Source organism: Aeromonas sp. R2-3, assembly GCF_040908375.1.
Lineage (GTDB): Bacteria > Pseudomonadota > Gammaproteobacteria > Enterobacterales > Aeromonadaceae > Aeromonas > Aeromonas veronii.
Genome location: NZ_JBFODP010000003.1, coordinates 1 through 55,908 on the forward strand (window position 1 = coordinate 1; position 55,908 = coordinate 55,908).

General features: G+C 56.6%; 52 protein-coding genes and 2 tRNA genes (1 of these 54 only partly in view). 23 read left to right on the forward strand and 31 right to left on the reverse strand.

The window, feature by feature from the left end; translation table 11 throughout:
- Positions 1-62 precede the first annotated feature (62 nt).
- On the forward strand, positions 63-3,875 hold the full coding sequence (locus AB5Z02_RS00030; protein ID WP_368214831.1) for a type I secretion C-terminal target domain-containing protein: 3,813 nt from the start codon (positions 63-65) through the stop codon (positions 3,873-3,875).
- A gap of 73 nt (positions 3,876-3,948) precedes the next feature.
- On the opposite strand, the gene AB5Z02_RS00035 is transcribed toward AB5Z02_RS00030, so the two are convergent.
- Positions 3,949-4,443, reverse strand: a complete 495-nt coding sequence (locus AB5Z02_RS00035) for a hypothetical protein (RefSeq protein WP_368214834.1) — start codon at positions 4,441-4,443, stop codon at positions 3,949-3,951.
- A 185-nt stretch (positions 4,444-4,628) separates the two neighbouring features.
- On the opposite strand from AB5Z02_RS00035, the gene AB5Z02_RS00040 reads away from it, so the two are divergent.
- A complete protein-coding gene (locus AB5Z02_RS00040) occupies positions 4,629-6,584 on the forward strand; it encodes an EAL domain-containing protein (RefSeq protein WP_162517607.1) in 1,956 nt (651 codons plus the stop codon).
- Positions 6,585-6,647: 63 nt separating this feature from the next.
- On the opposite strand, the gene rraB is transcribed toward AB5Z02_RS00040, so the two are convergent.
- On the reverse strand, positions 6,648-6,983 hold the full coding sequence (rraB, locus tag AB5Z02_RS00045; protein ID WP_026034893.1) for a ribonuclease E inhibitor RraB: 336 nt from the start codon (positions 6,981-6,983) through the stop codon (positions 6,648-6,650).
- A gap of 265 nt (positions 6,984-7,248) precedes the next feature.
- Between rraB and AB5Z02_RS00050 the strand changes: the two genes are divergently transcribed.
- From AB5Z02_RS00050 to AB5Z02_RS00060, 3 genes are all read left to right on the forward strand, one after another.
- Positions 7,249-7,324 (forward strand) — tRNA-Phe (locus AB5Z02_RS00050).
- A gap of 4 nt (positions 7,325-7,328) precedes the next feature.
- Positions 7,329-7,404: transfer RNA gene (locus AB5Z02_RS00055), tRNA-Asn, on the forward strand.
- A 426-nt stretch (positions 7,405-7,830) separates the two neighbouring features.
- Positions 7,831-9,105, forward strand: a complete 1,275-nt coding sequence (locus tag AB5Z02_RS00060) for an alpha/beta hydrolase (RefSeq protein ID WP_368214837.1) — start codon at positions 7,831-7,833, stop codon at positions 9,103-9,105.
- A gap of 52 nt (positions 9,106-9,157) precedes the next feature.
- Here the strand turns inward: AB5Z02_RS00060 and AB5Z02_RS00065 are convergent, their stop codons facing one another.
- Positions 9,158-10,135: a cytochrome-c peroxidase gene (locus AB5Z02_RS00065; RefSeq protein ID WP_064339529.1), complete on the reverse strand. Its 978-nt coding sequence runs from the start codon at positions 10,133-10,135 to the stop codon at positions 9,158-9,160.
- 418 nt (positions 10,136-10,553) lie between these two features.
- Here AB5Z02_RS00065 and AB5Z02_RS00070 point away from each other — a divergent pair, with 418 nt between their 5' ends.
- The gene (locus AB5Z02_RS00070) at positions 10,554-11,279 is read left to right on the forward strand and encodes a carbonic anhydrase family protein (protein WP_362787070.1); all 726 of its coding nucleotides are present in this window, start codon (positions 10,554-10,556) and stop codon (positions 11,277-11,279) included.
- Positions 11,280-11,365: 86 nt separating this feature from the next.
- Here AB5Z02_RS00070 and AB5Z02_RS00075 read toward each other — a convergent pair whose 3' ends face one another.
- Both AB5Z02_RS00075 and AB5Z02_RS00080 read right to left on the reverse strand, forming a co-directional pair.
- Entirely contained in the window at positions 11,366-12,274 is a 909-nt protein-coding gene (locus AB5Z02_RS00075; RefSeq protein WP_231720084.1) for a pseudouridine-5'-phosphate glycosidase, read from the reverse strand.
- Positions 12,268-13,359, reverse strand: coding sequence for a PfkB family carbohydrate kinase (locus tag AB5Z02_RS00080; protein ID WP_368214839.1), 1,092 nt, complete (start codon positions 13,357-13,359; stop codon positions 12,268-12,270). Before AB5Z02_RS00080 ends, AB5Z02_RS00075 begins: the two co-directional genes overlap by 7 nt.
- A gap of 204 nt (positions 13,360-13,563) precedes the next feature.
- Between AB5Z02_RS00080 and AB5Z02_RS00085 the strand changes: the two genes are divergently transcribed.
- Positions 13,564-14,016 carry an RNA methyltransferase gene (locus tag AB5Z02_RS00085; RefSeq protein ID WP_005335311.1) on the forward strand — a complete coding sequence of 151 codons (453 nt, stop codon included), beginning with the start codon at positions 13,564-13,566 and terminating at the stop codon, positions 14,014-14,016.
- A gap of 119 nt (positions 14,017-14,135) precedes the next feature.
- Here AB5Z02_RS00085 and AB5Z02_RS00090 read toward each other — a convergent pair whose 3' ends face one another.
- Positions 14,136-14,879 (reverse strand): hypothetical protein, encoded by a 744-nt coding sequence (locus tag AB5Z02_RS00090; RefSeq protein WP_042053953.1) that lies wholly within the window; start codon positions 14,877-14,879, stop codon positions 14,136-14,138.
- Between the two features lie 189 nt (positions 14,880-15,068).
- On the opposite strand from AB5Z02_RS00090, the gene AB5Z02_RS00095 reads away from it, so the two are divergent.
- Entirely contained in the window at positions 15,069-15,500 is a 432-nt protein-coding gene (locus AB5Z02_RS00095; RefSeq protein ID WP_005335309.1) for a universal stress protein, read from the forward strand.
- A 77-nt stretch (positions 15,501-15,577) separates the two neighbouring features.
- Here AB5Z02_RS00095 and AB5Z02_RS00100 read toward each other — a convergent pair whose 3' ends face one another.
- From AB5Z02_RS00100 to crp, 4 genes are all read right to left on the reverse strand, one after another.
- Positions 15,578-16,213: a murein L,D-transpeptidase catalytic domain family protein gene (locus AB5Z02_RS00100; protein WP_005354246.1), complete on the reverse strand. Its 636-nt coding sequence runs from the start codon at positions 16,211-16,213 to the stop codon at positions 15,578-15,580.
- Positions 16,214-16,387: 174 nt separating this feature from the next.
- Positions 16,388-17,470: a porin gene (locus AB5Z02_RS00105; protein ID WP_231720086.1), complete on the reverse strand. Its 1,083-nt coding sequence runs from the start codon at positions 17,468-17,470 to the stop codon at positions 16,388-16,390.
- A gap of 342 nt (positions 17,471-17,812) precedes the next feature.
- A complete protein-coding gene (locus AB5Z02_RS00110; RefSeq protein ID WP_231720087.1) occupies positions 17,813-18,613 on the reverse strand; it encodes a putative RNA methyltransferase in 801 nt (266 codons plus the stop codon).
- Positions 18,614-18,738: 125 nt separating this feature from the next.
- A complete protein-coding gene (gene crp, locus AB5Z02_RS00115) occupies positions 18,739-19,377 on the reverse strand; it encodes a cAMP-activated global transcriptional regulator CRP (RefSeq protein ID WP_005335304.1) in 639 nt (212 codons plus the stop codon).
- A gap of 300 nt (positions 19,378-19,677) precedes the next feature.
- On the opposite strand from crp, the gene AB5Z02_RS00120 reads away from it, so the two are divergent.
- Both AB5Z02_RS00120 and AB5Z02_RS00125 read left to right on the forward strand, forming a co-directional pair.
- The gene (locus AB5Z02_RS00120; RefSeq protein WP_019446908.1) at positions 19,678-20,082 is read left to right on the forward strand and encodes an OsmC family protein; all 405 of its coding nucleotides are present in this window, start codon (positions 19,678-19,680) and stop codon (positions 20,080-20,082) included.
- 93 nt (positions 20,083-20,175) lie between these two features.
- Complete coding sequence (locus AB5Z02_RS00125; RefSeq protein ID WP_040067985.1) at positions 20,176-20,472, forward strand: MliC family protein; 297 nt, start codon at positions 20,176-20,178, stop codon at positions 20,470-20,472.
- Positions 20,473-20,613: 141 nt separating this feature from the next.
- Here the strand turns inward: AB5Z02_RS00125 and AB5Z02_RS00130 are convergent, their stop codons facing one another.
- Genes AB5Z02_RS00130 through AB5Z02_RS00140 form a run of 3 tightly spaced genes read right to left on the reverse strand, consistent with a single transcriptional unit; the run spans position 20,614 to position 22,310 of the window.
- Entirely contained in the window at positions 20,614-21,147 is a 534-nt protein-coding gene (locus tag AB5Z02_RS00130) for a DUF4136 domain-containing protein (protein ID WP_231720088.1), read from the reverse strand.
- Between the two features lie 16 nt (positions 21,148-21,163).
- A complete protein-coding gene (locus AB5Z02_RS00135; protein WP_005335299.1) occupies positions 21,164-22,033 on the reverse strand; it encodes a phosphoribulokinase in 870 nt (289 codons plus the stop codon).
- A 52-nt stretch (positions 22,034-22,085) separates the two neighbouring features.
- The gene (locus tag AB5Z02_RS00140) at positions 22,086-22,310 is read right to left on the reverse strand and encodes a YheU family protein (protein WP_005335298.1); all 225 of its coding nucleotides are present in this window, start codon (positions 22,308-22,310) and stop codon (positions 22,086-22,088) included.
- A gap of 97 nt (positions 22,311-22,407) precedes the next feature.
- On the opposite strand from AB5Z02_RS00140, the gene AB5Z02_RS00145 reads away from it, so the two are divergent.
- Positions 22,408-23,559 carry a membrane-associated sensor domain-containing protein gene (locus tag AB5Z02_RS00145; RefSeq protein WP_368214844.1) on the forward strand — a complete coding sequence of 384 codons (1,152 nt, stop codon included), beginning with the start codon at positions 22,408-22,410 and terminating at the stop codon, positions 23,557-23,559.
- On the opposite strand, the gene AB5Z02_RS00150 is transcribed toward AB5Z02_RS00145, so the two are convergent.
- The 3 genes from AB5Z02_RS00150 to AB5Z02_RS00160 all read right to left on the reverse strand — a co-directional run bounded on the left by AB5Z02_RS00150 (position 23,538) and on the right by AB5Z02_RS00160 (position 26,302).
- The gene (locus AB5Z02_RS00150) at positions 23,538-24,524 is read right to left on the reverse strand and encodes a hydrolase (RefSeq protein ID WP_368214847.1); all 987 of its coding nucleotides are present in this window, start codon (positions 24,522-24,524) and stop codon (positions 23,538-23,540) included. The genes AB5Z02_RS00145 and AB5Z02_RS00150 overlap by 22 nt on opposite strands.
- Before the next feature lie 66 nt (positions 24,525-24,590).
- Positions 24,591-25,490 carry a chemotaxis protein gene (locus AB5Z02_RS00155; RefSeq protein ID WP_005335289.1) on the reverse strand — a complete coding sequence of 300 codons (900 nt, stop codon included), beginning with the start codon at positions 25,488-25,490 and terminating at the stop codon, positions 24,591-24,593.
- A gap of 152 nt (positions 25,491-25,642) precedes the next feature.
- The gene (locus tag AB5Z02_RS00160) at positions 25,643-26,302 is read right to left on the reverse strand and encodes a hypothetical protein (RefSeq protein ID WP_368214850.1); all 660 of its coding nucleotides are present in this window, start codon (positions 26,300-26,302) and stop codon (positions 25,643-25,645) included.
- A gap of 476 nt (positions 26,303-26,778) precedes the next feature.
- On the opposite strand from AB5Z02_RS00160, the gene AB5Z02_RS00165 reads away from it, so the two are divergent.
- On the forward strand, positions 26,779-27,270 hold the full coding sequence (locus AB5Z02_RS00165) for a hypothetical protein (RefSeq protein WP_368214853.1): 492 nt from the start codon (positions 26,779-26,781) through the stop codon (positions 27,268-27,270).
- Positions 27,271-27,282: 12 nt separating this feature from the next.
- Here AB5Z02_RS00165 and AB5Z02_RS00170 read toward each other — a convergent pair whose 3' ends face one another.
- Together AB5Z02_RS00170 and AB5Z02_RS00175 are read right to left on the reverse strand one after the other, a co-directional pair.
- On the reverse strand, positions 27,283-27,711 hold the full coding sequence (locus tag AB5Z02_RS00170) for a hypothetical protein (protein WP_368214855.1): 429 nt from the start codon (positions 27,709-27,711) through the stop codon (positions 27,283-27,285).
- Between the two features lie 1,267 nt (positions 27,712-28,978).
- Positions 28,979-29,908, reverse strand: coding sequence for a hypothetical protein (locus tag AB5Z02_RS00175; RefSeq protein WP_368214858.1), 930 nt, complete (start codon positions 29,906-29,908; stop codon positions 28,979-28,981).
- 318 nt (positions 29,909-30,226) lie between these two features.
- On the opposite strand from AB5Z02_RS00175, the gene AB5Z02_RS00180 reads away from it, so the two are divergent.
- From AB5Z02_RS00180 to AB5Z02_RS00190, 3 genes are all read left to right on the forward strand, one after another.
- The gene (locus AB5Z02_RS00180; protein ID WP_368214861.1) at positions 30,227-32,506 is read left to right on the forward strand and encodes an ATP-binding protein; all 2,280 of its coding nucleotides are present in this window, start codon (positions 30,227-30,229) and stop codon (positions 32,504-32,506) included.
- 305 nt (positions 32,507-32,811) lie between these two features.
- Entirely contained in the window at positions 32,812-32,886 is a 75-nt protein-coding gene (locus AB5Z02_RS00185) for an SEC-C metal-binding domain-containing protein (RefSeq protein ID WP_368215012.1), read from the forward strand.
- Between the two features lie 60 nt (positions 32,887-32,946).
- Complete coding sequence (locus AB5Z02_RS00190; RefSeq protein WP_368214863.1) at positions 32,947-33,849, forward strand: bacteriophage abortive infection AbiH family protein; 903 nt, start codon at positions 32,947-32,949, stop codon at positions 33,847-33,849.
- Positions 33,850-34,141: 292 nt separating this feature from the next.
- Here the strand turns inward: AB5Z02_RS00190 and AB5Z02_RS00195 are convergent, their stop codons facing one another.
- The 4 genes from AB5Z02_RS00195 to AB5Z02_RS00210 are packed head-to-tail and all read right to left on the reverse strand — an operon-like array spanning position 34,142 to position 38,884.
- Entirely contained in the window at positions 34,142-34,540 is a 399-nt protein-coding gene (locus tag AB5Z02_RS00195) for a TetR family transcriptional regulator (RefSeq protein ID WP_368214866.1), read from the reverse strand.
- The gene (locus AB5Z02_RS00200) at positions 34,537-36,435 is read right to left on the reverse strand and encodes a tyrosine-type recombinase/integrase (protein WP_368214868.1); all 1,899 of its coding nucleotides are present in this window, start codon (positions 36,433-36,435) and stop codon (positions 34,537-34,539) included. The genes AB5Z02_RS00195 and AB5Z02_RS00200 overlap by 4 nt, the downstream gene beginning before the upstream one ends.
- The gene (locus AB5Z02_RS00205) at positions 36,432-38,108 is read right to left on the reverse strand and encodes a hypothetical protein (RefSeq protein WP_368214871.1); all 1,677 of its coding nucleotides are present in this window, start codon (positions 38,106-38,108) and stop codon (positions 36,432-36,434) included. Before AB5Z02_RS00205 ends, AB5Z02_RS00200 begins: the two co-directional genes overlap by 4 nt.
- Entirely contained in the window at positions 38,108-38,884 is a 777-nt protein-coding gene (locus AB5Z02_RS00210) for a tyrosine-type recombinase/integrase (protein WP_368214873.1), read from the reverse strand. The genes AB5Z02_RS00205 and AB5Z02_RS00210 overlap by 1 nt, the downstream gene beginning before the upstream one ends.
- A 553-nt stretch (positions 38,885-39,437) precedes the next feature.
- On the opposite strand from AB5Z02_RS00210, the gene AB5Z02_RS00215 reads away from it, so the two are divergent.
- Both AB5Z02_RS00215 and slyD read left to right on the forward strand, forming a co-directional pair.
- Positions 39,438-39,641: a YheV family putative zinc ribbon protein gene (locus tag AB5Z02_RS00215; protein WP_005335287.1), complete on the forward strand. Its 204-nt coding sequence runs from the start codon at positions 39,438-39,440 to the stop codon at positions 39,639-39,641.
- A 143-nt stretch (positions 39,642-39,784) separates the two neighbouring features.
- Complete coding sequence (gene slyD / locus AB5Z02_RS00220; RefSeq protein WP_005348264.1) at positions 39,785-40,456, forward strand: peptidylprolyl isomerase; 672 nt, start codon at positions 39,785-39,787, stop codon at positions 40,454-40,456.
- A 425-nt stretch (positions 40,457-40,881) separates the two neighbouring features.
- On the opposite strand, the gene AB5Z02_RS00225 is transcribed toward slyD, so the two are convergent.
- Positions 40,882-41,730, reverse strand: coding sequence for a Tim44 domain-containing protein (locus AB5Z02_RS00225; protein WP_368214876.1), 849 nt, complete (start codon positions 41,728-41,730; stop codon positions 40,882-40,884).
- 363 nt (positions 41,731-42,093) lie between these two features.
- Between AB5Z02_RS00225 and dnaB the strand changes: the two genes are divergently transcribed.
- The 3 genes from dnaB (at position 42,094) to AB5Z02_RS00240 (ending at position 45,172) form a co-directional block, all read left to right on the forward strand.
- Positions 42,094-43,488, forward strand: a complete 1,395-nt coding sequence (gene dnaB / locus AB5Z02_RS00230; protein WP_026035132.1) for a replicative DNA helicase — start codon at positions 42,094-42,096, stop codon at positions 43,486-43,488.
- Between the two features lie 191 nt (positions 43,489-43,679).
- Complete coding sequence (alr, locus tag AB5Z02_RS00235) at positions 43,680-44,753, forward strand: alanine racemase (protein ID WP_033114623.1); 1,074 nt, start codon at positions 43,680-43,682, stop codon at positions 44,751-44,753.
- On the forward strand, positions 44,753-45,172 hold the full coding sequence (locus AB5Z02_RS00240; RefSeq protein ID WP_033114624.1) for a secondary thiamine-phosphate synthase enzyme YjbQ: 420 nt from the start codon (positions 44,753-44,755) through the stop codon (positions 45,170-45,172). Before alr ends, AB5Z02_RS00240 begins: the two co-directional genes overlap by 1 nt.
- 120 nt (positions 45,173-45,292) lie before the next feature.
- On the opposite strand, the gene pepE is transcribed toward AB5Z02_RS00240, so the two are convergent.
- From pepE to AB5Z02_RS00265, 5 genes are all read right to left on the reverse strand, one after another.
- Entirely contained in the window at positions 45,293-46,018 is a 726-nt protein-coding gene (gene pepE, locus AB5Z02_RS00245) for a dipeptidase PepE (RefSeq protein ID WP_368214880.1), read from the reverse strand.
- Between the two features lie 244 nt (positions 46,019-46,262).
- The gene (locus AB5Z02_RS00250) at positions 46,263-47,624 is read right to left on the reverse strand and encodes an endonuclease/exonuclease/phosphatase family protein (protein ID WP_368214882.1); all 1,362 of its coding nucleotides are present in this window, start codon (positions 47,622-47,624) and stop codon (positions 46,263-46,265) included.
- Between the two features lie 218 nt (positions 47,625-47,842).
- Positions 47,843-48,667 (reverse strand): heme ABC transporter ATP-binding protein, encoded by an 825-nt coding sequence (locus tag AB5Z02_RS00255; protein ID WP_270795227.1) that lies wholly within the window; start codon positions 48,665-48,667, stop codon positions 47,843-47,845.
- Positions 48,668-48,678: 11 nt separating this feature from the next.
- Positions 48,679-49,710 (reverse strand): FecCD family ABC transporter permease, encoded by a 1,032-nt coding sequence (locus tag AB5Z02_RS00260; RefSeq protein WP_368214885.1) that lies wholly within the window; start codon positions 49,708-49,710, stop codon positions 48,679-48,681.
- On the reverse strand, positions 49,707-50,558 hold the full coding sequence (locus AB5Z02_RS00265) for an ABC transporter substrate-binding protein (protein ID WP_320545877.1): 852 nt from the start codon (positions 50,556-50,558) through the stop codon (positions 49,707-49,709). The genes AB5Z02_RS00260 and AB5Z02_RS00265 overlap by 4 nt, the downstream gene beginning before the upstream one ends.
- A gap of 170 nt (positions 50,559-50,728) precedes the next feature.
- On the opposite strand from AB5Z02_RS00265, the gene hutX reads away from it, so the two are divergent.
- Together hutX and hutZ are read left to right on the forward strand one after the other, a co-directional pair.
- A complete protein-coding gene (hutX, locus tag AB5Z02_RS00270) occupies positions 50,729-51,241 on the forward strand; it encodes a heme utilization cystosolic carrier protein HutX (RefSeq protein ID WP_005362516.1) in 513 nt (170 codons plus the stop codon).
- Positions 51,238-51,795 (forward strand): heme utilization protein HutZ, encoded by a 558-nt coding sequence (gene hutZ, locus AB5Z02_RS00275; RefSeq protein WP_368214888.1) that lies wholly within the window; start codon positions 51,238-51,240, stop codon positions 51,793-51,795. The genes hutX and hutZ overlap by 4 nt, the downstream gene beginning before the upstream one ends.
- An 86-nt stretch (positions 51,796-51,881) precedes the next feature.
- On the opposite strand, the gene AB5Z02_RS00280 is transcribed toward hutZ, so the two are convergent.
- The 3 genes from AB5Z02_RS00280 to AB5Z02_RS00290 are packed head-to-tail and all read right to left on the reverse strand — an operon-like array spanning position 51,882 to position 53,854.
- On the reverse strand, positions 51,882-52,265 hold the full coding sequence (locus AB5Z02_RS00280; RefSeq protein ID WP_005335256.1) for a hypothetical protein: 384 nt from the start codon (positions 52,263-52,265) through the stop codon (positions 51,882-51,884).
- Positions 52,266-52,302: 37 nt separating this feature from the next.
- Positions 52,303-52,857: a cysteine hydrolase family protein gene (locus tag AB5Z02_RS00285; protein WP_005348211.1), complete on the reverse strand. Its 555-nt coding sequence runs from the start codon at positions 52,855-52,857 to the stop codon at positions 52,303-52,305.
- A 25-nt stretch (positions 52,858-52,882) separates the two neighbouring features.
- Positions 52,883-53,854: a ChaN family lipoprotein gene (locus tag AB5Z02_RS00290; protein WP_213386647.1), complete on the reverse strand. Its 972-nt coding sequence runs from the start codon at positions 53,852-53,854 to the stop codon at positions 52,883-52,885.
- A gap of 193 nt (positions 53,855-54,047) precedes the next feature.
- Between AB5Z02_RS00290 and AB5Z02_RS00295 the strand changes: the two genes are divergently transcribed.
- Positions 54,048-55,908: the 5' portion of a TonB-dependent hemoglobin/transferrin/lactoferrin family receptor gene (locus tag AB5Z02_RS00295; RefSeq protein WP_139442008.1), read on the forward strand. 245 nt of this gene lie beyond the right edge of the window; only the first 1,861 of its 2,106 coding nucleotides appear in the window; it begins with the start codon at positions 54,048-54,050; its stop codon lies beyond the right edge, outside the window.

The following is a 55,908-nucleotide window of genomic DNA, read 5'->3' on the forward strand; positions in this document are numbered from 1 at the left end:
CGGTCGACTTCACGGCGGGTACCAATGACAAGGGCTATTACGCCATCGTCAATGGTGAAGTGGTGCTGACCCAGGCTGGCGCGGACTTCGTCAATAACGGCGGCACCTTGCCGAAGGTTGATTTGACCGTCTCCGATGGCAAGCTCACCGGTCAGGACGCAGACACCCCGGTCATCACACCGACCAACGACGCGCCCACCATCGACGTGGTCGCCAAGAGCTTCGTCGAGAACAGCGCCAAGGCCGGCGATGTGGCGGCAACCTACACCACCCGGGATGAAGACAACACGGCCAGCGATTTGACCGTGGGCTTCAAGCTGGGCAGCAACGCGGAGGGTTACTACGCGCTGGTGGGCGGCCAGGTGGTGCTGACCGAGAAGGGGGCGGCGCATGTAAACGCGGGCGGCACCTTGCCGGCGGTCGAGCTGACCGTGACCGATCCGGATGGCCTGACGGGTAACGGTAGCGATACGCCGGATGTGACGTTGGTGGACGACGCCCCCACCACCTCCGGCGGTTACTCGCAGGGTGATGAGGACACACTGCTCACCCTGACGTGGGGCCAGTTCAACGCCAGTGATGAAGATACCGCTGCGGACAAGTTGTCGATCAAGATCACCTCGCTGCCGGCGGATGGGCAGTTGCTGTTCAATGGCAATGTCGTTACACAGGCACTGCTGGATGCCGGGTTGGCCATCAGCCAGGCCGATATCGTCGCCGGCAAGCTGCAGTACAAGCCTGATCCGCATGAGGCGAGCGGGTCGGCGGGCAGCGGTGTGAACACGGGTGCGGACGGCAACAAGCTGCGGGATTATGCGTCGTTCGGCTATCAGGTGAGCGACGGGGTAAACAGTAGTGGTAATGCGACCTTTGTGGTCGATATCAAGCCGGTGGTTGACGGCGTGGCGCTAAAGGTTGAGTTGGTGAGTGGCGGGTTTGTGCCGGGGGCGGCGAAGGTAGAACAGATGCTGTCCGACCTGAATGGCAAGACGCCGTCTCCGTCGCCGACTAACAAAGATGATTATCTGGTTTCCAGTAATGGCAGCTGGGTTCAAGGCGGTGTTGGCCATGACACCATCAAATACGGCAGTGGCGATAGCTTCCTGGCCGATGGCGGGGTGGGGAATGATATTCTGATCGGTGGTGCGAGTGATGTTGATTATCTGATCGGTGGCGATGGGGATGACATCTTGATTGGCGGTAAAAATGCTGTTGCGTCGGTCACTCTACATGGCGATGCCGGCAACGATACGCTGATTGCCCAGAGCTTGAAGGCCTCTACCTCATATTATGGTGGCGATGGTCTGGATGTGGCCTATATGCCGGGTTCGATGAAGGATCTCAAGCTGATTAAGCCTAGTGGCTCACAGAGCTTTGATTACAGTCTCGTGTATAAAGACCCGATTAGCGGTGCTTTGACTTACCATGATTTTTACAGCGTTGAGACCCTTTATCTGCAAGATGGCAAGTATGAGTTCAAGGATGGCAACCTGACTAAGGTGGCAGATCTGGCGACCTTGAAGGTTGATGTCGATTTGATCGATACCGATGGCAGCGAACATTTTACCGATCTGACCATCAAGGGATTACCTCAAGGTGCGCTACTTTCAGGCTGCACACTGCAGGCAGATGGTAGTTGGAAGGTGCCGGCCAGCATGCTGGATAGAGACGGGAAATTGTCGCTGCAGGTGGAGTTGCCTGTCGGTAGCCAGAATATCAAGGTCACAGTGGTGGCTGGCTCGCAAGAGTATGATATGGACAGTCAGCCGATAGTCGGTGAAGTGAAATATACCGAAGCGGACACCGGCTTTATGGTCAAGCCCACCACAAACCCGAATGGGGACAATGGTACGTCAGACAAGCCTGTTGAAGGGGGTCGTGGTGATGATGTATTGCTGGGGGATATTGGTGGTATCAAGACCTCGGTTGAGCCGGGTAAAAACTACAATATTGCACTTATTGTAGATACATCAGGCAGTATGATTAATGACCTTGCTGGTCATCAAAATACTACACGGAATTGGGATGGAAGCTGGTATCAGACTCCTGAGCAATATGCTGCGTCTCGTATGAAATTGACGATTGATGCACTCAAAGTGTTAGCGACGCAATTAGCTGGTCATGATGGTATCGTTAATATTGCTCTGATTAGTTTTAATGAGGCTGCTGATGATGCTCTATTTTTCAATGGCTTGAATGCAGCTAATCTAGCTGATTTGATTCAAAACATTAATTCATTGAGAGCTGGTGGTGGAACTAACTACGAGGATGCCTTTATCGAGGCAACCAACTGGTTCAATACCAAGCCCGGTAGCAGTTCCGGATCGACGTTTGAGAACGTTACCTATTTCCTGACCGATGGTGATCCAACAGTTTATAACGGGAACCGCAATCCATCTGAATCAGATGCGATGCAAAAGGCTATCGATGCGTTTGCTCCTTTATCTGGGCATAGCGAGGTCAAGGCGATCGGCATCGGTAATGGCGTGAAGAAGGAAAATCTGGAGTATTTTGACAATACGCAGGTGACTGGCTCAGGCACTAAATATGAGAATGCTCTGTTACTGAATGATTTTTCCAGCAATACGGGGCCATGGAGCGCGAGTAGTTGGAGCCTAGCCGGCGATATCTTTGGGAGTGTCACAAGGGTCGGTAGTCGGTTGGAATTGACGGACAATGCGAAAAACGATGCGTCGGTATTTGCTAGCGAAAAAATGACGTTGGCGGCTGGTAGCGGTCTGCGCTTCGACCTGAGCAAAGGTAGTGATGTCAGCTCCGCAGACAGTTTCTCGGTGCAGCTGGAACGCTGGAACGGTACTGCCTGGGTAAACATCGGTGCTGCGGTGACCTCAGTGGGGACAATCAACAGCGGTGCGCTGGCTGCGGGCGATTACCGTTATGTCTTTACCATAAACGAGTGGGGAAGCTCAGGAACGGCTACCCTGAAGATCGATAACTTGAATAAGGTGATAGGTGGGCGTCCGCCAGTTGGTCAGCCCGACATCATCAATACGGCAGATCAGCTTAAGGCCGTGCTGGTCGGTAGTTCGACCACCAACACTCCTGCCGAAGTGGGGGCCGATGTCCTGCACGGTGGCGCGGGTAACGATATCCTGTTCGGGGATGCCATCAACACTGACAACCTGCCCTGGGGCACGGCCGGTAATCCGGTCAAGCCAGCAGATTGGGTTGATGGCAAGGGGCTGGATGGGCTGACCCAGTTCCTGACCTTGAAAAACGGTTATGCACCCAGCTCCCTTGAGCTTTACGAATACATCAAGGGGAATGCCAAGTCATTTGATGTGGCGGGCGATACCAGAGGGGGGAACGACAAGCTGCATGGTGGTCTTGGGGACGACATCCTGTTCGGGCAGGGCGGTGACGATGAGCTCTATGGTGAAGATGGCAACGATATCCTTTATGGCGGCACTGGCAGTGACAAACTGTATGGTGGTTTGGGTAACGACATTCTGACTGGTGGAGAAGGTAAAGATTTCTTCGTATGGAACCAGGGAGATGCGAGTGCCAGCAGTCCAGCTACTGATGTCATTACTGATTTCAACAAGACGGCCAATAATACCGTCGACTTGAATCAGAAGGATGTTATTGATCTGAGTGACCTGCTTGATTCTGATGGTGGTAAGAGTGAAGCATCTCTGAAAGGGCTGCTCTCAATCTTTGAAGAGAGTGGCAAGGTTCGTTTGGAAGTGAGAGATGACACGCCTCAGCATAATTTGATGCAAACAATTGTGTTGGAAGGACACTCTTTTGCCTCGCTGACAGGCAATGCATATACGGATCAGAGCCAAGCCAGCCAGGTCATCGACTATATGTTGTTGAACAATATGCTGGAGATCTACAAGCCTCATGGCTAACACGAACAGACAGTAGAAAAACAAAAGCGGCAGAGCAATCTGCCGCTTTTTTTATCTTTGCAGGAAAGCGAAATCAGTTGCCGAGGGTGGCGAACAGGCTCTGCTCCAGGGTACCGCGGGAGACACAGACCGGCTTGATGGACGGGGCCGGTACGCGCTCGCCTGAGGATTCAACGAAGAACAGCTCGGTGTTGCCCTTGACGTTGACGGTGGCCACGCTGCTGTTGCCGCTCTGGGTGATGATCAGGTTAATCTGCAGGTTCGGGTTGCCCAGTGCAACTTTGGAACCCATAGTACCGCAGTCCAGCCACTCCAGCCCGTCGGCTGACTGGTTGACGTTGGCGGTCATCAGGCCGGAACCACGCTGGCTGTTTTCGATGGTGAGGCCGTGATCGGTGAACCACTTCTCGGCGCGAGCCCACACCAGATCCACCGGGATCGCCATTTCCTGAGTGTTGTTGGTTGCCTCGGCAATTGGCGGGTTGTAGCGATACTCCTCACCGCCGTTATTGTCACCAGCACAACCAACCAGCAGCAGCGCCAATGCGCTCCCCATAATCTTTTTCATCTTGTTTCTCTCGTCCATATCACCAGGCCATTGGCCAACCGGCGCCTATTATCGCCGGAGCGACAATCTCTGTCAGCAACCATCCAGCGTTCGATGTTATGGGGAGGTGATCGGGGTGCTTTACAAAATTGGTTTGCTATCATAGATTTGCTCGAAATTCCTCCATAAGCACCCCTGTGACTAACATGCTCACCCCGGATCTGCTGCAGCAGATCATCGACCAATTGCCAATGAGTATCTTCTGTCGGGATAGTCATGGGCGTTACCTGTTCGCCAATCGTGAGTTCGCCCGTGAAGCCAAGCTGGAGTCGCCTGCCGAGGTTGTCGGCAAGACAGATGCAGAGATGCCCTGGGGCGATCTCTTTCGCAGTGAGGATGAGCAGCTGCTTGCCGGAGGCGTGCCGATGCTGTATCAGCAGCTCCATTGCAACCGGGGCGGGAATACCTGCTGGATGGAGGTGCACAAGGTGCCTCTTTACACCCCGCAGGGGGAAGCTTGCGCAGTGTTCGGTGTGGTTAACGAGATTGCCCAGCGTAAGAGCCTGGAACAAACGGTCAAAAAGCAGCAGTTGTTGCAGCGTTTTCTGCTCGATGCCATTCCTGACCTGATCCGTTTCGATGATCACAACGGGGTGTTGCTGGAGTGCAATCAGGCGTTTCTCGACTTTATCGGCCAAGGGGCGGATGAGGTGCTGGGTCAGCAACTGCCGTTCCGGTTGGCGGCGCCGCAGGGGATGGGTCATGGCGAGTGTTGTCTGCTGGATGCCAGCGGGCAGGGGCGACACATGGAGATCACCCGGGTCGATGTCCCCGATGGTGATGGTCACTCTCTCGGGATCCTGACGCTGGGGCGTGACATCACCGGCCTGCGCACCACTCAGGCGCAGTTGCAGCAGGAGCAGCACTACGACAGTCTGACCGGGCTGCTCAAACTCTCCCGGTTCTTGCAGACCAGCCGCCATCTTGGGGGACGCAGTGCCACATTGGTGCTGGTCGATCTGCACCATTTTCGTGAGATCAACGATCGCTTCGGGATCCGGATTGCCGACCGCCTGCTCAGCCAGGTGGCCAAGCGGTTGCAGCAGTTGGTACCGCCGCGTTCCCTGCTCTGTCGGGTCGCTGCCGATGACTTCAGCCTGCTGCTGCCGGACTTCAACGAGCCATTGCAGGGGTGGAGCCAGCATCTGCAGCAGCAGTTGATGGAGCACTATCAGGTGGAAGATCATCGCATCCAGATCCCGGTGTTTCTCGGGCTGGCTCAGGGGCGGGCAAGCGATGCCGAGCGGTTGCTCAGTCATGCCGAGGCTGCGCTGGCGCAGGGCAAACGGCAGCAGCAGTACTGCACCCTGTTTGATCCCGAGCTGCATGCCCGGCTCAAGCGACGTCAGCTGATCGCCGCCCAGTTGCCGCTCGCTATCAAGTCCGCCCAGCTGGTTGCCGTCTATCAGCCCATCATCTGTACCCGCACTCACCGGCTGCATGGCGCCGAGCTGCTCTGTCGCTGGCCCCATCCCGAGCTTGGGATGATCTCCCCCGACGAATTCATTCCGTTGGCGGAAGAGATGGGGATCATCGGTCAACTGGGCCAGCTGATGCTGGAGCAGGGCTGTGCCCAGCTGGCGCAGTGGCAAACTGCGCAGCCGGATATGGTGCTCTCCATCAACCTCTCGCCGCTGCAGTTCCGTGACCCGGCGCTCTGTGAGCGGGTCTCTGCCTGCATCGCTCGCCATGGTCTCAAGGCTAGTCAGCTGGAGCTGGAGATCACCGAAGGGGTACTGATGGAGAATGCAGACGAGATTGAGACCAACCTCGACAACCTGATCGCCGCCGGTTTTCAGTTGGCCATCGACGACTTTGGTACCGGTTACTGCTCGCTGGCCTATCTGCCGCGTTTGCAGGTGGCGACCCTCAAGCTAGATCGCAGCTTCACTCAGGGGCTCGCCAGCAATAGCGCGACCACCGCTATCGTGCGGTCAGTTATCGGGTTGGGCCATGAGCTGGGGATCCGGATCACTGCCGAAGGGGTAGAGACACCCGAGCAGCAGTTGTGGCTGACCGAGGCGGGGTGTGATCGGCTCCAGGGCTATCTGTTCAGTCGCCCCCTGCCGCCGGCGGAGTTCGCTGCCAGCTATCTGGCGTGAGAGATCGTCAGAAACAACAAGGCCACCCCAAGGTGGCCTTGTTGTTTTACGATGGAGGCAGGATCAATCCTGGAAGTAGGTGCCCCAACCATCGTAATCCACCCCATATTTTTCCAGGATGGGCAGCATCTTGGCGATATCGGCGACGATCGCTTCGACATTCAGCTTGCACTCGATGGTGGCATCGAAGCAGAAGATGGTGGCGCCGTCATCCAGTTCCATCTCTTCGGCATCGGTCACTTCAAAACCAGCCTTGAACAGGTCAACCGCTGCTTTTTCCAGACGGTCGAAATCCTGGCAGGCGAAGTGGTGCTCGATATCGTAATCCGCATCGGGATTGCTGCCATCGGCCAGCAGTTCGTTGACGATCTCGGTGGTCTCATCACGCCACTCTTGCATATTCAGACTCATGTTGCCTCCAGGCGGTATCATTGCGGCAAAGCATACTCGCAGAGTGGATTCGGCTCAATGCGGCGGACCCACTGAACCTCGAATTTCCATCATATTGGCGCAGCCTGCAGGGTGTTCAGAGGCCAGCAAGTATGGCAAACAGGACTGAAGTGGATAATAAATGGTCGCTTCGTTCGGTTGTTGAGCGAACGCGCTTTTTATCGTGCCATCATGGTTGACACTCTGCGCTGGAAAGGGTTTAATGCGCGCCGTTGCCCAGATAGCTCAGTCGGTAGAGCAGGGGATTGAAAATCCCCGTGTCGGCGGTTCGATTCCGTCTCTGGGCACCACAATTCCTCCTTAGTTCAGTCGGTAGAACGGCGGACTGTTAATCCGTATGTCACTGGTTCAAGTCCAGTAGGAGGAGCCAAATTCGAAAAGCCCGCTCAATCGAGCGGGCTTTTTCATTTCTAGTTGCTGTTACATGCTGCCAAAAAGAGCGTCGCGCCACAGGTGGCACTGAACAGCAGCATTCCGGTCTGCAACATGCTGCCAGGGCATGGCTTCTTCTCTCTTTTTCTGGCCCTGATCCACTTCGGTTTCATCACATTCCCTTATCCATTTTGTCGGCCTGAATGGCTGCACTCCTGTGCAGGCGAGCCATCTTTGTTGAATGGCGCCATGGCGTCAATCTCCCCCGCAAAACAATTAATTCAGCACCGTTGAAGAGCGGCTTGTCTGGTGATGTTTCGACCTTTAAGCCATTGTTAACATTTTGGAAAACCGGAGTGACCCTGTGGCTGGGCGAGGATATGATGGGGTCAATGATGTTCCCATCCTGACGGAGAGACCCCAGATGAACAGCCCCTTGAGCTATGTACTGGACGGCATTCATTGCGAGCCGCACTTTTTTACCGTTCCCCTCGATCATGGTGAGCCGGATGGTGACAGCATTACCCTGTTTGCCCGTACCCTCTGCCGTAAAGATAAGCTCGATGAGAAGTTGCCTTGGCTGCTGTTTCTGCAAGGGGGGCCGGGATTCGGGGCGCCGCGCCCGACGGCCAACAGTGGTTGGCTCAAGCGGGCGTTGCAGGAGTTCAGAGTGCTGCTGCTGGATCAGCGGGGCACCGGGATGTCGAGCCCCATTCACGGGCAGATTCTGGCCAAAATGACACCGACCGAGCAGGCGGAGTATCTCGGCCATTTTCGCGCCGACAGCATAGTGCAAGATGCCGAGTTCATCCGGCAGGAGCTCAGCCCCAAGCATCGCTGGAGCCTGCTTGGTCAGAGCTTTGGCGGTTTTTGCTGCCTGACCTATCTCTCGCTCTTCCCCGATAGCCTGCGGGAGGTCTATATCACCGGCGGTATCGCACCGATCGGCCGCAGTGCCGAGGAGGTCTACCGCGCCACCTATCAGCGGGTGGCTGACAAGAACCGAGCCTTCTTCGCCCGCTTCCCCCACGCTCAGGGGATTGCCAACCGGTTGGCCAACCATCTGCACCAGCACGATGTGCGACTTCCCAATGGCCAGCGCCTTACGGTGGAGCAGTTCCAGCAGCAAGGGCTGGATCTCGGCGCTACGGGTGCCTTTGAGGAGCTTTATTACCTGCTGGAAGAGGCCTTTATCGGTGACAAGCTGAGCCCGGCCTTTCTTTATCAGGTGCAGAGTATGCAGCCATTCAATACCAACCCGCTGTTTGCCATCCTGCACGAGGCTATCTACGCCGAAGGGAAGGCGACTCGCTGGGCGGCGGATCGGGTCAGAGTGGAATTCCCGGCGGTGAACTGGGCACCCGGCAAGGATTTCGCCTTCACCGGCGAGATGGTTTACCCCTGGATGTTCGAGCAGTACCGCGAGTTGCTGCCCCTGAAAGAGGCGGCCCATCTGCTGGCCAACAAGGCGGACTGGGGGGCGCTCTATGACCCGGCACAACTGGCCCGCAACCAGGTGCCGGTAGCCTGCGCCGTCTATGCCGAGGATATGTATGTGGAGTTTGACTACAGTCGCGAAACTCTGCGTGGTCTTGGCAACAGTCGCGCCTGGATCACGAATGAGTATGAGCACAACGGTTTGCGTGCCGATGGTGAGGCGATTCTTGATCGTCTGATCACCCTGAATCGGGATCGCTGAATCGTCCGGTAAGGTAGCAGACAACAGGGGCCACGGCCCCTGTTGTTTTTTATCAGCTTTTTACCTCTGGTTTGGGGGTATCAGGTTGTGACGGTGGGAGTTGTGGCAACACGATCTGCGGCTGCTCACCGGTCAGGCTCTTGAGGTAGGCAGTCATATCTTCGGCTTCCTGATCTGTGAGGCGCTGCCCCAGCTGGATATCAGCCATGATCTGGACTGCCTCTTTCAGATCCCATACTGCACCATCGTGGAAGTAGGGATAAGTCAGCTCGATATTACGCAGGGTGGGTACCTTGAACCAGCCGATGAACTGCTTCTCTCCGGTGACGGCACCGCGACCCTGAGCCGGGTTGTCCGTTTTGTAACTCTTGACCAGTCCCATCTTCTGATAAGAGTTGCCGCCGATAGCGACCCCGTTGTGGCATGCCGTGCATCCTTTGGCTTTGAACAGCTCATACCCTTTCAGCTGTTGTGCGGTCAGTGCCTTGCTATCCCCTTTCAACCAGCGGTCAAACGGGGCATTGGGGGTAACCAGGGTCTCTTCAAAAGCAGCGATGGCATCGGTGACCTCGTCAATGCCGAAGTTGTCCTTGCCATAAACGGCGCTGAAGCGGGTACGATAGCCAGGCAGGGTATGCAGAGTTTCGACCGCCAGATTGTGGGTAAATGCCATCTCCAGTGGGTTGGCGATGGGGCCCGCCGCCTGCTCTTTCAGATCCTTGGCGCGACCATCCCAGAACTGCACGAAGTTGAGGCTGGAGTTGAGTACGGTCGGTGAATTAATAGGGCCCACTTTCCATTTATGGCCGAGTGAGCTGACTTGATTATCCACCCCTCCGGTCGCCAGGTTATGGCAGGAGTTACAAGAGATTGCGCCGGATTTGGAGAGTCTTGGCTCGAAAAACAGCATCTTGCCCAACTCGACTTTTTCCGGGTTTGTCACCTTGGCTGGTTCCACGGGCTGTATGGGTTCATTCGCCCAACCGGCACCGGGTAATATCAGTGCCACTAGCAAACAATATTTTCTCATTGCGTCATCTCCCTTGAAGCTGTTTATGCCAGCAAGACAAGGATGACGTCAAAGCGCTGTTCATTAATTGATCAAAATCAGCCTTGCTTGATTATTTACAATAAAAACAATCATATATGATTTGTTGGCAAAATGGGGGCAGGATAATTAAGAGGAGAGTATGGAGTTAGCATCATGTCTGGATTATGTGCGAAGCAAAGAAAATGAACAGGCGATTAATTAGATTGCTGTCATTGAATAAAGCGATTATTCAATATGCTTTGCCATTCTGCCGTTAAATAAATACCTATCAAATGCATCATTAATAATAAACCGACAGGATGAGCAAATTGTACCCTGCGTTTCAACACCCTCTGTCGTCTTGTTCTTTGGAGCGGCGCCGGATGGTCGTGCTTTTCAATCAAGATAAGGATGTATGATGAGAAAGTCTCTGTTGGCCTGCTCCCTGTTGCTGTGCCCTGTCGTGTTTGCTGCCACCCCCCATTGGGAATATAGCGGTGAGGCGGGGCCTGGCCACTGGGCCAAGCTGACCCCGGAGTTTGGCCAGTGTGCGGGCAGCAATCAGTCGCCGGTTGACCTGAGCGGATTGGTCGAGGCCAAACTGGCCCCGCTGGTACTCCACTATCAGGCGGGTGGCAACACAGTGGTCAACAACGGTCACACCGTGCAGGTCGGTTATGCCCCGGGTAGCACCTTGCAACTCGATGGCACCACGTTTGAGCTCAAGCAGTTCCACTTCCACGCCCCGAGTGAAAACCTCATCGAGGGCAAATCTTATCCGCTGGAAGGGCATCTGGTGCACGTCAGTGACAAGGGGGAGATCGCAGTGGTGGCGGTGATGTTCGAGGCTGGCAAGGCCAATCCGGCACTGACGGCAGCCTGGGGTGAATTACCGGCCAAGGTGGGCGATATCCACACTCTCAAGGCGCCGCTCGCTGCGGAACAACTGCTGCCCGAGAGCCGCGACTACTACCGCTTCAGCGGTTCCCTCACCACGCCGCCCTGCTCGGAAGGGGTGCGTTGGCTGGTGATGAAGCAGCCGGTCGAGGTCAGTCAGGCCCAGATCGACGCCTTCAAGGCGGTGATGCACCATCCCAACAACCGGCCAGTGCAACCGCTCAATGGACGCGTGGTACTGCAATAACACTGTGTTGCAATAGCGCAGTAGATAGCAAACACAACAAGAGGGCCGTCAGGCCCTCTTTTACATGGCGAGGTATTGGCGTGCGATCAGAGGCTGGCGGCGATGCGGGCACCGAGGGCCGCGTTGTTCAGTACCAGCTGTATATTGGCCGCCAGCGAGTTGCCGCCAGTCAGCTCGCAGACGCGGGCCAGCAGGAAGGGGGTAGACGCTTTGCCCTTGATCCCCTGCTCATCGGCTTCATGGAGCGCTTGGGCAATGGCTGCGTCGATATCGGCTTTTGGCATAGCGTGTGCGCTCGGGATGGGGTTGGCCACCACGGCGCCGCCCGCCAGTCCCAGCTCCCACTTGAGGCGCAGCGCCTCGGCGATGGCTGCCGGGGTATCGAGGCGATAATCGACCTTGAAGCCGCTCTCGCGGGTGTAGAAGGCGGGCAGCTCCTCGGTTTGATAGCCGATCACCGGTACGCCCTGGGTCTCCAGATACTCCAGCGTCAGGCCGATATCGAGGATCGATTTGGCGCCGGCGCAGACTACGGCCACCGGCGTTTGTGCCAGCTCCTGCAGATCGGCCGAGATATCGAAGGTCTCCTGCGCCCCGCGATGTACCCCGCCGATCCCGCCGGTGGCAAAGACCCGGATCCCCGCCATGGCGGCGATGATCATGGTGGAGGCGACCGTGGTGGCCCCCATCCCTTTGCGCGCCAGTACGAACGGAATGTCGCGGCGGCTGCACTTGGTCACGCTGTGGCCTGCCCGGCCGAGCGCTTCCAGTGCACCCGCATCGAGACCCACCTTGAGGCGGCCGTCGAGGATGGCGATGGTGGCTGGGATGGCGCCGTTGTCGCGCACCACCTGTTCAACCTGACGGGCTGTCTCCACGTTCTGCGGATAGGGCATGCCGTGGGAGATGATGGTGGATTCGAGGGCAACCACCGGTTTGCCGGCGGCCAGCGCGGCAGCAACTTCCGGTTGGATATCGAGGTAAGCGTTCAGCATGAGTACTCCTCCAGTATGCGGTCAACGGCGGTCTTGCTCAGACCGGAAAAAACGGTATCGGAACAATTGACGGTGAGGGCGGCACAGCCCAAGGCAAAGCGGGTGGTTTGGGCTATGTCGAGCTCTTGCAGCCAGGCGTGGGCGAGACCAGCCATAAAGGCATCCCCGCCGCCGGTGACGTTGAGCACCGGACTGCCCAGCACCGGCAGGTGGCCCTGTTGCTCGCCATCGCTGTAGAAGATCCCCTGTTCACCCAGACTGAGGAACAGTCGTTTGATCCCGGCGCGGTGGAACCAAGCGGCCACCATAGGCCAGGTTTCGGGCCCGGCGATGGTCATGCCGCACAGCTGCTCAGCCTCGCTTCGATTGGGTTTGAGGGTGTGGATCTTGCCGAGCCAGGGGCGGATCTTCTCCACCTTGGCCACCGAGACGGTATCGACAAAAATGGCGTGATCACCCTGCCGTTCGAACAGCCAGTCGAGGGTGTGGATGGCCAGATTGGTATCGAGCACCCAGAGCCGGGCACCGCCGAGAAAGCCTGCGAGGGGGGTCAGGCGGGCAGGGGTGAGCTGCTCTATGATGGCCATGTCATTGATAGCGCAGCTCATTTCGCCGCTGCCATCATGCAGGCTGAGATAACAGGAGGTGGCGTGGCCATCGAGCACCAGAGTCTGGCGCACATCGACGCCGGCCCGCTGGCTCACTTCCAATAGATGGTGGCCATACTGGTCGTTGCCGACCGCGGTCAGCAGCCGGGTGTCGCTGCCGAGCCGCGCCAGATTCTCGGCGATATTGCGGCCAACACCACCGGCCGAGGTGCGCACCTTGCCCGGGTTGGAGTCGCCGAGCAGCAGGTTGTCGTGGCTGGTGCCGCAAATATCCATATTGGCACCACCGATCACCACCACGTAGGGGCCTTCTCGCAGTACATAACCTCTGCCTTGCACATATCCCTGCCGGATCAGGCTGGAGATGTGGCTGGCCAGCGCAGAGCGGCTGATGCCGAGGCGATCGGCCAGCTCCTGCTGGGCAATCATGGGATCCTGACGCAGCAGGGCTAGGATCTCTTGTTCACGCTCAGTCATAGACAAACATCCATTTACAAACGTTTGTCCATTATTGCTGGGAAACGTTTGCCGGCTATCGGTTTGTACAAAATTTGTCGGCTTGCGCACAAAAAATCGACATTCAAAGCTGGGTTGGCAAGCGGTTTAGCTGGGGAGGGGACTTTTAACGGGTCGGTGGCCCTGCAACGGCTTATAATGGCCGCCGCAAGATGAGGAGAGATGATGGAAAAGAGTGCATTCTGCTGCGTGGGGTTGGTCAATCCCAAGTCTCCGGAAAATGTCGGCTCCGTGATGCGGGCTGCGGGTTGTTACGGGGTGGATGAGGTCTACTACACCGGCAACCGCTTCGAGTTGGCGCGCCGCTTTGCCACCGATACCAAGCAGATGGTGGAGAAGATCCCGCTGCTCGGGGTGGATGATCTGATGGCGTTTATCCCGCAGGGATGCGTGCCCGTGGTGGTCGATTTGATCGACGGCGCTACGCCGCTCCCCGACTATGTCCATCCGGAACGCGCTTTTTATATCTTCGGGCCGGAGGATGGCACGCTCGATCCCGCCCTCTATGGCGCGGTGAAAGATGTGGTCTATGTGCCGACTCAGGGCTGCATGAATCTGGCCGCCTCGGTCAATGTGATCCTCTATGACCGCTTGGCTAAGGGGTTCCGGCAACCCTGAGTTGTGGCGTGGCTACGGTGACTCAAACCACAATGGAAAGGTGTTGCTCATGGGCAGGTTGCTGGCGGTGGCCGCTGTTGACGGGGCTGCGGCATCCTTCTCTTTCCCCTATGGTGGGATCATTTTTCGCTGGCCTTGACCGCCTGCTCCTCGAGAAAGTCGCGGTAGTATTCATAGAGGTGATAATGGCGATATATCTCGGCCAGCGTGCCGCGACGGATCAGATTCACCATCTCCTGATCCCACAGCTGCAGTAGCCGGTCGCCCTGCTCGGTATCGGCAAAAATGGGGTAAGTCGGTATCCAGCGCAAAATGGTGCGGTACATATTGGCCGGGGTCTCATCGGCTGCATGGAGCACGCCAGCGGTCAGGTAATAGCGATAGCGCCCCTTGCCAATCAGCTGCAGGGCCATCTCATGGTTGTCGATCTCGTGCCATCGCATGGTGACCGGAAGATATTTATCCAGCACCCATCCTCGCCGCCAGAGCACGGTCTCTCCCTCCAGACTGCGCTCTCCCCGCCATTGTGGCTGCCACTGCTTGAGCATGAAGACGGTCACATCATCTGCGGAGGCTGGCTGACGGGGCTGTTTGACCCCCTTGATCTCGTCCAGATAGACACTCATCGCCATATCCCCCTCTTGCTTGGCTATCATGGCGACGGCGCGTTTGTAGGGCACGATATGGGGCACGATCTGGTAGCCATGGGGTTGGTAGATGGTTCGCACCAGATCGAGATAGATACCGCGGCCATCCGGTTGGCAGAAACCGGGCCAGCCATCGCAATAGACGTGAATATCGGCTGTGCGAGCGTGGGCGATCGCACACAGAGAGCAAAGCAGCAAACAACCGATGCGCAGCATGGTCAGCATTATCCTCGCAGGGGTGAGGAGAGCATTTATCACCTGATTTATACCATGCCATTGATAGTGGCGGGCGGAGAAAACATTCCGCATCTCCATTTTGCGACAGGGTCGAGGGTTATTTGCGGTCGGATCGTTATGATCGAGTAAAGATTCAATAGCACCCCAATCAGTAGAGGAGACTGCATTATGCCATCGATCAAGACTCTGCTCTGTCCAGTCGATTTTTCCCAAATGTCTCGCGCGGTACTCGACTATGCCGTTTTTATGGCACAGAGCCATCAGGCCCAGCTCAAGCTGATCCACGTGGTTGATCAACTGCACGGTTTCGACAGCTACAAGATCCTGCATATGACGGCCATCGAGATAACCCACGAGATGGAGCGTCAGGCCAGAACCCAGCTCAAAGAGCTGGTTGCCACCCTGCCGATCCCGGCCACCTTTGATATTCGCTTTGGCCGCGCCGCCGATGAAATTGTCATTCAGGCCAAGGAAGATGAAGTTGAGCTGATCGTGATGGGCAGCCACGGCCGCTCCGGTATCAGCCATCTGCTGGTAGGCAGTGTCGCCGAGTCTGTGGTGCGTCATGCACCCTGTCCGGTACTGGTGGTGCGCCAATAACGGACCACGTTTAGTGTGAAAAGCGTAACAAACAAGGCCAGCGATTGCTGGCCTTGCGTTTTCTGGTGTTGTGCCCGCTAGCCGTGGGCGTAGATGACACTCCCCCCCTTGATGGTATCTATGATGGCTCTGGCTTGCTCTTTGGGCAGGGCGGGGCAACCCCAACTGCGGCCCAGCTTGTCATATTTGCGCAGATGGGTCGGGCTGGCATAGGCGGCGCCATGTACTACGATGGCACGCTTGCGGGCATTGCTGTTCTTGCCGGGGCTGAGTCCGTCCAGCCGCAGGGAGTAGCCATGCTTGCCCAGATAGGTTTCTGCGGTGCGATAGACGCCAAGGGAACTTTGGCGGGAGTTGAGCTGGTTGGAAAAGTGTTTTGCTGCCAGTTCACCTGAGTTGCGGCCATGACTGACCCAGGTGTGATAGAGCAGCTTGTGGCGTTTCATATCGATGACAAACAGCCTGCGCTGGGTGGATGGCTTGCTGTAATCGATGATGGTGAGAATGGGTTTGCGTTTGTGGCGCACAGTTTGATAACTGTTGAGTGCCTGACGAAAGGTCTGTTTATCCAGCTTGCCGGCCAGACCCAGTTGACGATAGAGGCTCTGATCCCAGCTGGCATCTGCCGTACTGCTCCAGATGAGCGATATCAACAGCAGTGGCAACAGCAGCCACCCGCGTTGCCAGTCTATGTTCCCGCGCGCTTGTCTCATCCGTGAATATCTCCTTGTCACTCCCTGTCAACGACGCGGATATTGCCATCAATCCGCTCGATAGTTATATGCAAGGTGCTGAAAAGGCGCAATAAAAAAACCGGCCGCAGAGCGGCCGGAAGTAATTCAAACAGTAGACATTGGTATCACAGGGTATAACTGACTTCCAATTACTTAGAAGTTGTACTGCAGGGCAACCGCGACTACGTCGTCGGTGTTCTGGCCCAGAGAGTTGGTGGACTTGCCATTTACGGAGTCCAGCAGGTTCAGCTTGTAATCAACGTAGGCGTTGAAGTTCTCGGTGAAGTTGTACCAGGCACCGATAGATACGTACTCGGTGTAGGTATCATCGATACCGTGAGCGGAGTCTTTCACGTCAGTGCGCAGGTAGGCCAGAGAAGGTTTGAACTTGCCGATGGTGTACTGGGCTACAGCTTCGTAACCGTCGTGCTTCTCAGCGTAGCCGTTGTTCACGAACAGGTGGTTCTCACCGTGGGAGTAGGTTGCAGCCAGGTAGAGGTCACCTACAGCGTACTTGGCACCAAAGCCCATCAGCTTGGCATCCTTGTCGCCACCGAAGGCAGCGAATTGAGCTTGTTCATCGGTCTTGCCAGCCTGGTTGTAGGCAGCTGACAGGCCCAGACCCATATCGAAGTCATAGGAGGCAGCTACAGCAAAACCTTCTTTGGAACCTTTCTTGTTCCAAGTTGTGCCATTGGTGTTGAAGTTGGAGCGATCGGCATTCTGCGGATCATTGTTGCCGGTGAACTGGGCACCCAGGGTCAGGCCATTGTAGGTGTACAGGTACTGGGCCAGACCGTTGGTACGGCCGGTACCGAATACTTCGGTGCCTTTACCCAGGCCGTCACCGCCCCACTCGGGCAGTACGTCGGTGTAGTCGTTCACGATGCGGAACAGACCATCCTGACGACCGTAGCTGAATGCGCCGAAACGATCGTGCTTGATGCCGGCATAGGCATAACGCAGCTCGTCGTTGTCAGAACCGGAAGTCGGCAGGTTGTACTCGGCAAAGCCGAACGCCTTCATTTCGGGGGCGATCTTGGTTTCACCGCGCATGTTTACACGGAAATAGCTCTGGTCGCCTTCGGAGCCGTTGTCGTCAGTGCCGTAGTACATGCCCTGAGCACGGCCACCGATCTCCAGCTTGGTATCGTTCTGGTTGTAAACGGTAGCAGCATGGGCGCCGCTCGCCAGCAGCAGGCTGGAGATGGCAATAGTCAGTGCAGACTTCTTCATATGCGTTATTCCTCTGATGTAAACACTTCCGAACTTGTTGTCGGTTCTGTGAAATCGGAAATGGTCCGATAGCCACACGGTAGGCGCCCCAACCTTGACTGGGGCTGAATCCATCGTTGTTTAATTAAGGTGGCGAGGTCGTTATCAAGACTGGATGTGACGGTTTTTGACAAGATAAAAAGAGATTAAATTCAATGAATTATTTTCTAGTGACTTTTTTGACATCAAGACTGTTCTAAGCAACAAGGTCGATGGCTCAAGTTGTGAGCTATATCACACAGGGGAGAATGGGGCGGGGCGGGAAAAACGGGGCGGGAGCCTTGCAAGGCTCCCCCCCAGTGATCAGATGGGCTTTTGCCACAGGGTCAGCAGCAGATCCTGTTCCAGTTCATTCGGGCCCTGTTGAGCGAAAGCGTGACGCTGCTCACCGGTTGCCCGCCAGCCAAGACGGCTGGTCTCCAGAATAAAGCTGCGCATGGCCTGATCCATGGTGAGGCTGAACTGGCAGCGTTGTTGAGTCACCGGATTGAGGCCGCCGAGGGTTGGCCAGCTGAGGGGGTGTTCCATGCTCACCGGGTTGAGGCTGACCCGCAGTTGCCACTGATGACGGGGGCCCGGCTGCAGATAGAGCAGATAGCCACCGGGGGCCAGCCAGCTGACCAGCTGTTCGGTCTTGACCTTGAGATCGTTGACCAGCAGCACCTGCACCGAGCCCGGTTGCAACGGCGCGCGAGCGGGATCGGCAATGACAAACTGGCCGTCCGGCTGTGCTTTTTTGGCGGCAAAGATGGTGTTCTTGGCGATATCAACCCCAGCAAACTGCCAGCCGGGCAGGCGATCTGCCAGCGCGCGGCAGTAGTAGCCTTCACCGCACCCAAGATGGACCAGCTCTTGTGAGGCCAGCGGAGCGAGCAGGCCGGCCATTGCCTCAACCAGCGGCAGTTGGTGGCCGGCTTCCAGGAAATGGTGCTTGGCGCGCATCAGGGCACGGCTGTCGCTGTCTTTGGGGTTTTTCTTGCCGGGGATGAGATCCAGATAACCTTCTGGTGCCGGATCGAAGTGATGCTTGTTGTCGCAATAGCGCCCCTGGGAGGCTTCATGAAGATGGAGCGGACTGCGGCAGCGGGGACATTGAAGGTGCATAGTAACTCTCTGGGCGAATGCCGGAACAGTGAAGGGCGTTCGGGATTATAGGGGAGAGGATCAAAAAAGGCTGCCGTAGCAGCCTTTTTTATCCCAAGGCCTCAGTCAGGCCTGCGGACGGATCATCAGCGAGTGCCAAATACCACAATGGTCTTGCCGTGAGCAGAGATGAGCTCCTGCTCTTCCAGCATCTTCAGGATGCGGCCCACGGTTTCACGAGAGCAGCCGACGATCTGGCCGATTTCCTGACGTGTGATCTTGATCTGCATGCCATCCGGGTGGGTCATGGCATCCGGCTGTTTGGCCAGGTTGAGCAGGGTCTGGGCGATCCGGCCGGTCACATCCAGGAAGGCGAGGTTACCCACTTTCTGGCTGGTGTGTTGCAGGCGCTTGGCCATCTGGCCAGAGAGACGCATCAGAATGTCCGGGTTGACCTGGATCAGCTGGCGGAACTTCTTGTAGGAGATCTCTGCCACTTCGCAAGAGCCTTTGGCGCGAACCCAGGCGGAGCGCTCGGGATTCTCGTTCTCCTCGAACATCCCCATCTCGCCCAGGAAATCGCCCTGGTTCAGATAGGAGAGGATCATCTCTTTGCCCTCATCGTCCTTGATCAAGACGGCCACAGTGCCCTTGACGATGTAGTAGAGGGTCTCCGCTTTTTCACCCGCATGGATCAGGGTGCTCTTGGCGGGATACTTATGAATGTGGCAGTGCGACAAGAACCATTCCAGGGTGGGATCGCTTTGCGGTTTGCCAATGACCATGAGAATTCCTCTGTAGTGTCTTTTTATGGACTTGTGCGTCCGGGCAAGCTGCCAATCTTGCCATTCCTTGTATTGGTCGCAGTAGGATAAGAGCCTTTGCCTGTGCTGACAAGGCTTTGCGGGCTTTTGACAGAGCCCTTTGAGTAATGCCTGCTGCGCCGCTTCGGCCATTCTAGGGAAGATAGAGGTCGGAGATGTTGATTTTGATCTATTTCCATCCCAACTCCCCCTGTTCGGCAGAGATAAGCGACTGGGTTATGCTAGGGATCCATCATCATGATTAACAGGAGAAAGTGCGAGATGAAAGCCAAGGTCAGCTGGGTGGAAGGGATGAAGTTTGTGGGTGAGAGTGAATCCGGTCACAAGGTGATCCTGGATGGTGCCAACCCCGGTGAGGGGGCCAGCCCGATGGAGATGATCCTGCTGGCGGTCGGTGGCTGCAGCTCCATTGATGTGGTCTCCATCCTCGAAAAAGCGCGCCAGTCGGTGACCGCATGCCATGTCGATGTCAGTGGCGAACGGGTCGATAGCGTGCCCCGGGTTTTCGAGAAGATTAATCTGCACTTCGTGGTGACAGGCAAGGGATTGGCGGAGAAGCAGGTGGCCAGAGCGGTCGAGCTGTCGATGGAAAAATATTGTTCTGTTTCCCTGATGTTGGAAAAAGCGGTACAAATTACCCATAGTTATCAAATTGTTGAAGCTTGATAACGATAGTTTCGTTGGTACCCTGGCATAAGGCCGTTACGTAAGGCCACTGCACAAGGCCATGACATAAAGCCATTACATAAGGAAAGTGCAATGAAAAAATTGATCGCTCTGCTTCCCCTTTTGGGCCTGGCGGCGTGCAGCAGCCCGCAACCTACCCAGTATCAATACAGCCAATACCAGTGTGGCGAAGAGATGCTGGCCGTTACCTATGATGCCCAGGCTGACATGGTGCAGTTCCCCTATGCCGGGGTTTATCACAAGCTGGCACGTGTTGAGTCTGAATCTGGCGCCAAATATTCCGACAGCGTCACCACTTTCTGGAATCAGGACAAGCAAGCCCTCCTCACTCAGAAAGGAGTCACGCTGCTGACCTGTACACTTAAATAAGTGACCACAGATAGCTGAAGGTGTGCGGGTTTGTGCCCGAGTCTGGCTTAGACCGGATTGGGTCAAGAGGTTGAGACCACAAAAAACGGCTTGCCGGGAGGCAAGCCGTTTTTCTATCCATCCGTCATCACTAAACAAGCGCTAGTTGGTGGGGATGCGATTGAGTAGCTCTGCCGCGAGCTGCTGGCTGAGTGCCTGACGCTGGCTGTCTGCAATGCTCACATCGCTGGTCAGCTGGATGATGCTGCTCCAGACCGCTTTCTGGGTTTTGCGATCGAGCAGCACGATGGCCAGCGACCCTTTGCGCTGGTTGGCCGAGGCATATACCCCGGGCGTCATGCCAAGACGGGCGAAAATCTCGCCGTCACTCATATCCTTGCCGCCCGCGACGCCGATGGCGACCCACAGATCCGCCTCGTCGAGCGGTGCACTCTGCCACCCCTTGCTATTGAGCTCCCGGCTCACCGCCTGTTGCATCGGCTCCAGCCACCCTTCCGCCAGCTCGCCGGCAAATTGATACTGTTCGGCCAGGGCGTAGTGCGGGGTTGCACCATAGGTCCAGTTGCCCATCGGGCGAACCAGCATGGTGCCGGACTCCAGCGTGGGGGCCGCTGGCCCGCTGCTGCAACCGCCAAGCAGGGCGAGCAGTGCCACAGAGAGATAAGCAAGCCGCATCGTGAACTCCTTTGAATCAGGTTATTTTGCCGGTTTCGATCAATTGCTGGATGAGCGGGCGCAGGATCAGCTCCATCGCAAAGCCCATCTTGCCACCCGGCACCACGATGGTGTTCATCCGCGACATGAATGAGCCATCGATCATCGACAGCAGGTAGGGGAAATCCACCTGCTTGATACCGCGAAACCGGATCACCAGCATACTCTCGTCCAGACTCGGGATCACCTTGGCGCTGAAGGGGTTGGAGGTATCCACCGTTGGTACTCGCTGGAAGTTGATATGGGTGCGCGAGAACTGCGGGGTGATGAAGTTGATGTAGTCATCCATGGAGCGAACGATGGAGTCGGTCACCGCCTCGCGGGAATGCCCTCGCTCCGAGGTATCGCGGATCAGCTTCTGGATCCACTCCAGGTTGACGATGGGTACCACGCCTATCAGAAAATCCACGTGGCGCGCCACATTGTGATCCTCGGTGACCACACCGCCGTGCAGCCCTTCATAAAACAGCAGATCGGTATTGCTGGGCAGATGCTGCCAGGGGGTGAAGGTGCCGGGCATCTGGTTGAAGGGCACCGCCTCGTCAAAGCTGTGCAGGTAGCGGCGATACTGGCCATTGCCATCCTGCCCATAGCCCTGAAAAAAGCTCTCCAGCAGCCCGAAGTCATTGGCCTCAGGGCCAAAATAGCTGATATGACGCCCCTGTTCGCGCGCCTTGCGGATCGCTACATCCATTTCCGGTCGGGTGTAGCGGTGAAAACTGTCACCTTCCACCACCGCCGCGGTATATCCCAGTTGATGGAACATGGAGCGAAAGGCGTTGGTGGAGGTGGAGGTGCCGGCACCGGACGAACCGGTAACGGCAATAATGGGGTGCTTGGCCGACATGGGATTCTCTCTTCCTTGGGAATTCCGTTATAAGGTCCGGATTGCGGTTGGGTCAAGACTGCTCGATGAAGCGGTCTTTCATCACGATATTCACCGATTCGTGCAGCTCGCTATAGACGATGACAGCTTTGCCTTGCTGTAATTGTTCTCTCACTGCATCGACTTTGACGCCAAGCGGTACATCCTGCTCTCCATATTCTGTTCCCTCCTGCAACACAAAGTGTTCGATCAGGTTGGTCAGGGTGTCGCCGTCCAGTTCTTGCCAGGGAATGATCATTTAAAGGTCTCACAGCAAAAGAGGTGATCGTCAGGCTATTGTTGTGTTGAATCCCGCGAATGCAATCACTTTTTACCTTTTCACCGGAGTCTGAGAGATGTTGTCTGAAGCGCAGCGCAGCGCGCCGTTAACCCTGACTGAGCATCTGGACAGCGCACGTCGAGAGGCGATTGCCCGAGGCATGGTGTGGTTCTGGTTGTTGAACTGGCTGGTGGTGTTGTTTCTTTCGATACGCTACGAGGTTTACAGCCAAGTCGGGCTCGCCAGTGATGACAGCTTGCCCTGGCGCTTTCAGAGTGAGCTGGCCCTGGTCATGGTGGTGCTATTGCTACTACCTGTTGTTAGCCTGTTTTGTGACCATCTGCAGGATCGCCTCTGGTTACGGATGGCTGCGCTTGTGATGGTGCTATGGGGCGGACTCTGGACGCTGCATATCTATACGATTGGTCAGGTGGAGCTGCGGGGAGGAGTTAGCTATGCCAACGGGATCATGCGGCTCAACCTGCTGGCTGCGCTCATCGCGTTTTATCCCGATCGCAAGGTTTTTTATGGCTATCTCTTGGGCCCGATGACGGTGGGTGTAGGGTTGGAGCTCTTTTTGCGCGTCGATTTTCCCCAGATCTACCTGCTTGGCGTGTTGTTTGGCGTGATTGCGCTGGAGGTCGGCCGCCGCATGCTGCACCGCTGGTTTGAATTGGCGATCATGCGGGAGCATGAAAATCTGACGCTGCTGCGCAAACTTGATCAGCTCGCCAAGCAAGATCCTCTGACCGGTGTCGCTAACCGGCGGCATTTCAATATCGAGTTGGATCGCGCGTTGGCCCATAGCCAGGAGAGCGGCGCTCTGCTATCGCTCATCCTGATCGATGTGGACTATTTCAAGCGATTCAACGACCACTACGGCCATCAGGTAGGGGATATGTGCCTCAAGGAGGTGGCACAAGCGCTCAACCGTGCGGTTCGCACTCCATCTGATCTGGTGGCCCGCTATGGCGGAGAGGAGTTTGTGCTGCTGCTGCCCAATACCGACCGTCAGGCGGCGGCCAGCGTGGCGCAGCGGCTGCAAGATGGCCTGGCCAGCCTGCAGCTGGAGCATCTGGCGTCCGATGTTGCCCCCTGGGTGACTGTGAGTCAGGGGATTGCCAGCAATGTCTCCGGCGAAGAGGCGAGCCAGTTGCTGGAGCGGGCCGATCAGGCGCTCTATCGGGCCAAGGAGTCGGGACGCAATCAGTTCTGTGTTGCAGAGTGACTCTGTTCGGCAATCCAGCGGCTGATCCGCTCATCCAGCCAAAACCGCGGCCGCCAGGGCGTGCCGTGCAAAAAGCCGACATGGCCGCCGCGCTGGCTCAACTCATAGCGCACCGTGGGCGAGAGTTGCTCCGGCCGGGGAATCACCGCGTGTGACATAAAGGGATCGTCGGCGGCGTGAATGACCAGGGTTGGGATTGGGATCTGGCGCAGCAGAGGCAGGCCGGAGCAGCTCTGGTAGTAGTGGGTTGCACTGTGAAAGCCGTGCAGTGGCGCGGTGACCAGCTCGTCATAATCGCGCAGGGTGGCAATCTGTTCCACTTGTCTAGGTTGCCAGCGTTCACTCGCTTTCTGCTGCTGGCGGATCTTGCTGAGCAAATTGCGGCGCATGGTGCGCAGCAGATAGTTCTGATAGACCTTCGAGAAGCCCTGATTGACCCGCTCGGCGCAGCTCGCCAGTTGCAGCGGGGCCGAGACCACCACCGCCGCTTTCAATGCCGCAGGACATGCCCGCGCCAGCAGATTGACCAACATATTGCCACCCAGTGAAAAGCCGATGGCGATCAGCGGTTTGCCCGGGAAGCGCTGGCTCAGCTCGGCAATCAGCTCCAGCGCATCTCCGATGGCGCCGGAGTGATAGGCCTGCAGGTGGCGATTGGGCTCGCCGCTGCAACCGCGAAAGTGCATCAGCACAGCCTCTCTGCCCTCTTGCTGCAGATGGGCGAACAATCCCTTGGCATAGTGGGAGTGAATGCTCCCCTCCAGCCCGTGAAACACCACTATCAGCGGCCGTTCATCAAGGCTGACTTCCCCACTCCAGGCGAGGTCGACAAAGTCCCCATCCTGCAGTTCAAACCGCTCCGCCACAAAACGGGCAGGGGGGCGGCGCAGCCATTTGGGCAATATGGTCTGCAGATGAGGATTGCGTGCCCACCAGGGGGCGTGGAAGTGGCTCTCGGTCAGCATGGGGTCAGTCGGTCTGGGTCGAAGATAAGGAGGACGGGAGGCGTGTTCCTCCCGCCAGTCATTGGCTTATTTCAGTAGGCGATCGTGATGTTCGGCGCCGCGCAGCATGGCCTGGATCAGCTCATTGGCTTCGAACTTGGTCAGCGCCTCATGGGCTCCCACCTGATGGGCCCGCTCCACACTGATCTCGCTGGAGAGCGAAGTGTGCAGGATGATGTAGGCCCCCGCCAGTTTGCTGTCGCTCTGCACCTCGAAGGCCAGCTCGTAGCCATCGAGCCCCGGCATCTCGATATCGCTCACCAGAATGTCGATCGGGGTCTTCTGGCTCGCCCGCGTCTGCATCAGGGTCAGTGCATCCTTGCCATTGGTGCAGACCTCATAGGGGATATTGATGTAGTCGAGGGCGGCCATCAGCTGACGGCGGGCGACCGAAGAGTCATCGACCAGCAGGATCCGCATCGGCTTGATCCGCTCCCGCTGCACATCGGTCAGCACCGGATAGAGGTGGCTCGGATCGTCCGGATAGACCCGGGAGAGGATCAGCTCCACATCCAGCAGCTGGATCAGCTGGTCATTGACCCGGGTCACACCGGTTACGAAGACATTGTGGCCGAGGGAGGCGGGTGGCGATTCGATATCGCGCCAGTTGCACTCGGTGATCTTGTCGATGCCCCGTACCAGAAAGCCCACCAGGGTGCGGCGGCAGTCGGTAATGATGATGAAGCAGTGGGGCATCTCCTCCTTGCTGATGGGGCGATAGCCCACCGCCATCGCCATGTCGATCACCGGAATAGTGGAGCCGCGCATATTGGCAGCCCCCAACACGGTCGGGTGCGAGTGGGGCATTGCCGTCAGCTGGGTGTAGGGCACTATCTCCTTCACCTTGAGGGTACCGATGGCAAAGGATTGTTTGGCTGAAAGGTGAAACAGCAACATGCCCTGGGATTGATTGGCTTTGCTCGTCATGGCAGATGTCCTGTTGGTCGAAACGTTGGCAGTCACTTCAGGCCTCTAGCATAAAGGATTACGGGGGGAATGGCCCTTCCTTGTTAACGACCATCTGGCAAAAAACTGGACTCATTCAGCCAATTTCGTTGGCGTATTCCATCGGCGTCCGGTTATTGATTGCCATCCTCGTCAACGCCCCACTGCTGGCAGGCCGCTTGCAATGCGGTCTCATCGGCATAACCCAGCTTGCTGGCCACCTGCGCGGGTTTGCTGCCGCCCTTGAGCAATCTGAGCGCTTGCAGCAGTTGCCACTGTTGTTGCAATTCACTCCCTTCCACTGGCGCATCGGCTTGTTGTGCCCACAGTTGCAGAGACTCCGGTTGGCCATTGGCCAGCGCTTGCCAGCAGGCTTGCAGCTCACCGTGACCCTGCTGGCTGATGGCGCACTGTTGCAGCTCATCCAGGATCACCTGCAGTCGCTGACCGTAGGCCCCTTGCCACTCTTTCGGACGTTGCCACCGAGCCAGCGAGTCGAGCAGGGCATCGAGCAGCGGGGTGGTCTGCAGCCAGCCTGCCTGCTGCGGCTGAGCCACGCGCAAAGAGACATTCAACTGATCGTACTCGCAACCGCTGAGGGGGCTGAAGGCCGCGAGGGCATCGGCGCAGAGCCAGAAGCTGCTGCCTGCCGGCAGCAACAGCTCATGTTGGCCCAGTCTCAGCAGCGCGGCGCCCCAGGTGATCCGCAACAGCTGCCCGACCGGAGTTCGTTTGCGGTTGCCGGCGTGCAGGCCCTGGCAGGAAAAATGGTGATACTCGATGGCGTGATGCATGATTTCTGGATCCTAATTAACAGTTACATTTAATGTTTGTCAATATATTCAATTGCTTACGCGTGGTAACTGTTTTTAATTTTTTTCAGGTGATTTCTAATCACATAAGTCTTTCAGATGCAGTCCTTTGCTATTTGTCCGAGCACCTACTGAGTTGTGGTTGGGACTGTATGATGAATTATCCTATGCAGCCCATATCGTAACATTTTGGGTGATGCTAGAGGCACAGGTCGATGTGTTCGCCGCAAGGATTTAGGGCTTCGAGGCCTGAGGATTTGGAGTATGCAGAGTACTTTGATAAAAAATGTTTGCTGAGGGGAACTGGAAGTACGTCAGCCTCACCGACAAAAATGCATCGGTGATTGGAGACCGCCGGAATCCCCGTGGCCGTCGGCAAATTGCAAGTCAGACACCGGGGGGCGTCTGCTGTGGAGCCCGTCGACCTGGCTCGTCTGGTGACATTTGCCGCAGAGGTGATGACACAGGAAGGTCCTGCTGGTTTACAACCCCGACTGGGGGGCTTGGCCCGCAATCCTGCCACAGAGGCTGAAGCCGCTCTGGTCGCCTTCGCGAAAGCTCCGAGCTTCCCTCTTGCCATCGAGGCACTGCGCGCGTTGACCCGACAGAATAATGCTCGGGTCTATCGCCCCGATGTTTTGTATTGCTGTCTGTGCGCGATGCAAATGGCTGCTGGAGGCAGTTGCAGTTTTGCCGATGCCACGGTGCGGGAACACGAGCGAAATCGGCATGAGACCCGGCCCCTTGCGCGCCGTGCTATTGGAAGTACCCTATTGCTGAAGGGGCTGAAGGGGCTGAAGGGGCTGAAGGGGCTGAAGGGGCTGAAGGCGGAAGTAGCCGTGATAACCGCACCTGAGGAAATGTATGCCCGACATCTCTACGTCGCATTTACACGTGGCTCGAAGACGCTGGTTGTCTGCTCGTTTACCCCCGTGCTGACAGCCCGCTAACTCCAGCGTAACTTATCCATGTTCAACGGGAGCCACTTCCATGCGAGCTGCTTTAAGCACATCCAAGGGGCGTTCAGCTAACTCATCCATAGGTGTCTTACCACCAAGCCAGCTATTTGCACTGACAAACCAGGAAGCGATCACAAGTGTTGTTTTGTGAGCAGCTAGAATAGTCAGTATATCCTTCATTTGAGGTAGAGGCTTACCATCAATTCCTAAGCTATAGGCAGGGAAAAGATCTTTTCCCTCTACAGAGATTGCGAAAATCTGCCCCGCCTTTTTCCACTTATTTGGCAGTGCTGAAGAGTTTGACCCCTCATATCCTACGTTGTCTGAGACCTGCTGTGCCGTCAGCCACGCTGACAGGCGAAGTACCTTTTCACGCAGTTGAGCCGCCGTAGCCACATTGAATTTGTGCTTCGCTCCGGTGTGTTTATTCATTTGAGTAGCCTCCGGCATAACGACAGGTGATGTGTAGTTTTTTTGCCCGCTCCTCTGTAGGGTAATCCTCATATTTTGAGGGGTATTCAAAGGCAAAGATCATGCGGCCTGCACCAGGTGCTGTTTTTGGCGTGCAGCCACCCGGCGCCATATTGGCGCCACTCGTGGTTATATATCCACAACTAGTTCGTTGCAAACTCCTATAACTCATTAGTGACTCAAACAGGTAACCGTGGCTGTAAATAGCTTAGTGGTCTTACTCTCTGTGAGTTCTGATGTCCGCAATCCCATTTATCGGCGTTTCTTTTTGTTAAAATTCACCTTCAACATCTCCATTTTGACCTTCAACACCCTGTAACGCCGGGATCTAATGATGTCCTAAAAAATGGCGAAATGATCCTAAAATACGGACCTGGTACAGACGGTCACCCACCAGATGCGCCAGTCGTAAATATCCACTCGTATGGGGTGTGGATCATGATCGCTGCCGAAAATAGACTGAAATGTATAGAGTTTTAGTCTAAGTCCACACAGGTCCGGGCACCGGCACCCGATTTGCTCAACATGGTTCTGGATGATGGCCTCTTGGTCTCGCCTGCGCTGGGGATCACAATTCCGCTAGATGAAGTGCAATATGAAACGTTCAAGAATGCCTGGGCGAGTGATTGTGAGTGGCTCCCGATAGACGTGAATCTTTCCGCTGACCGGCCACCCGTAATCGAGGAACGCGATCTGTGACCTGACAAGCCCTCCACTCAGGAGAACGATCCATTAGGGCTGGCCGATGGCCACCCGCACTGAACGATAGACCCTGGGCGTAGTGCCTCCCGCAGGCCGAGTTGCCAAAAATAGTTGCCGCTGGGTGCTACTGGGTAGCGCTCCGCCAACCCCAAAATGGCCTCCAGCGGGAACATGTCGAACCACCGCAGCGCATGGCTATCGGACACCGCCAACTGCAGCCGCCGAAACAGATGGCGCCGCAGCTGTGCCAAGTAGGTCAACACCAGCAGCTCATCCAGCCACCGCCACTCCCATGGGCTGTCATTCCTTATCGGGATCGCTCTCAGCCAACGACTCTGGCTGCACATTCTCCAAATTGCCCGAGCGCCAGTCCAGTTCAATCAGAGGGCCGTCCAATTCCTCGAGCAGTTCATCAAGGGTCGGTCTTATTTTCTTACAACAATGCTATTTTTCACTGACGGCTTTGTACTAGAAGCAGACATTCAATTTCCGAGCAGTAATTTATATGGTTAGTTATAATTGCATTTCATATTGGTATTTTTTGATTTTTCCCGCATATTACACAAATTCCAAATTCAGGAGATTCATTTATAGCTTGCACTGTATTTACTCCGACAAAAATATCTTCATCATCATTAATTGCATGGACACACAAGGATTTTTCCATCATTTCAGAACAAGATACACATTCATAACTTCTTTTTTTATTATTGTTTTTTATGTAATTAAAATGCTTCCTTGTGAGAGTGGAATTCAATAAGTCTATAACTGTTTTAAATTCAACATGCACATTGAACATTTCCACATCCTCTACTGCTGGTCTGTAGCGCAGTCTCTCTATACTATTTCCGGAAGAATCAATACCATTAGATGAGTGCATCACCAAATAATCATACCTATATTTAAACCAACCATGGTCATTTGGATTGAGAGTTTTATGCATATAGCAAATTAAATCAATTATACTCTCGAATGTTATATGGTCGTTATGGCTTACTGAGTGCATAAATGAGTTTCTTAATGACCTCATATGGTTGAATGTTGTCACAAATTCATCGTTCAAGTTTACATCTGTGAAAGTATCAATAACTTTTAAAAGATCTTTAGCATCGAGAGTATAAAAATTACTATAGTTTATGTTACCATTTACTTTTTTAGGTGGTGATGTAACTGAATTTGCTATAAGAAGATAAGGGGAAACATCACAAATAATACCTTTCAATCTGAACTCAACGGATTGCTGAAGCAAAGAAAATGCTGACATTAACTTTGGATTGGCATAAGACCAATAGGAACTTAAATCGATCTGTTTAAGGCCATTTGTTTTTCTAAGAGAATTTTCAATTCTATATTTATTATATGGATACCCTAATTTACAAATAATCTCCCATGCTTCATTAACCATATGTGAAGCCATAGAATAAAAATCATCTTTTGTTGGCGTTCCAGTAATCATTTTTTTCCTTATTTAGAATACCTGTTAGTTAAAACTTAGCGAAAAGTATATTATATCCACATCCAGAAGGGAAACGAAGTTCTCTTAACTTTCTATGTCGTAGCTTTCAGTATTTTAATATAATGTAGAGCTGTTCTTCGCTCTAAAAAGACTTTCTACCAAATCCTAAAATGGCCACCCATGCAATTAAATGACTGCAAACATGCAGATACAGTGCTAGATCCCGCGCAACTTAAACGGATCGAGTCTGTACATAAGGGGTTTCTCTATCAGCATCTGTACGCTGTGGGCTGCCTATTCCTGGCTCAGTCCTCTGGGGTGAACGAGGTACTGGTCGAGCTTGATGAAGATGTAGAGCTCAGCACTGATTCCGGTCGGATCTACGTTCAGGTTAAAACCCGCTCCCGCCCTCTTATGCCCGGCGATGTAGCTGGCGCATTGGATCGTTTCGAGCTGATACGGCAGGAGCATGGGCCAGGATGGCGTGCTGGTAAGCCTCAGTTCGTTATCGTTGCGAATCAGCCGCTCGGGGAAACGCTTCAGACTGAAGTAGACGTGAACAAGACTGACTCGGATTTGCTCTACCTTCACCCTGGGTCAAAAACTTCACGCGCAAGTTGCCTTCCGCCTGCGTGGGCGACTGTAGAAGAAGCGGCCCAGTGGTGCATGGCACTGGCTGAGACGCTGAATTTTTCACTCCTGTCACCTTCCGCCCTGACCTGGAAAATGGCGGGATTGGTAATGTTGGCGTGCGCTGCCGGTAATGGCAACTCTCGGCACGTGTTTCGCTCTTCAGAGTTGCCGGGCCTTTTTGAGCAATTAATTGTGCAGTTGCAAGACTTTCCCACGCCGCCCGCTTCATACAGGCCGCAACAGAACGAGCCTACACTCGCATCGGATGTGAGGGTTCGCATCATTTGTGGATTGTCTGGTGCAGGGAAAACCACGTGGGCCGCCCATGCTGCACTGCATAGTCCTGAACCGTGTGCCTACTACGATGTGGGTGACTTACCTGGGCCTGCTATTGCAAGCTCCATCGTACGGGAGCTTGCCTCAAAGTATTCCAAACAAGACCCTGATGCTGTCCGGAAAATGCTCTTGCCTGGTGCTAGCGGTTACGAGGCAATTCGGATGTTCGATCGATTCATGGAGCAAGCTGAAGCCCCATTGGTGGTGGTTGTCGACAATGCCCATCGCATTCCCGTTGCGAACCTGCGAGACCTCCTGAACGCGACTCGCCACATCCGTTTCATTCTTCTATGTCAGCCTCATGAGAATGTCCGGGAGCTCGAGGCGGTCATGACGTTGCGGCGCGAGACACTGCTTGGGTGGGATCTCGATACCGTGGCTCGGGTGGCGAGTGGTGCGGGTGCGTTCGGTAGTGTTCAGACATTCGAAGAGCTTAGGATTTTTTCAGGTGGGCTGCCGCTATACGTCGACAGCGCTATTACAGTTGCCTTGTCGGAATATGGTGGAGACATCGAGGCGCTCTGCGCCGATCTCGGCCAGCAATCGAACGTAGTTGAAACGGCTCAAGAGGTCATTCTGGCTCGAGTTTACGATGGTTATGACCAAATTACCCAAAACGCCTTAGCTATCGTCAGCCTCGCTGATACAGGGCTCACGCATGAAGAAGCTGTTCGTCTAATATCGGCCACGCTCAAACTGTCACAGGGCGGAGCAGCAGTGGCCATCAAGAAGATCCAGGCCACAGGGACAGTTGAAGTATTGGGCGCCAAAACACTCAAAGTCCATGATGCCGTACGTGTTCTAGGTCTCCGTCATTTGGAGCTCATGGGGGAGTCCGTGATCACTACTGCACTGGTGACGTTGAAGGAACTGCTGATCGAGAGCCTAGAAAAAAGCCGTGACACCTCGCGGTTTTCACTTCTTACCCGTGTATTTATCAGGCTTAACGACGTGAAGACACTCATTGGGCTGGCAGGCGAGGAATTGTTCTACGAGATGGGGATATCCGTGGATATCACCTCCAGCTTGAAGCGTGCGCTTGAAGCTGGCGATCTGGATCCCCACCAGGCTTTTTGGGCGCTTGATGCGCTTGTGTTTTCCAACATGCGTGAAGGGCATATCGCTGAGACAGCTGATTCTTTGCTTGCAATGGAGCAGCTTCTCAATGAACACGGGTTTGAGTTTGATGAGCAAGTTACATGGGCGATGAGAAAAATATTGTTTGCCTCAGACCAAGGCAGTGAAGACGAGGTGAAGCAAACAGTGGCGTATGCCACACCAAAAATCCCTAACGCAGATCACCAACGTATATTTGATTACAACCACGCGATCGCTTTGTGGAAGCTGAATCGCCACAAGCAAGCTGCAACACTGTGCAAGAAAGTAGCTGATGAATATTTTGAAATTCTGGGGCTGACGCCTAAAGACGTCATGGGCAAGAACCCAGATGCCCTCTGGAAGATCATCAAACGACCACCTGACGTCCATGAACATATCAAGCACCTTGCCGATGCTTTAGAGGTGTATGCTCAGGCTCGTGAGGCTCAGGGGTTACATGCACCTTTTCAACGAATCAACGCCATGAAGTTCTTTCAAATGGTGGGGGCTACGAGTCAGTTGTCCGTGTAGGCCAAGATTTGGCGGATGTGTTTGTGGGCATCCAGGATTTCGAGGGGGCCAAAGAAGTCATGGAACAGCATGTCCTGCCGGTCGTCGCCCAAGTAGGCCTTATGGCCCGGATGGTTCAAGTCAGAAGTCAGTATGCGGTGATCTTGGCTCTGTGCGGTGACCACCGGGGGGCCATTGCCGAACTAGGGCGATTAGACCCTTATCTGGAGGGGTTGGAGGAGTGGCAGAGACTTGAGATCGAGGGGCAAACTGCCTTAATCGTCAACATTATCAGCGAATCCAGGCGTGTGGCAGATAGGCAAACGATGGGGGGCGTGGCAAGGAATAAGCGGTGCCCTTGTGGATCGGGGCTGAAATTTAAGAAGTGTCACGGTGCGTAGTTTTTAGATTGATAACTAATCGAGCCGGTCTCAACACCGGCCTCTTCCCTAGGAACCTTGATGGATACTCAGACTCTTTACATCATCGGCAACGGCTTCGATCTCCACCATGGTCTGCCTACCCAGTACAAACATTTCAAAGCCTTCTTGAATGTGGTCGATCGGCAGGTATTTGACTGGGTAGATACCTATGTTCCCGCCGATGAGGATTGGTCTGACCTAGAGCTTGCTTTAGCAGGTATGGACACCGAATCTGTAGTCTCCGACCTGACATGTTTCCTTGCGTCATACTCCGACGAGAACTGGAGTGACGCAGGACATCATGATTTCCAGTACGAAGTTGATCGGGTAGCCACCGGTTTATCGAGGACGTTGCAATCACGATTCGGTGATTGGATCAGATCCATCGTAATTTCTGACCACAGTCCAACCCATCAGTTACTGAATACGTTGGATAGAAACGCCCTATATCTGAACTTCAACTATACCAGCACGCTGAGCAGGCTGTATGACGTCCCGGCAGAGAATGTCCTACATATACATGGTGAAGGAGCTGAGTCTGGCTCTGAGCTGATTCTTGGCCATGCCTGGACTCCAGATGAGCGTACTTCACTTCAGAATGGCCTCGACGGAGAATCAGCAGACCATCGGGTAATGGAGGCGCTCGGCAGATTGGATGACTACTTCGAGCAGACATTTAAGCCAAGCGAGCAGATCATCAAGCATAACACAGACTTTTTTTCCAACCTGCGATCAATCACTCACGTGATAGTGCTTGGCCACTCCCTTTCGGAGGTAGATAAAGCCTATTTCCTCGCAATAGCCGAGGCGTTGGAGGAGCGACCTGTAATCTGGACAGTGGCGGTCAGATCGCATGATGAAGATACGGATAAAAATCTGTGCCTTAGTAGTTTCGGAGTTCCCAGAGCGCAGATTTACTGCAAACTCTGGTCGGAGCTATAGCGACATGGTGAGGTGCCTGCCCGACACGAATATTCAGGGCGCGGTCACGATATTGATTCTATTGTTCTCTCGCTCCTAGCTTGATGATCTTACGCGAGACTCTTTGCTATTTTAAAATTTTGCGATGAGTAATTTGAGTATGTATTAACTGAGCTCGGGGCCCTTGGGTAAGAAGCATGTACGCAAATGTGTTAAATATTGGTGTGGCTTCATCTGAAATCTCATCAATTGCTGAGCTCATAGGCATTCATTTCTCCAAAGTGTTGAGCCACATTTTATTGTCGAGCTCATATCATGAGCGAAGGCTGATCACACCAATATTGTTCAACTTAGCTTTTAAAAATCGGTTCTCTTCTATTAGGACCTCATTAATAGACGCAAGGCTGGCAATCTTGGCACGCAACTCCTCGATTTCCAGACGCAGTGCACGCCCTTTCTCTCGCTCTGCACGAAGAGCTTGGTGTTTCACATCGCGCTGAGCGCGGCTAGAGCGCCCTTGGACCTCACGGATGGCCTCGGCGATGCTCGGATAGTAGTTATGGATCAGTGCCGCCGAAACACCCGCCTCACGTGCCACTGCCGCGATGGTAACCTTCTTTTCATCTGTCTTTGCACGGCCACGTGCTATACGGCGGAGCGCTAACAGCAGCTCTTTTTCTCGGGCGTCTGCAGGCTTACGTTTGATCGTCATGCTATGTCGCTCTCTGGGTCATAGCCAAGTTGCATGAATACTTCGCGACAGCGGTCCAAGTCGCGTAAAACGCGCATACGACCACTCTCGCCAATATCGTTGGACTCCAGCAATTCCTTCAGGTTGTTGTAGAGCTGGCGGTAGATGGCAAGATGACCGCGTCCAATCACTGCATTGTTGCAGTCGCTGCACCGTGTGCGCTCCATTGTGTTGCCTATGCAGCCATCATTGTCGGCTGTGCACCAGGCGTGTCCATTGCTGCGGATTGCGGTGCTCTCGGCAATCGAAATCACCATTGTCCGGTGATCCTTGAAGAGGGCAAGGTTGGCTGGGTCGCGCTGCCATTGTTTAATTGAGCGCCCATAGCCGCCAGCCAGCGGATCGTCGCCCAACCAGTTATCCACGGTGCCAAGCTTGATGTCTTCGAGTTCAGCCTGGATGTCATTGTACAGTTCGAGATCAAGGTGATTGCCCCAGCCATTATCCATCGCATAGCCAAGTGTCATGTCCATGCTCCAATGGGCAAAATGCTCACGTAAGTAACGTAGATCGCCAAACTGGCTGTGTGCCACGTAGCTGGCGAACTTTCGACGAAACTGGTGGCTGGCAAGCGACCAGTCAAGTCCTGCGTTCTTGGCGAATGCCTTGAGGGCAAGACCCCACGAGTAATCCGACAGGGTACGAACTTGATTGCCCTTCATTTTGGTTGATCCTAGGAACAGCGCACTTTGATGTTTCTGCGCATTGGCTATTTCCGGGTCCAGTGGGCTAATCCTGTGTCGCTCGGCTATCTCGGTGGAGATCATGGCCTGGTAAGGCTCCGCCCAACGCTCCATGATATGCAGCGCTCGTACGGCTGCTTCGGGGATCATCCAGTCGTGTTCTCCGGTTTCGGTCTTTTCCGACTTGGAGCGCATCCAATGGAAGATAGTGCCTTCATCATCCTCGGTACGGCGGTGAGCACCTGACTGTAGATTGGCTAACTCGTGGTTGCGGCAACCGGAGGTGCTGGCCAGCACTATGTAGCAGGCGGTGCGCAGATTTATTATTGCTTTGTTGAGGGAATCAACGCCGCCTTCCCAGCCAAGGGCGGCGAGATGTTGGTTCTTGGTACTGGTAACAGCCCGAAGCCTCTGTACTCTTGGTTCCACTACGACAGATGCGACGGCATCGCGTAGATCGAGCAAGCGCTGGCCGCCTCTAACTTGCTCATAGGCATTCTGGAACAGTGTGGAGAACACTATATCTGGCATCAACGGCGTCTTACTGCCCTGCTTATGGGCCGCACCGCTTCCGGTTTGCCCGGCAATAGCATTAGCAGACGTCCCATACCAAGGATGTTGCGGGATTGGGTCGTGAGTGTATTGACTCAACTCGTAGAGTGTTTCGACGGCCTGGAGGCGGTGAGTAAGACTACCTTGTGACAGTGGCTTACTTTTGCCATGGTGAGAATGACGGTACTCCCGGCACTCAGCTGCATAATTTTTGCAGACGATGGGCGTAACCAATGCCAAGCGGGTGAGTGCGTGCGCATCAAGGTAGCGCAGGAAGACTATTGCATGGTTAAGAACATTTATCAGTGCTGATCCTTTCGGTCGTTGCTTGCCCTCCCGACCGCGCCGCAGATAGCGGAACATTATCAACTTCATCACCGCTCTGAAAGCAGGTGGTACAAGTTTGAACTTGAGGTAAGTATCATAGTTGGCTTTGTTGCTTGGTATACCGTCTAGGTGCCAACTATCATCACCATAGCGGCTGATAACGACATAGTGCCCATCAACTTGGGTGGCACTCACGATGAGGGTATCGCGCAGGCTGTTGGGCAGTTCGTGCACGTCCCATGGCTGTGATTCAATGTCAGGCCAAGTCAGTGAAACCACCGCATTGTTATTCATGCGAAGACCTCCAACTGTGACACGACATCGAATGACCAGAAGGGGTGCGGCTCGATGCGAGCTCGCTCACGTGCCGTTTCGACGGCTGCGAGTTTGAAGACTCCACGTTTCAGACCCTCAGCCACGATGTAGTCGTCAATCAGGCGAGGTATGTGCGCGTAATCTCGTTGCCAGCGCCGTTTATCCATGTGCTCGCGCTCGGTAAACACTCGGAAATAAAAACTGAACAGTTTGTGCAGATCGTCGCCCGTCACCACGTAATTCCGGCAGCGCAGACAGCTGAGGAAGTTGATGCAGGTAGCACTTTCCCGCTTTGGTGCGTACTGACCGTTTACCAGATCGCTACAACGCCCCATCGGCGTCTTATAGGTCGTGCCGATGGTGTGAGCCAGCAACTCCTCGACCATGACATTGCCCATGAATCGCCAGTTGCGCTTGGCGTTTTCATCCGCCGCCATATAGTGCCGCCCGGCCACCTGTGGCGTGTTACCGAGGGCAATGGCTGTCGTTGCTAGATCACCGTTCAGGATCTCGAAGATGCGGTTTGCGAAGGTCTTGCGCAGGCGTGAGACGTTGATGCGCAGCGGCTGCCCATCGGTGTCTGTGAGCTTGTAGTCAGCTACAAGCTTCGTAATCGCATACTTCAATTTCCTTTCAGAGAGTGTATCGACCTGACCATAATTTTTATTGCTGCCTGACCGATACAGCCAGATGCGTGCCTGAATGTCGTGGGAAGCCTCAGCGCGTAGCGGTTCGGTGCGAGCGATCACGTGTCGGATCAGGCGCTCGACATTCGTCCTGATGATCGGAGTTGACTCTAGCTGGCGCTCATTCGTGCTTTCTCCCCGAAGTATGACTTTGCTGGTGTTATGCCCCCGTCGTTTCCACAGGATCAGGAAGGTGCTGTTGTCCTTGGGATGGGCGCGTAGACATTCGCGCCCCATCTCCAGCAGCGGAGTGGTGTTGCGCCCTGTATGCAACGCCACGCTCAGCAAGGCATAGGCTAATAGCTCGCTGGTCAGAGGTATATCGTCCTGCCAGATCGGCATGACCGCCTGTTTGAGCGCCGCGGCGAATGCTTGGCGCTGGGCCTCCGGTAACGGAGTTTCGCCCTTTAACTTTCTGTTACTGTTCGGGAAAGGGTTGCGTGGAAAGGTGGCGGCATCACCGGCGATGACCAAGGTGATCAGTCCTCGCTGGCCGAGCGCCAGAAGCACGGACTTCGTGCTGTCATAGACTTGCTTCTGGGTGGATATAACCAAGCCCTGGCCAGCCAAGTATCCGAGGTAGTCGTCGATCAGGTCGCGGTCGATGTCAGCCAGACTCAGCACGTATCCGAGCTCGGTCACACGCAGCCGCAGGTAACCGAGGAAGTTACGCATACCCTTTAAGCAGTAACTCCCCACGGTGCTGGCCTCGACCTGAGTATCTTGTCCCGCCAAGAAGCGCTCAATTTGCCTCTGGCAGGCATAGGTGATCTGGTCAATACCTGAACCGTACCAGGGAGAAAAATCGAAGCTTCGGGCGGTAGTTGCATTGCGTCCAAATGCGACCAGCGTGCTTGCTGGAGGAATGTCCTGGGGCAGCAAGACGTCATGCCCTTGCTGAGCAAGGCTGTGCTCGGCCTGTGGAGCGTTGAGAGTGATTCTGCCATAGACCTTGCGTTTGCCCATCAGGCCGTCTCCAAACTGTCGTTCAGCTCGTCGTCGTAGGCCAACACCGCGCTATCGGCCAGTTCGTTTATCAAATGCAGGTACACCATCATCGTCTGGATCGAGCTATGTCCGAGTTGCCGCTGCACGAACACCAAAGGATCTATGTCGCCGCGATGTCGTTGCAGGGAAACCAGCGTGTGGGTGGCATAGGTGTGGCGCAGCATGTGAGGATGAACCTTGATGCCGACCTTCTTGCCGATATTGCGGACGATGCGTTCGATGCCCTTGCCATCATTGGCGAAGGGCTCCCCAAACTGGTTGAGGAACAGCGGCTTGTATTTTGTTGGGCTGAGAGAGCTCCGCTCACCGCGCACCTGGACCACGTAACGATGTAACTCGGAAAGAAAGCGGCGACTGAGGTAGATGTTGCGTGGCATGTTGCCTTTCGTCAGCATGCCATGACCATCGAGCGGATTGAGACTAATCAGAATATTGCGCTCTCGCCTGCCGTTCTTGTCGGTATCGGATATGTAGGCTAGTGGGAACGTGGCGATTTCCTCGCGACGTAAGCCGGTCCGAAGCCCAAACAGCAGCATCATTCGGTGATGGGGATTCTCCGCAGCCTGCAACAGCGCCCTGATCTCATCCATGCACAAAAACTTTGGTAATACACTATGTGTGCGCGGCATCACGTCATTTGCCATGGTCTTGCCACCACTGGCATCGACATGAGCCAAAAAACCGACCTCACGCTTGACCGTTCGCTCTTCATAGCGGAACGGCAGACTGCTCACCCATCCCTGTGTCTGGGCGTATTCGTAGAACTTGCAGATATAGTGCAACCGTTGCCGTGTTGTTGAGCGAGCCAACTTGCATTCAACCAGGCAGTAGTCTCGGTAGGCAGCGACAATACTCTTGGCTTCACCACGGTCAACATCGCTCCAATCGATGTCATGTGCTTGGAGGAAGCTAAAGAAGTCGTATAGCGCACGACCAGTGCTTGGCCAAGACTTTGTTTACCCTATAGCCCCACGCAGAAGGTAGTGACGAAGGAAATCATTGGCGGGAACGCAGCTCTCCATCGTGTCCCAAAGCAGGATCGGAAAGCCAGTATACGGGCGACCAGCAATCACCAAATCTTTGGTAGCCCAAATAAGCTCCATCAGTCAGCCCCCACTCTGATGAATCGAAAATCCTTATCGGAAGGACTCAGAGTCAGAGGCATAAGTCATAGCGTCTGAAGCTTTTTATCTAACTCCTTGTTTGTAAAGCTAGCCTGTTACTAACACTTAGCAAGCACCTGATCATGTAAAAACCCTGATATGATGCTGCCTGGAGGTAACAAATATGGAAACCAGACGTAAAAAACGCTTCATTGCCGGTGCTGTCTGCCCGGCGTGCGGCAAGTTGGACAACATGATGCTGTATCTGGAGCATGGAGTCGAGAAGGTGACCTGCGTCGCCTGTGGCGATACCCAGGTACAAACGCCTGCCGAGGTCGACAAGCAGACTCGCGAGGCGGAAGAGGTGATCGGGGTGTTTCGCCCCTGATAAGGGAACGGCGGGTGGAATGAGGGTCTCCTTGCTGACGCTGTTGCCGTTTTTTTCGTCACTCCGTGGCGCCGCACGGCATATGCGCGGCCCGCTTTTTAGGGTATTCTGAGCCCGTTTTTTTCTATCCGCAGGATCCTGACATGAAAGTAGCTCCTCTGAGCGTGGTTACGCTGGAATACACAGTCACCGACGAGCACGGTGAAGTCATCGACAGCACTGTCGGCAAAGAGCCGCTGGTCTATCTGCACGGCACCCGTTACCTGGTCTCAGGCCTGGAAGCCGAGCTGGAAGGTCGCGCGGTAGGTGAAGCCTTCGAAGTGACTCTGGCACCGAGCCAGGCCTACGGCGAATATGACGAGACACTGGTACAAGAAGTACCGGGCGAGCTGTTCGACGGCATGGAAGTCTCCGAAGGGGATACTTTTGTGGCTGAAACCGACGATGGCCACCGTCCGGTAACCGTTGTTGAAGTGTCCGAAGAGTTCGTCAAGGTGGATGGCAACCATCCGCTGGCTGGCGTAACTCTGGGCTTCAAGGTCGAGATCAAGGACGTGCGTGCCGCCACTGCCGAAGAGCTGGCTCACGGCCACGTTCACGGTGCCGGTGGTTGCGGTCACGATCACGGTCATGACCACGATCACGGCGGCTGCTGTGGCGGTCATGGTCACGACCACGATGAGGATCACGGCCAGGGCGGTTGCTGCGGCGGTGCTGGCCACGGTCACGATCATGGCCACGACCACGGTGATGACCATGGTCACGGCGGCTGCTGCGGTGGCGGCGGTTGTGGTGGCAAGGGCCATCACCACTGATCACGGCCATGCCGATGATAAAAAATCTGCCGTAGGAGTCATACCGAGCAATTAATGCTCATTAATTGCTCCTCCTTGGATGATGAAATCCGAAGCCGGTTGTTCTGGCTTCGGATTTTTTATGTCTGTCAAATAGGCCCGCGGCTTTTCCCAAGCTAACAGGGCTGCTTATTTTTGGTTAATGCTCAACATTATTCCCTCTCGGTTCCGCGATGGGGCTTTTGTGCGGAGCGCAAACGTCATCTGCAAACGAGTCATCAAATCGGTGTCATCATCAGCACAATATGACCATGTTAGGTCATGCCCCAACAGCCATAACGAGCCAGCGTCAGTCTCTATTTGGTCTCGTTGTGCCCCATAAAAAATAGCCAGTCAGGCTTAACTGACTGGCTATTGCCTAGTGACTAACTGATAGGCGCGAAGCCTTACAGCTGCTCGATACCGACGATATGCCAGGGGGCATTGTTCTTGGCCAGATCGCGCTCGAGGTGCCACACCTCTTTGATGTCTTCTTCGACCTGCTCCTGACGGTCCATGTAGCGGCCGCTAAAGCGCACGCTCACCTGGGCCCAGTCGCTGCCATAGTCAGCACGTACCAGCTGGGTATCTACGTACATTACTTCCGTATGCTGGTCGCCAGTCAGTTCGGCGCGCTCGGCTTTGAGCTGCTCAAACAGCTCGGGGCTGACGTACTCGCGCACCTTTTCCAGATCATTCTTGTTCCATGCCTCTTGCAGGGTGCGATAGTGATCGCGGGCACCGGCCAGGAAGCTGTTCATGTCAAAGCCCGGCGGCAGGCGGAACGGGACGTCGCTGTCGGCAAAGCCGGTGGCTTGCGGTGCGCTGTTGCTCTGCTCAAACTGCTGCGGGGCCGCGGATTGCGGTGGCTGATAGCCCGCATAGGCCGCCTGTTGTGGCTGTGGCGTCGCGACCTTGCCCTTGCGCAGGGTACGGATCAGGAAGACGGCACCCAGCGCCAGCAGGGCGATCAGCAGGAAGTCCATTCCTTGCAGACCTTCAAAGGCACCGCTGCCCAGCAGGTAGGCAAACAGGCCACCGGCCAGCAGGCCGCCCATCATGCCGCTCTTTTTCGGCGGAGTCTGGGCATTCAGTGTCGGATTCTTGTTGTCGACCGGTTTGGCCGCAGGCTGGGCCGGCGCAGTTTTGTAACTTTTACCAAAGGATTTGCCGCCGCCAAACTTCTTGGCTTCGGCGTGAGGTGCCCCCAGGCCAATGGCCAGGATCACGGCAAACAGGGTCAGCATCTTTTTCATTTTGACTCTTTTCACTCTCGTCTGTGGGTGGGGCATGCTCCGCGTTGGCTAGCTCAGCAAGGCGCATGGCAGGCTGCCTGTCCCTAATTGTGTCGCAGCTTGTATTCATCAATATCACCTCTGGCATGAATTATTCATGAACGAGGTTGCCGCGATGCGGCGTCAAACAAGAGGAGTAAACCGGATGAAAAGCAGAAGATTGAGTCGCAAGGAGCGCAAAATGCGAAGCAAAATCAAAATGGTCAAGGTAGAGCAGACTCTGGTTTGGCCCTTTATGATGGTATGAGCCGCCAGATAGGGCTCGCCGTAGTTGGCTTTCTTTTGTAAAATTCCCGTCCCCTTCCCGCTGCGGTTTTTATGTGTATGGCAGAGCAAGTGACGGCGAAAAAAGACGCCAAGACACAACAGCTGAAAGTTCCTCCCCACTCTTTTGAGGCCGAACAGTCTGTACTGGGCGGCCTGATGCTGGATAACGATGCCTGGGATCGGGTTGCCGAACGGGTTATCGATCAGGATTTCTACAGCCGTCCGCACCGGTTGATCTTCCAGGCCATGACCCGCCTCTCCAACGCGGGCAACCCCATCGACCTCATCACCCTGCAGGAGGAGCTGGAACGCTCCGAACAGCTGGAAGAGGCGGGTGGCTTCGCCTATCTGGTGGAGATCGCCAAGAACACCCCGAGTGCCGCCAACATCAACGCCTACGCCGAAATCGTGCGCGAGCGGGCGGTGGTGCGGGAGATGATCTCGGTCGCCAACGAGATAGTCGAAGCAGGCTACGAGCCACAGGGCCGTACCTCCGGCGATCTGCTGGATCTGGCCGAGAGCAAGGTATTCAAGATTGCCGAGCAGCGCACCAGCGCCAACGAGGGGCCCCAGCCCCTTAAGCTCATCCTCGAGCAGACCGTCGACAAGATTGAAGAGCTGTTCAAGACGCCGCACAACGGGGTGACCGGGGTATCGAGCGGTTACAACGATCTCGACAAGATGACCGCCGGTTTGCAGCGATCGGACTTGATCATCGTGGCGGCCCGTCCCTCCATGGGCAAGACCACCTTTGCTATGAACCTGTGCGAGCATGCGGCCCTCACCGCCGACAAGCCGGTGCTTATCTTCTCGCTGGAGATGCCCTCCGAGCAGATCATCATGCGTATGCTTGCCTCTGTGGGGCGTATCGACCAGACCAAGGTGCGTACCGGTCAGCTCGACGACGAGGATTGGGCGCGCCTATCCTCCACCATGGGATTGCTGCTCGAGAAGGGCAAGATGTATATCGATGACGCCTCCGGCCTCACCCCGACCGATGTGCGCTCCCGTGCCCGTCGGGTGGCACGCGAGCACGGTGGCCTATCCATGATCATGGTGGACTACCTGCAGCTGATGCGGGTGCCGGCGCTCTCCGATAACCGTACCCTGGAGATCGGCGAGATCTCCCGCTCTCTCAAGGCCTTGGCGAAAGAGCTGCAGTGCCCGGTGGTGGCGCTCTCCCAGTTGAACCGAAGCCTGGAACAGCGGGCCGACAAGCGCCCGGTCAACTCGGACCTTCGTGAATCGGGCTCCATCGAGCAGGATGCGGATTTGATCATGTTTATCTATCGTGATGAGGTTTATCACGATGACAGCCCGGACAAGGGGATTGCCGAGATCATCATCGGCAAGCAGCGTAACGGCCCCATCGGCCGTGTGCGTCTCACCTTCCAGGGTCAGTTCTCCCGGTTCGACAACTACGCCGGTCCGGCGTTTGATGACGATTATTGATGTAAACCCAAGGTGATGGCGGTTTCGTCATTACCACGACTGCCCTGATCGATAGCCTGTCATTGGCTGCCGCTCTGGGCCTGTTTTCCCGGTTCGACAATTATGCCGGTCCGGCCTTCGACGACGATAAGTGAGTGGCGGTCTTCTGCCCGATGAGGGGGAGACCATTTGTGCCCTCGTAAGGGAAAACCATGAAAGCGGCTACTGCCCAAATCAACACTGCGGCCTTGCGCCACAACCTCGCCGTGGTCAAGCGCCACGCTCCCGCTTGCAAGATCATCGCTGTGGTCAAGGCCAACGCCTATGGCCACGGACTGCTGCCGGTCGCCCGCACCCTGGTGGATGCGGATGCCTATGCGGTGGCCCGTATCGAAGAGGCGCTGATGCTGCGCTCCTGCGCCGTGGTCAAGCCCATCGTGCTGCTGGAGGGCTTCTTCTCCGCCGACGATCTGCCGGTGCTGGCGGCCAACAATCTGCAGACGGCGGTTCACACCTGGGAGCAGCTCGAAGCGCTGGAGCAAGTCGAGCTGCCAGCCCCCGTGGTGGCCTGGCTCAAGCTCGACACCGGCATGCACCGCCTCGGGGTGCGTGCCGACGAGATGCCCGCTTTTATCGAACGCCTCGGCAAGTGCAAGAACGTGGTGCAGCCGTTCAACATCATGACCCACTTCAGCCGCTCCGATGAGCTGGAGCAGCCCACCACCCGCGAGCAGATCGACCTCTTCAGCAAGTTGACCGCACCGCTGGCGGGCGAGCGGGCCATGGCCAACTCGGCGGGCATTCTGGCCTGGCCAGACTCCCACTGCGACTGGGTTCGCCCCGGTGTCATCCTCTATGGCGTCTCCCCGTTCCCCAACACGGTAGCGGCCGATTATGACCTGCAGCCGGTGATGACCTTGAAAACCCAGCTGATTGCAGTGCGGGATCACAAGGCGGGCGAGCCGGTGGGCTATGGCGCCAACTGGGTGTCAGAGCGCGATACCCGGCTCGGGGTGATCGCCATCGGCTACGGTGACGGTTATCCGCGCATGGCGCCCAATGGCACTTCCGTGCTGATCAACGGCCGCATCGTGCCGCTGGTGGGGCGTGTCTCCATGGATATGAGCACGGTCGATCTTGGGCCCGGCGCAACCGACAAGGCCGGTGACGAGGCGGTACTGTGGGGCGAGGGGTTGCCGGTGGAGCGGGTGGCCGACGAGATTGGCACTATCCCCTACGAGCTCATCACCAAACTCACCTCCCGCGTCTTTATGGAGTACGTCTGATGTGGCAGCAGTGCCTGCTGACTCTGAAGCCCCGTTCACGTGGCTTTCATCTGGTGACTGACGAGCTGGTGGCCAAGCTGCCGATGCTGGCCGATTACCGAATTGGCATGGCGCACCTGCTGCTGCAACATACCTCCGCCTCGCTCACCCTCAACGAGAATTGCGACCCCAGCGTGCGCAGCGATATGGAGGCCCATCTGCACCGGCTGGCGCCGGAAGATGCCCCTTACTATCGCCACACCTATGAGGGGGCGGATGACATGCCCGCCCACATCAAATCCTCCCTGCTCGGGGTGAGCCTGCTACTGCCGATCCGTGACGGTCAGCTGGCACTTGGCACCTGGCAGGGGATCTGGCTTGGCGAACATCGCGTCGATGGCGGTGCCCGCAAGGTGCTGGTGACCCTGCAGGGTGAGTAATCAGGCTGCAACCAGCTGAAAGATGACGATAAAAAAGAGGGATGGCATTGAGCCATCCCTCTTTTGTTTTTACGATTTCGCGAGCTATCCGCTTGCCAGTAGTGAAGCGCTCTGCTTGGCTCAGGCGACCTTGAAGGGGGTCAGCTCAGCCAGCGGGGCGGCGTCCATAAAGGCTTGCGGCTCCTGACCCTGTTTGAAGATCTTGAAGTCCTGCTCGCGGGCGCTCCAGTACTCAACGGTATCGCCGCTGATCTGCAGCAGGCTCGCTTCGCGCAGGGCCACCACATATTCGCTCGGGTTGATGGCGCAGAACTCTGCCAGACGCTCGTCGCGGGTCTCGCCCATGTGACCGCTGATGCTGGCATCCAGATAGTGCGGGTTGATCTGCAGCGGAAACAGGCCCAGCGCGGGCAGCACGGCGGCGTTGCAGACCGGCATGTCGTTGGTGGTGCGGATGCTCGGGGTCGCCACGTTGCAACCGGCGCTCCAGCCCACATAGGGGACGCCCCGCTCACGCACGGCACGCTGGATCGGCACGATCAGGCCGTTTTCATGCAACATCTGGTTGAGGCGCCAGGTGTTGCCGCCACTGATAAAGATGGCATCGGCCTGATTGACGGCCTCGACCGGATCATCGAAGTGATGAATGCTGATGGTCTCGATCCCGAGGCTCTCGGTAAGTTCGTTGGCGCGGGCATCCCAGTCGCTGCGGATCACCGCGTAGGGGATGAGCAGGATGCGCTTGACCTGTTTGCGCGCGAGCAGGCTTTGAACCCGATCGCGGGCCCAGCCGAGCAGACCCGGAAATTCGTTGGCTTTACCGTTGCTAAGCAGAAGCAGTTCCATCAGATACGTCCTCAAAAAGTGAAAGCGGAGGAGGGAGGGCCACCGGAGCCGCCGTGCGGCCGGATGGCAAGAGGAGGCATGCTACCACCATTGGCGCGGCGGTTCTGTGATCGCGAGGCCCATTCAACGGCCATGGAGGAGTTATGGATGGATAACTCAATGCCAAGCGGTGGATTAATGGGCCGTGGTCAACTCGCCAGTCATCGCCAAGAAAAGACCCCGCCGCAGCGGGGTCATGGCAGAGTTAGTCGAGTGTGAGATCGACCCACACCATGCGGTGATCCGAACTGACTCCCTTGGCGATGCCGAGTTTCGCATCATAGACCAGGTGATAACCGGCCTCGAAGCTGGCAGGCCAGTAGACACCGCTCTTCACCGCGTTGAGGTTGGCGGAGGGGATGACGTGATCCAGCTGCAGCACGCTGGAGTTGGTGATGCGTTCCGGGTTGGGGCGAGTGAGGTTGCGTTTGCAGTCGGTCCCCTTGCTGACACACTCCGGGCCCCCTTCGCTGACCGGGATCAGGGTGCCATTGGTGATGGCCTGATTCATCAGCGGGTTGTTTAGCAGATCCTGAATGGCGGTCAGGTCGCCGTCGCCGGTTTGCGGATCGGCGTTGAGATCCCCGGCGATAACGAACTTGGCGTTTTTGGCCAGCCCACCCTTGGTGCCCTGGTCATCGGTCATGTAGTTGAGACCCTTGACGTAGTCGTTCCAGAAGGCGATCTCGGCACGGTTGTGCTTGACGGTATGGCGTGCCGCGTTGGCAAAGATGGGCGGGGTCGGGTGGGAGATCAGGAAGTGGATCACCTCTTCCCCCTTCTCGGTCTTGATCCGTACCGGCACATCGGCGTGATTCTTGGAGGAGAGCGGGTACTGCTGCCAGGCTGCATCTGAATACCAGGCATCGCCACACTGGCGGCTGGCCGGGATCTTGACCTTGGGATTGTTGCAGTCATCGATGATGGGGTTCTTCTCGCCCGGCATATCCTTCCACTTGAAGTTCTGGAAGGTACGGATCTGCTTGGTGTCGATGGGATATTTGGACATCACCGCAAAGGCGTACTGGCCGTGATAGTTGCCAAAGCCCCAGGCATCGTCGGGGCCGTTGTTGATATTGCCATCCAGATTGAGGTCATAACCGCTCATCAGGCCGGTGTTGGTGGCGAAGTTCTGCATCACCGGATAGCTGATGGCCGTCACCTCCGCGTGCTGGGCGTGGGCCAGATAGTTGTCGTTGAAGGCTTTCAGATCGGCGGTGCTCTCGCCTTTGCCGTCGTTGTCGAACTCGTTGAGCAGGAATACATCCGGGCGGGTGCGCTGGATGATCTCCGCCACGTTGCGGATCTGCTGCACGTTCTTGGCTTTGGTTTCAGTAGCGCCGCTCAGGCTCCCTTCGGCGAGGCGGGTCAGCAGGGCATCCTGCTCGGTGCGGGTCAGTGCCAGCTCACCGGTCAGCATACCGGCGGCAGTGCGGTCAAAAGAGAGGTTGAAGGTGGCAAAACGAACCATGGGATCAGCTGCCTTTGAGTCGTTGTCACTGTTGCAGCCAGCCAGCATCCCGAGGGAGATGGCGGCAGCCAGTAGGGTTTTGTTGATATTTTTCATTGTAATTGTTCCGTAGCATCAATGAGTTATGCCTTCTGTGAGGCGGCGCCATTATAAGTAGACGGCGATGCTGCGGGGATTTTGCCTGAGCAAAGTGTGAGGATATTCACACCACATATCTGGCGATGATGAATTTTAATGCAGTTTGCGGGGCGGGACGCAGGCAAATAGACGCAGGCAAATGAAAGCGTTTGTCTTCGCGTCTGGCGGCCCCTCCTTCACACCACCATCGGCAGGCCGCTCTCGGGGTGGTGGATCACCTGCGCCGGATAGTCATAGAGACGGGCGATCAGCTCAGGGGTGAGTACCTCGGCAGGTGTGCCATCGGCCATCAGCTTGCCCCGCTCCAGCATCACCAGCCGATCGGCATAGCGTGCCGCCAGATTGAGATCGTGCAGCACCACCAGCACCGCAGTATTGCGGCTGGCCAGGGCGCGCGCCATGGTGAGCAGCTGATGCTGGTATTTCAGATCCAGCGCCGAGGTGGGCTCGTCGAGCAGCAGCAGGCGGGGTTGCTCGGCCTGCTCGGTCGGGGAGGGAGCCTGCCAGATCTGCGCCAGCACCCGGGCAAACTGCACCCGCTGCCGCTCGCCACCAGAGAGCCCAGGATAGAGTCGTTTGGCCAGATGCTCGACTCCGGCATGGGTCATGGCCGCCGCCACAATCTCGTTACGTCGCGCCGCCGGTTCACTGTGGGGCAAGCGCCCCATGGCCACCACCTCTTCGCAGAGAAAGGGGAAGTTGAGGGAGGAGCTTTGCGGCAATACCCCGAGCCGGTGGGCCAGCTGGCCGCTGTCCCACTGCTGGCGATCCGCTCCAAACAGGGTGATGGAACCCTCATATTCCAGCTCGCCGGTCAGGCACTTGAGCAGCGAGCTCTTGCCCGCCCCGTTGGGGCCGAGCAGGGCGGTGAGGGTGCCGCTCTCAAGACTAAGATCGAGCCCATCCAGGATCTGGCGCTGGCCACGGCGCAGGCTGAGCCGGCTGCAGCTCAACAGGGGGGAGGAGAGTGAGGATGAGAGTGCGGATGAGAGTGGTTGCATAACAGTCCGTATCACAGGGCGCGGCGGCCTTTTACCAGCAGCCAGATGAAGAAGGGGGCGCCGAGCAGGGCGGTGATGATGCCCACCGGCAGCTCGGCCGGGGCCAGCAGGGTGCGAGCCAGCATATCGGCTGCCAGCAGCAGGGCGGCGCCAAGCAGGGCTGAGAGTGGCAGCAACCTGACGTGGTTGGGGCCTGCCAGCAGGCGCACCAGATGGGGCACCACCAGCCCGACGAAGCCGATCATCCCCGATACCGCCACCGCCACCCCGACGCCCGCTGCGGTGAGCAGAATCAGGCGGCGTTTGAGGGATTGCACATTGACCCCCAGATGATGGGCCTCCCCTTCACCCAGCAGCAGGGCATTGAGGGGATTGGCATCGCGCATAAAGAGCCACAGCAGGGCCGCCAGGGTGAGCAGGGCAAGCGCCACATCGGCCGGTTTGCCTGCTGCCAGCGTTCCCATCTGCCACAGGCTCAGGTTGCGCAGCATCTGATCGTCCGCCAGATAGGTGAGCAGGCCGATCACCGCGCCGGAGAGCGCCGTGATGGCGACCCCGGCCAGCAGCATGACGGTGACCGAGGTGCCCCCCTCACGGGTGCCGAGCAGATAGACCAGGGTGGTGGTGAGCGCGCCGCCGAGAAAGGCGAGCAGCGGCAGCAGACCAACCCCGATGGTGGCTTGCAACTGCTGGCCGAGGGGGGCCAGCAGCACGATAGCGAGCGCCGCACCGAGCGCCGCACCGCCGGAGACACCTATGATGCCGGGGTCAGCCAGAGGGTTGCGAAACAGCCCCTGCATCACGGCGCCACAGAGCCCGAGAATCCCCCCCACTGCGATGCAGAGCAGAGTTCTCGGCAGGCGAATTTCCTGCACGATCAGCAGCTTGTGCGACTCAATCCCACTCTCCTGCCCGGCAAACAGCGCCCGCAGACTCTCGCCCAGGGTGAGGGTCATGGGGCCGGTTGCCAGCGAACCGAGCAGCAACAGTGCCAGTGCGGCCGTGGTAAAGGCCAGCAGCCAGGAGAGGGGTAACCGCATCATGACCCCTGCTTGATCCAATGGGCGATCTGGTTCGCCTGTTGCAGGGAGTTGAGGCTCAGGCCCCCTTGCAGGGCGTGGCCGTCGATGGCGTGGATGGCGTTACGCTTGCCAGCCGGGGTGGCGGCCAGGGCGGGCACTTCGGCAAGCACCTTGGCCGGATCGGCATATTGCTGCCAGTCACGACCGCTGACCAGTACCAGATCGGGCTGCATCTCGATGAGGGATTCGGCGGATACCGGCTTGTAGTTGCGCAACTCGGCGACCGGATTGATACCGCCTGCCAGCGAAATCAGCGCGCTGGCGGTGGTGTCACCCCCGGCGATGCTGGTGGGTTGCCCCTTGTGCAGCAGCAGGAAGGCGACCTTGAGCGGTTTGTTCTGTTTGGCTTGCGCCGCCAGCTGATCGGTCTGGGCCTGGATCTCTGCCTTCAGGCGATCGCCAGCTGCTTTATCGCCCAGCAGGCTGGAGAGGGTGTCGATACGCTGGTTGAGGTTGGCGAGGGTCGGCGCGGTATCCAGCACCTCCACCTTGACCCCGGCACGGCGCAGCTGATCCAGGGTCGGGGCCGGGCCCATCTCGTCACTGCCCACCAGTCGGGTGGGGGAGAGGCTCAGGATCCCTTCGGCGGCCAGTGCCCGGTGATAACCCACCTTGGGCAACCCTTTTGGCAAGGGGCTGCTGACATCGGTGGCGATCAGGCTCGATTCACCGCCAAGTGCCAGAATGAGTTCTGTGGTGGCCGGGCCGATACTGACGATACGCTCTTTCTGTCCGTCGGCGGCAACGGCAGAGAAGGGAGAGAGTGAACTGCAGAGCAGGGTGATGGCGAGGGCAAGACGACGGCCCATGCTAACCTCCGAAGGGGTGAATGAAACGGGTGTGCCGCCGAGAATATCAAGGCTTTGGAAAAAATGCACTGATAATGATAGCAATTATCAATTGCATTGGTTTCGGTGCTTTATTAGAGTAGCCGCCATGATAAACAGCGGGACAGTATGGTCCCGCAGAGGGAGAAAACATGAGCATTGCACAACGCATTCACGCGCTGCTGGAGCAGGATCCCGGCGCTCATCCGTCCACCCTGGCGGCCCAGCTTGCCATCAGCGAATGGGAGGTGGTTCGCCATCTGCCCGCCGAGCTGGTGACCCTGCTACCCGCCGATCGCGCACAAGGTCTGCTGGAAGATCTGGCCGACTGGGGCCCGGTGACCACCATCGTCGAATCAGAAGGTTCCATCTTCGAGGTAAAAGCCCCCTTCCCGAAAGGCAAGGACGCACGCGGCTACTACAACCTGATGGGCCGCGACGGTGAGCTGCATGGTCATCTCAAGCTCGACAACGTGGCGGGGATTGCGCTGGTCAGCAAGCTGTTCATGGGTAAGGAGGGGCACTCCTTCCAGTTCTTCGGTCACTCCGGCCGCTGCATTTTCAAGGTCTATCTGGGTCGCGACGAGAAACGCCAGCTGCTGGCCGATCAGGTCACCCGTTTCATGGCGCTGCGCCACAACTCTCAAGAGGAAGTCAAAGCATGAGTGAACGTCAGGAGCGTCTGCAGAACCGCCTGCAACCGGAGATCCGCGAGTTTCGCGACAGCTGCCGTACCCTGCAGCTCGCCACCGTCGATGGTGAAGGCAATCCCAACGCCAGCTATGCCCCGTTCGTGCTGCAGGAAGATGGCTACTATGTGCTGATCTCCGAGATCGCTCGCCACGCCCGTAACCTGCAACAGGTGCCGCGCGTATCCCTGATGCTGATCGAGGATGAGAGCGGTGCCCGCGAGCTGTTTGCCCGCAAGCGCTTGACCTTCGATGCGGTGGCTGAAGTCGTTGCCCGTGACGACGTTCGCTGGAGCAAGGCGGTGGTGGCACTGGAGGGGCGTTTTGGCGAGATCATCAAGGGTCTCTCCAACCTCAAGGATTTCAAACTGTTCCGCCTCAAGCCGGAGCAGGGGCTGTTCGTCAAGGGCTTCGGCCAGGCGTTCGCGGTCTCCGGTGACGAGCTGGTGGATTTCGTCCATCTGGTGGAAGGGCACAAGCGCATCGACAACGGTGCCGAGCTCACCAGCCCGGCCGATGCGCCGGTCTGACGATCCCTGTCGACCACGACAGCCGTCATAACAAAACGGGCAGCCAATTGGCTGCCCGTTTTTATTGCGTTATCTCATCCGCCAGTTCAATCCTGCCAGCTGGCCTTGTTGGGAAAAGCGCGACGATCGGCGTCGGTGGCCGTTTCGTTGCACTCTCCCCGCACCTTCCAGGAGGTCTGGCTCAGCACGATGTAGCCCTGGCGGCAATACTGCTTGGTCGCCAGGGTCTCGGTCAGCAGGTTCTCCTGCAAGGCTTCTCGCTGTTCCAGCAGCCGCTGGCTCTGGGCCGCCGAGAGGCCGCGCGGCAAGGTGTCGTTGGGCGCGGCTTCAAAGGTGAAGCGCTTGCTCCCCTCCTCGTTGATGTGGGTCAGAAACAGGGGTTCCGGCCCGTCATACTTCTGTCCGGGCAAGCTGGAGCAGGCCGACAGCAGGGGAACAATCAACAACAGGGTGGCAGACAACAGGCGCACGACAGACTCCAGTGAGAAACGAGGCAAGGTTCGCAGATTAGCACGGCTGTAGGGCGGGTGTTACTGCCAGCAGCTCGTCGGTGGTGAGCAGGGTGACACTGCGCCCCTCCGGCAGGCTGAGGTGGCGCCACATCCAGTGATGGTGCTCGGTGATCTGGGCCGCGCTCAGGTGGGGGCGATCGGCGGTGGTGTGACCATCGCTCAACACCAGCACCTCGTACCCATGGGAGGCGGCACTGCGCACCGTGGTATCGACGCAAAAATCGGTGGCGCAGCCACAGAGGATCAGTCGATCGACCGGCTGCTCGGCCAGCAGGAAGGCAAGCTCGGTATCGAGAAAGCTGTCACATGCTGTCTTGCGTACCCGGCTCTCTCCCTTGGCCGGTTGCAACGCACTGTGCAACTGCCAACCCGGGGTGCCCGGTTCCAGTTCGGTACCGGGGGGCGAGTCATGCTGGATATAGATGACCCGTCCCTGTTGCTGCCTGACATGGGCCGCAGCCCGATTGATATTGGCCAGCACTTGCTCCTGGCGGTAACGGGGCTCGTTGAACAAGCCTTGCTGCACATCGATGATCAGTAACACATCCATATTTTACCCGCCGTTTCCTGGAAGATTAGGGTTGCAGCCACTGGCTGCAGTCACGACTGCGGGATTGATGCAGCGCGCCCATATCTTGCTTCATCTCGTCACTGTTTTGCCAGCGCTTAGGCAGCGGCATGATGGTTACCTGCACATCGGCTGCGGGATCTGCAACAGAGGTCTCATCTGTGCGGGGCACGACCAGCGCCACCTTGAGGGCAGGATTGCGGCTGGCGATGCGACTGGCGAGTCCAAGCCCCCCCTCGACGTGGAAATTGCCAGCGATATGCATGATCTGCTGGCCCGGGTGCTTGGCGAGATAATCCACCATGCTCTCGGCCATGGTGTCATCCCAACTGGTCTGGGCGGCGAAGCGGCGGGCGTTGCTGTCGGCATCGCCGTGGTGCATGGAGGCCATAAATTTCTGGCGATAGGGGTCATCCCCCAGCGTCAGCTGGCGGGCCAGCTGGCTGCGACGTGTGGCTGGCAGTTTGTCGAGCCACTCAGCCCCCTCCAGACCGACACAGCTCACCAGGGGCTTGGGGGCGTTGGCGGCGATCACCGGCATCTGGTGAGCCTTGGCAAACTCCACCAGCGGGCGGTAGTCGCTCGGATAGTTGGGCCAGGCGTTGCCTTCGCGGATCAAGGCCGCTTCACCAATCTGGTTCGCCAGATAGGCATCCAGCGTCTTCTGATCGGCGCGGCTGAACTGCTCCATGGAGAGGACCAATGGCCGACCGTGCTGCTGACCTGCGGTGTAGAGCCCGCTCAGCAGGCTCGATTGCAACAGATGCACGGCGGGATGGCTGTGCAGCTCGCCCACCAGAATGATGTCGGCGTCGGCAATTCGCGCGATTGCCTTCTCCAGCGTCAGGTCTGCATCTCCCTCGCTGCTTAGCCGGTAGTCATAGAGCGTCTGCAACTGTGATGACACGGTTGGCTGGGTTGGGGTGGCACAGGCTGCCAGCAGCAGCGGCAGGGCGAGCAGGGGAAGTCGTCTAATCATGGGATCTCACGGCTGATATGCCCGGATGCCGGTGCATCTCGGGGGGCTAATAGAGAATAAGGGCAACACAGGGCGACAGTGTAAAACCAATCCGGTTCAAAACAAATGAGAATGATTTCGTTTCTTGTTGATCTTTGTCGAGAGCCGGGTAATATGCGGCCTGTTTGATAACAGTTCTCAATAAGGATTCGCTGTGACCCATCATAACGCACTCTCTCTGGTTGCCCTCGCCGTGGCGGCCGGTCTCTCCTCCCAGGTCTTTGCTGCCACCCAGAAGGCGGATGAAGTCGTGGTCGTCAGCGGCTCACGGATGGAGCAAAAACTGGAAGATGTCTCCGGCCCCATCTCGGTGATCACCGCCAAGCAGATTGAAGAGCAGGTCGTCACCAACGTCGCCGACCTGTTCCGCTACGAACCCGGTGTGACCGTGCTCGGCGGTCAGGGGGATGCGCAGACCTTTATCATCCGCGGCATGGGGGAAAACCGGGTCAAGGTGGTGCGCGACGGTGTGCGCCAGAACGATGCTTACAGCAAGGGCGGTGTTGGCCAGAGCTACTTCGATACCGACATGATCAAGCAGGTAGAAGTGGCCAAGGGGCCGGCGTCTGCCGCCTACGGCTCCGATGCGCTGGGTGGCGTGATTGCCATCACCACCAAGGATGCCAGCGACTTCCTCAAGGGCAAGGATAGTTATCTGGATGTGACCAGCGGTTACGCCTCCAGCAGCCACCAGAAGATGGCGGGCTTTACCGGCGCCTTACGCACTGGTGAAGTGGAGAACCTGCTGCGCTACACCTGGCGCGATGGCGGTGTGACCCAGAATTTCGACTCCACCAAGAACGACTTCGATATCGGTACCCACGCCCTGCTGCTCAAGAGCAAGTGGAACCTCTCCGATGAGCAGTTCCTCAAGCTGACCGTTGACTACCTGACCGATGGCGAGGAGCCGGATGCGGTCAAGCTCAACAAGGTCGGTACCGGTACTGCCCGTGTCTTTGATCAGCCCATCACCGACAAGCAGACCGACAACCTCTCTGTGGTGCTGGATCACGGCATCGCGCTGAATCAAGGCTGGGCTGATCGGATGGATAGCAAGGTTTACTTTGCCCGCACCAAGCAGACACTGGATCAGTACGCCTCATCCAAGTATCCGGTCAGCCCCGGCAACCCCTATGTGACCAAAAACTCGCTGGATCACAACGTGTTCGATCAGAAGAACATCGGCGCCCAGCTGCAGTTCCACAAGGCGGTCGCCAACCACCGCCTGGCCTGGGGGGCTGAATACGAGCACACCGACAACGAACGTACCCGTTACAAGGGGCCGACGACTCCCGGTGATTTTGTCGGCTACAACGAGCTGAGTTTCCCGGCTACCACCAGCGAGCGCAGCGCCCTGTGGGCCTTTGACGAGATCAAGTTTGGCGAGCGCTGGGTACTGACCCCGGGCGCCCGTTATGACTACTACCGGATGACCCCGGACAACGATCCGGCCTACACAGGCGACAAGCTGCACAAGTTCTCCGAAGGGGAGTTGTCACCCAAGCTGGGTCTGGTGTTCAAGGCCCACGAGGCGGCCAACCTGTTCGCCCAGTACAGCCACGGTTTCAAGGCCCCCATGTATGACAGCGCCTTCTCCACCCTGAACCATCAGGCGTACGGTTATCGCATCGAGCCCAACCCGAACCTCAATCCGGAGAGCAGCGACGGCATCGATCTTGGCGTGCGTGGCAGCAGCAACGGCTTCAGCTATGAAGTAGCCAGCTTCTACAACAAGTTCGAAGACTTCATCGAGATGGTGGAAGTGGGCAAAGAGGGGCGCACAGCCGTCTACCAGTACCAGAACCTGAGCAAGGCGACCACCAAAGGGGTCGAAGCCAAGGCGGATTACTGGCTTAACGACATCGTCAATGTATGGGGCAACCTCGCCTACATCGAAGGCAAGGATGGGGATGGCAACTACATCAACAGCCTGAGCCCGCTCAACGGCTCCGTCGGTGTGCGTCTGGAACAGTCCCAATGGAACTTCAACACCGCGCTGCGCTTTGCTGACGACA

Excerpts from the sequence above, each read along its gene's own strand:
- AB5Z02_RS00285 (WP_005348211.1), bottom strand. The coding sequence starts at position 52,857 with ATGGATGTGTTACTGATCATCGATGTGCAGCAAGGCTTGTTCAACGAG.
- AB5Z02_RS00110 (WP_231720087.1), bottom strand. The coding sequence starts at position 18,613 with ATGCACCTTCAATGTCCCCGCTGCCGCAGTCCGCTCCATCTTCATGAA.
- rraB (WP_026034893.1), bottom strand. The coding sequence starts at position 6,983 with ATGCAAGAGTGGCGTGATGAGACCACCGAGATCGTCAACGAACTGCTG.
- AB5Z02_RS00140 (WP_005335298.1), bottom strand. The coding sequence starts at position 22,310 with ATGATCATTCCCTGGCAAGAACTGGACGGCGACACCCTGACCAACCTG.
- AB5Z02_RS00130 (WP_231720088.1), bottom strand. The coding sequence starts at position 21,147 with ATGCGGCTTGCTTATCTCTCTGTGGCACTGCTCGCCCTGCTTGGCGGT.
- AB5Z02_RS00155 (WP_005335289.1), bottom strand. The coding sequence starts at position 25,490 with ATGACGAGCAAAGCCAATCAATCCCAGGGCATGTTGCTGTTTCACCTT.
- AB5Z02_RS00105 (WP_231720086.1), bottom strand. The coding sequence starts at position 17,470 with ATGAAGAAGTCTGCACTGACTATTGCCATCTCCAGCCTGCTGCTGGCG.
- AB5Z02_RS00160 (WP_368214850.1), bottom strand. The coding sequence starts at position 26,302 with ATGCATCACGCCATCGAGTATCACCATTTTTCCTGCCAGGGCCTGCAC.
- AB5Z02_RS00175 (WP_368214858.1), bottom strand. The coding sequence starts at position 29,908 with ATGATTACTGGAACGCCAACAAAAGATGATTTTTATTCTATGGCTTCA.
- AB5Z02_RS00085 (WP_005335311.1), top strand. The coding sequence starts at position 13,564 with ATGGAAAAGAGTGCATTCTGCTGCGTGGGGTTGGTCAATCCCAAGTCT.
- AB5Z02_RS00265 (WP_320545877.1), bottom strand. The coding sequence starts at position 50,558 with ATGGGCCGTCGTCTTGCCCTCGCCATCACCCTGCTCTGCAGTTCACTC.
- AB5Z02_RS00100 (WP_005354246.1), bottom strand. The coding sequence starts at position 16,213 with ATGAGACAAGCGCGCGGGAACATAGACTGGCAACGCGGGTGGCTGCTG.
- hutX (WP_005362516.1), top strand. The coding sequence starts at position 50,729 with ATGAGCATTGCACAACGCATTCACGCGCTGCTGGAGCAGGATCCCGGC.
- AB5Z02_RS00170 (WP_368214855.1), bottom strand. The coding sequence starts at position 27,711 with ATGAATAAACACACCGGAGCGAAGCACAAATTCAATGTGGCTACGGCG.
- AB5Z02_RS00190 (WP_368214863.1), top strand. The coding sequence starts at position 32,947 with ATGGATACTCAGACTCTTTACATCATCGGCAACGGCTTCGATCTCCAC.
- AB5Z02_RS00035 (WP_368214834.1), bottom strand. The coding sequence starts at position 4,443 with ATGAAAAAGATTATGGGGAGCGCATTGGCGCTGCTGCTGGTTGGTTGT.
- AB5Z02_RS00120 (WP_019446908.1), top strand. The coding sequence starts at position 19,678 with ATGAAAGCCAAGGTCAGCTGGGTGGAAGGGATGAAGTTTGTGGGTGAG.
- AB5Z02_RS00290 (WP_213386647.1), bottom strand. The coding sequence starts at position 53,854 with ATGATTAGACGACTTCCCCTGCTCGCCCTGCCGCTGCTGCTGGCAGCC.
- dnaB (WP_026035132.1), top strand. The coding sequence starts at position 42,094 with ATGGCAGAGCAAGTGACGGCGAAAAAAGACGCCAAGACACAACAGCTG.
- AB5Z02_RS00240 (WP_033114624.1), top strand. The coding sequence starts at position 44,753 with ATGTGGCAGCAGTGCCTGCTGACTCTGAAGCCCCGTTCACGTGGCTTT.
- AB5Z02_RS00225 (WP_368214876.1), bottom strand. The coding sequence starts at position 41,730 with ATGAAAAAGATGCTGACCCTGTTTGCCGTGATCCTGGCCATTGGCCTG.
- AB5Z02_RS00075 (WP_231720084.1), bottom strand. The coding sequence starts at position 12,274 with ATGCTGAACGCTTACCTCGATATCCAACCGGAAGTTGCTGCCGCGCTG.
- crp (WP_005335304.1), bottom strand. The coding sequence starts at position 19,377 with ATGGTCATTGGCAAACCGCAAAGCGATCCCACCCTGGAATGGTTCTTG.
- AB5Z02_RS00070 (WP_362787070.1), top strand. The coding sequence starts at position 10,554 with ATGAGAAAGTCTCTGTTGGCCTGCTCCCTGTTGCTGTGCCCTGTCGTG.
- AB5Z02_RS00125 (WP_040067985.1), top strand. The coding sequence starts at position 20,176 with ATGAAAAAATTGATCGCTCTGCTTCCCCTTTTGGGCCTGGCGGCGTGC.
- AB5Z02_RS00145 (WP_368214844.1), top strand. The coding sequence starts at position 22,408 with ATGTTGTCTGAAGCGCAGCGCAGCGCGCCGTTAACCCTGACTGAGCAT.
- alr (WP_033114623.1), top strand. The coding sequence starts at position 43,680 with ATGAAAGCGGCTACTGCCCAAATCAACACTGCGGCCTTGCGCCACAAC.
- AB5Z02_RS00080 (WP_368214839.1), bottom strand. The coding sequence starts at position 13,359 with ATGACTGAGCGTGAACAAGAGATCCTAGCCCTGCTGCGTCAGGATCCC.
- AB5Z02_RS00150 (WP_368214847.1), bottom strand. The coding sequence starts at position 24,524 with ATGCTGACCGAGAGCCACTTCCACGCCCCCTGGTGGGCACGCAATCCT.
- pepE (WP_368214880.1), bottom strand. The coding sequence starts at position 46,018 with ATGGAACTGCTTCTGCTTAGCAACGGTAAAGCCAACGAATTTCCGGGT.
- AB5Z02_RS00255 (WP_270795227.1), bottom strand. The coding sequence starts at position 48,667 with ATGCAACCACTCTCATCCGCACTCTCATCCTCACTCTCCTCCCCCCTG.
- AB5Z02_RS00095 (WP_005335309.1), top strand. The coding sequence starts at position 15,069 with ATGCCATCGATCAAGACTCTGCTCTGTCCAGTCGATTTTTCCCAAATG.
- hutZ (WP_368214888.1), top strand. The coding sequence starts at position 51,238 with ATGAGTGAACGTCAGGAGCGTCTGCAGAACCGCCTGCAACCGGAGATC.
- AB5Z02_RS00165 (WP_368214853.1), top strand. The coding sequence starts at position 26,779 with ATGACACAGGAAGGTCCTGCTGGTTTACAACCCCGACTGGGGGGCTTG.
- AB5Z02_RS00040 (WP_162517607.1), top strand. The coding sequence starts at position 4,629 with ATGCTCACCCCGGATCTGCTGCAGCAGATCATCGACCAATTGCCAATG.
- AB5Z02_RS00200 (WP_368214868.1), bottom strand. The coding sequence starts at position 36,435 with ATGAATAACAATGCGGTGGTTTCACTGACTTGGCCTGACATTGAATCA.
- AB5Z02_RS00065 (WP_064339529.1), bottom strand. The coding sequence starts at position 10,135 with ATGAGAAAATATTGTTTGCTAGTGGCACTGATATTACCCGGTGCCGGT.
- AB5Z02_RS00135 (WP_005335299.1), bottom strand. The coding sequence starts at position 22,033 with ATGTCGGCCAAGCACCCCATTATTGCCGTTACCGGTTCGTCCGGTGCC.
- AB5Z02_RS00205 (WP_368214871.1), bottom strand. The coding sequence starts at position 38,108 with ATGGGCAAACGCAAGGTCTATGGCAGAATCACTCTCAACGCTCCACAG.
- AB5Z02_RS00195 (WP_368214866.1), bottom strand. The coding sequence starts at position 34,540 with ATGACGATCAAACGTAAGCCTGCAGACGCCCGAGAAAAAGAGCTGCTG.
- AB5Z02_RS00260 (WP_368214885.1), bottom strand. The coding sequence starts at position 49,710 with ATGATGCGGTTACCCCTCTCCTGGCTGCTGGCCTTTACCACGGCCGCA.
- AB5Z02_RS00250 (WP_368214882.1), bottom strand. The coding sequence starts at position 47,624 with ATGAAAAATATCAACAAAACCCTACTGGCTGCCGCCATCTCCCTCGGG.
- AB5Z02_RS00090 (WP_042053953.1), bottom strand. The coding sequence starts at position 14,879 with ATGCTGCGCATCGGTTGTTTGCTGCTTTGCTCTCTGTGTGCGATCGCC.
- AB5Z02_RS00060 (WP_368214837.1), top strand. The coding sequence starts at position 7,831 with ATGAACAGCCCCTTGAGCTATGTACTGGACGGCATTCATTGCGAGCCG.
- slyD (WP_005348264.1), top strand. The coding sequence starts at position 39,785 with ATGAAAGTAGCTCCTCTGAGCGTGGTTACGCTGGAATACACAGTCACC.
- AB5Z02_RS00215 (WP_005335287.1), top strand. The coding sequence starts at position 39,438 with ATGGAAACCAGACGTAAAAAACGCTTCATTGCCGGTGCTGTCTGCCCG.